Genomic DNA, 41,741 nt, shown 5'->3' with positions numbered 1-41,741 from the left:
CAAGTGTTAATGAGTTTTCCTGGCATTGGGACCAACACAGCTGTGCGTTTAATCGCTGAAATTGGTGACATTCACCGTTTTAAAACCAACAAACAACTGAACGCTTATGCCGGTATTGATATTCGGCGTTTTCAATCCGGCACCATCTTGTATAAAGATAAAATCAATAGGCGAGGGAACAAACATTTACGAAAGATCCTGTATCTTACCATTCAAAATATGATTAAACAGAGGCGTTTTGGGGATAACCATTTTGTAGATTACTACGACAAACTAAAAACGCAACCTTATAACAAACGTCATAAAGTCGCGTCCATCGCGTGTGTGAATAAGTTATTGAAATGCCTATTCCACCTTATTACACACAATTTGCATTACGATTACCAGATAGCAGCTGGTAAGTAATGTTTTGACTATTATATCATAATTCTCCCCTAGTTTAAAAAACAGCTACAACTAGGGGTATTTAGAATGCCTTAAATAAAGTGACAATACCGAAGGCTTAATGACTCCCTAAAAAACTATTGACTAATCGTAAGAAATGGGACTGCCTGAAGGTCTTTTGACTTTCAGACAGCCCCATTTGACTGTTCATTTATCTGTGTTTGGCCACATCAAGGCGGTTGATCGCGCGGCGAAGAGCATATTCTGCTCTCGCCTGGTCCAAATCGCTTTGATTGGTCTCAGCCAAACGGCGCTCAGCACGCTCTTTAGCTGCTTCAGCGCGATTGACCTCAATCTCATCTGCCAGTTCAGCAGCTTGAGCAAGGATTGTTACTTTTTCAGGCCGAACTTCGATAAATCCACCGCTAACGGCCACATATTGTGTTTTTCCATCTTGTTTCACACGTACTGCACTGATGGTTAAAGGAGCAACCAACGGAATATGTCCTGGCAGGACACCCAGCTCACCGCTTTTTGCTTTTGAACTGACCATTTCTGCCGTTCCTTCAAACACAGGACCATCAGGGGTGACTACACTTACGTCTAACGTTCTCATTTCGTCTTACCCCCTTATAGGTTTAGGCCATCGTTTTTGCTTTTTCAACAACTTCATCAATAGAACCTACAAGACGGAATGCATCCTCTGGAAGGTCATCGTGCTTTCCATCAAGGATTTCTCTGAATCCTCGGATTGTTTCCTTAACAGGCACGTATGAACCTTTTTGACCAGTAAACTGTTCCGCAACGTGGAAGTTTTGAGACAAGAAGAACTGGATGCGGCGCGCACGCTGTACAACCAATTTATCTTCTTCAGAAAGCTCGTCCATACCCAGAATGGCAATAATATCTTGAAGTTCTTTATAGCGCTGCAACGTTTGCTGCACTTGACGGGCAATGGAATAGTGCTCCTCGCCTACAATCTCTGGAGAAAGGGCGCGGGAAGTAGAAGCCAATGGATCCACCGCAGGATAAATACCCATAGCAGTCAATTTACGCTCAAGGTTTGTTGTTGCATCCAAGTGGGCAAACGCAGTTGCCGGAGCCGGGTCAGTATAGTCATCCGCCGGTACGTAGATCGCCTGGATCGATGTAACAGAACCTTTTTTCGTAGATGTGATACGTTCTTGAAGCTGACCCATCTCTGTAGCAAGTGTCGGCTGGTAACCTACCGCAGATGGCATACGGCCAAGAAGCGCGGATACCTCAGAACCTGCTTGTGTGAAACGGAAGATGTTATCCACGAAGAACAATACGTCCTGTCCTTCTTCATCACGGAAGAATTCAGCCATTGTAAGACCGGAAAGAGCGATACGTGCACGCGCTCCAGGAGGCTCGTTCATCTGTCCAAATACCATTGCAGTTTTGCTGATAACGCCAGAGTCACTCATCTCATGGTAAAGGTCGTTCCCTTCACGAGTTCGCTCACCTACACCTGCGAATACGGAAATACCGCCGTGCTCCTGCGCGATGTTATTGATCAATTCCTGGATAAGTACGGTTTTACCTACACCGGCACCACCGAAAAGACCGATCTTACCACCCTTAACGTATGGAGCAATAAGGTCAACGACTTTAATTCCAGTTTCAAGAATTTCCGTTTTTGTTGTAAGGTTTTCGAAAGATGGCGCTCCGCGGTGAATCGGATCACGGCGAACATCTGCTGGAACTGCCTCTCCAAGGTCAATGTGCTCACCTGTAACGTTAAATACACGTCCAAGTGTTGCACTTCCTACAGGAACGGAGATTGGTTTACCAGTATCATTGATTGCCATACCTCGAACAAGACCATCAGTAGAATCCATCGCGATGGTACGGACGGTGTTGTCACCAAGGTGAAGGGCAACTTCTAGTGTTAAATTAACGCCTTCAGCGTCAACTGTTAATGCATTTAAAAGTTCCGGAAGACTGTCATCGAATTTAACGTCGACAACAGGTCCAAGAATCTGGGTGATATACCCTTTATTCATCGTTTCCCCTCCTAACTTCTGGCACATCATTGTGCCGTATGCCTGATTAAGGCATGTATAAAAATCTACTCGAGTGCCGCAACCCCGCCGACAATCTCGGTAATTTCCTGAGTAATGGCCGCCTGACGCTCACGGTTATAGGTGAGTGTAAACTGGCCGATCAAATCGTCTGCATTGTCAGTCGCATTTCTCATTGCTGTCATACGAGAAGCATGCTCTGCTGCCTTTGCATCCAGAAGCGCTCCGTAAATCAAGCTTTCCGCGTACTGTGGAAGGAGAACTTCCAAAATTTCTTCTTCGGAAGGCTCGTATTCGTAAGCAGCATTTGAGCTGACTGTTCCTTCAAAACCAGTTAGTGGAAGAACTTTTCGTTCCGTAAGTTCTGACTGGATCGCACTGACGAAGTGGTTGTAATACATGTATAGTTCATCAAACGTTTCGTTCGCATACAAACCAACCGCCTTGCTTGCGATAGCTTTAATGTCAGCAAAAGACGGCTGATCCGGCAGACCCGTAATGCTGTCGATGATTGTCATGTTGCGCCTTTTGAAAAAGTTAAGACCAACCTTTCCGACAACAATAAGCGCATATTCATCAGGAGACTGATGTCGCTCGTTAATTGTGCGGTAAACGTGACGCAACACATTGGAGTTATATGCCCCCGCCAGACCACGGTCCGCCGTGATGACAAAATAGCCCGTTTTCTTTATAGGACGGCTGGCAAGCATGGGATGGCGTGCACTCCTGCTTCCGGAAGCAATGCTGGTTACGACCTCCTGCATCTTATCCATATAAGGAGTAAATCGTTTCGTGTTTTGCTCTGCACGGTTCAATGCTGCTGCAGATACCATTTCCATGGCCTTCGTAATCTGCTTCGTCTTTTTTGTTGCGTCAATTCTCGCTTTAATATCTCGTAATGCCACTCGTATTCACCACCTTTGGGTTAAGCTGGTTGCAGGATGCACCAGGCATCCTGCAGTTTATTTAAAGTTTACTGTTAGCTTGTGATCCAGCTTCAGTGCCCAATCCCTCGAGGTCGCTTCACTCTCACCCTTCAACACAAAAAGCGTGTTGCTGAGTGAGAGTTCCAGCGCTTGTCGGGCTTAAACGGGCACTTCAGCTTTTCTTTTTGATCCAGCTTCAGCCGCTAAAGACTCGACCGTTTCACTCTCTCACTTCAACACAAAAAGCGTGTTGCTGTTTAAGAGTTCCAACGATTTTCGTCTTTTAACAGCGGCTTCAGCTTTTCTTTTTTTAAGCAAATACCTTCTTAAATGCTTTGATCGCATCGTCCAGTTCGCTGCCTTCTGGAAGTTTTCCAGTGGTTTTGATCTGGTTGAGTACGTCTTTAGCGTTGTTATCCATATAAGCATGAAGCTCTTCTTCAAAACGTGTGATATCTTCGACTGGAACATCATCAAGGTAGCCTCTTGTTAATGCAAACAGGATGGCAACCTGAAGTTCTACTCGCAGCGGTTTGTGAAGGCCTTGTTTCAGGACTTCTACTGTACGTGCACCACGGTTAAGTTTTGCTTGAGTCGCTTTATCGAGGTCTGAACCAAATTGAGCAAATGCTTCAAGCTCACGGAATGAAGCCAGGTCAAGACGGAGTGTACCAGATACTTTACTCATTGCTTTAATTTGCGCCGCTCCACCTACACGGGATACAGAAATACCCGCGTTGATGGCAGGACGTACACCGGAGAAGAACAAGTCAGACTGCAAGAAGATTTGTCCGTCTGTGATGGAGATCACGTTTGTCGGAATATATGCCGACACGTCACTTGCTTGAGTCTCGATGAATGGAAGTGCCGTAATGGAACCGCCGCCCAGCTCATCGTTTAGTTTTGCTGCACGCTCAAGAAGGCGAGAGTGAAGGTAGAAAACGTCCCCTGGATAAGCTTCACGGCCCGGAGGACGGCGAAGAAGCAAGGAAAGTTCACGGTAAGCTGCTGCTTGTTTAGAAAGGTCATCATAAACAATCAACACATGCTTGCCATCCCACATAAACTCTTCAGCCATGGAAACACCGGAATACGGAGCCAAGAAAAGAAGAGGAGCCGGCTGGGAAGCACTTGCAGATACAACAATTGTGTAGTCCAGCGCCCCTTGTTCACGAAGCGTTTCTACAACACCTGCAACAGTGGACTCTTTTTGTCCAATAGCAACATAGATACAAATCATGTCCTGATCTTTTTGGTTGATGATCGTATCAATGGCTACAGCTGTTTTACCGGTTTGACGGTCACCGATGATGAGCTCACGCTGACCGCGGCCGATTGGAACAAGAGCGTCGATCGCTTTGATTCCTGTTTGGAGCGGCTGGTGTACTGATTTACGAGCCATAACGCCTGGCGCCTTCTGCTCGATTGGACGAGTTTTTGTTGTTTCAACAGGTCCTTTGCCATCAATCGGCATACCAAGTGGGTTAACTACGCGTCCAAGTAGTTCTGGTCCGACCGGAACCTCCATGATGCGTCCTGTACGTTTAACCTCGTCGCCTTCGCGGATCTCCTGATATGGCCCGAGGATGATGATACCTACGTTGTTTTCTTCAAGGTTTTGGGCCATACCCATTACCCCATTAGAAAATTCAACAAGCTCGCCGGCCATTACATTATCCAATCCATGGGCACGGGCAATACCGTCACCGACCTGAATAACTGTACCGACGTCGTTTACTTCGATTTCAGACTGATAGTTTTCAATCTGTTTTTTTATTAAAGCACTGATTTCTTCAGCTTTAATGTTGCTCATGAATTTCACCCCTATCTTTTTAGCCTTGTGTAGTGGCTAATTGGCGCTCGATACGCTCTAGTTTGCCGCGGATACTTCCGTCAAAAATACGGTTGCCAATGCGGATTCTCATCCCACCAACGAGGGATTGATCAATAATATTTTCAATGCGCAGCTGCTGTTTGCCCACTCGCTTTGCGAAGGTTTCTTCAAGACGGGCTCTTTCATCCTGTGACAACAGGCGGACAGAGTAAACCGTTGCTTCAGCAATGCCGCGCGATTCATTTGCTAGTTCAATAAACTGGCCAGCCATTTCCGCGATAATGTTCTCTCGGTTGCGGTCGATCAGCAATAAAATAGTGTTCAGAACCGGTTTGGAAATGTATGTGCCAAGGCTTTCTTTTACAATCTGTTTTTTCTCTTCAACAGAAATTTTCGGATGGTTCAATAGCTTTTGAATGTCACGGTTGCTTTCCATGACATCCTTGACTACACGAATCTCAGCCTCAGACTGCTCAAGGTTTTCTTGTCCAACCACTTCATAAAGAGCTGATGCATAGCGTTTTGCAATTACAGTAAGATCCTTGCTCATCTAGCTTCGCCTGCCTCTTGAAGGTAATCCTGGATTAACTTCTCCTGGCTGCGCTCATCCAGTTCTTTCGCGATCACTTTGGAAGCGATCATGACAGACAGAGATGCAACTTCTTTTCGAAGAGTGGCGACAGCTTTTTCTCTTTCACTGGCAATATCAGCCAGTGCAGATACTTTCACGCGTTCAGCTTCTTCACGGGAAGCCTGGATAATAGCCTCACCCTGCGCTTCACCTTGTTTTTTCGCATTTTCGATGATAGCTCGTGCTTCTTCACGCGCTTGTTTCAATTCTTCTATTTGTGTAGCAAGATGCTCTTTCGCCTCTTTGCGGCTGGCTTCTGCTGCTTCAATTTCATTCGTAATAAAGTTTTGTCGCTCTTTCATGATTCCCATTAACGGGCCCCATGCATACTTGCGTAATAAGAGCATTAGAATAAAGAATGCTAGTAACTGGAAGAGAATATCTCCGCCGTTAACACCACCGGTTGCCGCACCTAACATTAAGGATTGCACGGTATTTCCTCCCTTCAATAGGTCATACATAAGGAATGGCGAAGAAAAGTTCCAGTTTTGAAACATGCTTCGCCATTATTGAGATCTTTTTAAATCTTGCTGTTATTAGCTGCCAAGAACGATAAACGCAATAACAACGCCGATGATTGGAAGTGCTTCAACTAACGCAACCCCGATAAACATTGTTGTTTGAAGTGTACCGCGAAGTTCTGGCTGACGAGCGATCCCCTCAACTGTACGTCCTACGATAAGACCGTTACCAATACCTGCACCTAGTGCTGCTAGACCGATTGCAATTGCTGCTGCAATAAGATTCATTTTTGTATTTCTCCCTTCTTTTCCCCTGCAATTTTATTTTTTGTTCCTGACGGTTAGGCCATGAACGAAACTTATATTAATTAATGGTCGTCCGCCACTTTATGGGCAAGATAAACCATTGTTAACATGGTAAAAATAAATGCCTGAATGGCACCTACAAATACGGAGAATCCCTGCCATACAATCAACGGGAAGATCCCCAGGATACCGGCAAAAATACCTTTATGTGCCAGCCCTACAAGAAGGCCTAAAAGGATTTCTCCAGCGTAAATGTTACCGTAAAGCCGGAGGCCGAGCGTTAGTGTATTGGCAAATTCTTCGATCAGCTTTAATGGGAAGAAAAGCTTGAAAGGTTTAAAGAATTCTGCACCGTACGCTTTTGCACCTTTTAATCTCACCCCATAATAGTGGCTTAGTACCACTACCATTACGGCAAGTGTTAAGGTGATGGTTGGATCTGCAGTTGGCGATTTCCACCAAAGTTCATGGTCGAAAGCTACTGCAAATGGCAGGCCGAGCATATTGGAAACAAAAATATACATAAGTAATGTAAGACCTAGTGTAAGAAAGCGGCCGCCCGTGTGCCAATCCATTGTGCTGTTGATGATTCCTTTTACAAAATCCACTACCCATTCAAGAAAGTTTTGCAAACCGCCCGGTTTCATGGACAAGGCGCGGGTAGCCAGTACAGCAATCAGGAAAACAATTACGGATGAAACTGTAATCATTAGTACGTTTGACAGGTTAAATTGAAGACCCATAAACGTATGTATCGGAGCTTCGTGTTCCACCTATTTCACCTCTTTTCCTTTGAAGTACGCATGGTTTTAGTTAGTGAATCTATTAACATGATAATATAGACCGTCATCAATCCAATTACCACACTTAACAAATTGAAAAATTGCGGGTATCTCATGGCAATAAGCACTGCGAGGCCACCCACAAGAAGCCTTGATAATGAACCCATTGTCCTGACTTTTTGCTGGTTAATGACTGCTTGTCCGAGCCGTTCGATCCTCGAATACATGCTCCAAAGATTATAAAGACTGAACAGGGTGCCGAATGATAAACCGAGGAAAATGGATTGATAGGAGGTTACTCCATATCCGAGGACAAAAAAAGAGAGCATAAAGAGCGTGATCTTTATGTATCTTCTGAAGGTCATGGTGTACTCGGTCATTTGCGTTCTTCTCCTGATCGATTGGATAATAAACGGATCATGCCGTAAACGCCGGCTCCAAGCCCTATAAACAAGCCGATAATGAGGAACAGAGGACTCGTTCCCATAAGACCATCCAGCCACTTACCGCCGAAAAGCCCAAGCAATATACTTCCAACAAGTACAGAAAGTATACCTGACATTAATGCCATTGCTTTATAAGGTCGTCTTCCGGTGCTCATCGCATGGACTCCTTTCGGAACATCATAAGGAAGTTCAAAATTTCCAGTAAACACACTTGTGTCCTAGCATGAAAACCTTACCATATTCCCTTTGTAAGGATACCAATAGCGACACCCTGGTGTCAACGCAATTACAGGCAAAATATCATATAATTTGTGTAAAATCTGTCACAATTCCTATATGTTTATTTAATTGCAGTATAATATTGATTTTCCCTAGGAAAATAGCGATATAATAAACATTATGAACTATTCAGTTTTGTATAAAATCCCGGTTTTTGAGCAGACTTTTCAGTACAAACTTCATCCAGGGAGGATGTCTTATGAAGCTCACTAAAACCGGTTTTTTGTTCCTCTTTTTTTTAGTCATACTTGTCGCCTGCATGAACAATGTCAACGATGGAAAAAATGGAACGAAATCCCATCAAATGAATGCCCATCCATCCAACTCCGGCACACCTCAAAATATGAACACATCCATGCGCCAGGATTATGCGAAATGGGGGGAAATTGCACTGGAGCGCACCAAGGAAAAATACCCCAACAGCACCATCAGTGATTATCAGTACGACACACGCCGGGTAAATGCTGACGGCACAGTGATCGACTTCTTCGACTTTATTATAACGGAACATAAGGTCGAAAAAGACATCAAAGTAAAGGTGCTGCATAACGCGAGTGACGGAAAATTGATTTCAGTAGCCTTTGAAGAAATCAGTTAATGATAAAAATGCTTTTGCCTCAGCCCACACCACGCTGTTGGCAGGGGCATTTTTTATGGTTTCTCTGGATGTCCACCTTCCTTCCCTACATAATATAAGCTAGGTATTTCCAAAAAACGTGAAGTTTAATCCGAACTTTTTGTTTGGAGGATGTATTTTGTTTCAGCCACGCAATAGCTAAAAAACAAAAGCGCCAGAAACCCGGCGCTTTCTTATGTTGCTTATTTTGTTCCAAAAAGACGGTCCCCTGCATCGCCAAGACCTGGTACGATATAGCCGTGGTCGTTGAGCTTTTCATCAAGGGCTGCCAAATAGATATCCACTTCAGGATGGTCTCTGTGAATCAGATCAATTCCTTCAGGAGCGGCAACAAGGCACATCAACTTAATGTTCTTTGCGCCTCTGTTTTTAAGGGACATGATGGCTGCTGCAGCAGATCCCCCTGTTGCAAGCATTGGATCAATAACAATAAAGTCGCGTTCCTCTACATCGGACGGAAGCTTTACATAGTATTCAACAGGCAAAAGTGTTTCCGGATCACGGTACAGACCAACGTGTCCGACTTTTGCTGCCGGGATTAATTTAAGAATTCCGTCTACCATGCCAAGACCGGCACGAAGAATCGGTACAAGACCAAGCTTTTTCCCGGCGATCACTTTCATTGTTGCTTCAGATACAGGAGTTTGAATGGTCACTTCCTCAAGTGGAAGATCGCGTGTAATTTCAAACGCCATTAATCCCGCAACTTCATCTACAAGCTCACGAAACTCTTTCGTACCTGTTTCAACGTCACGAATATGTGTTAACTTATGCTGTATCAATGGATGATCGAGAACAAAAACATTACCCATCCTGCTACCTCTCCTTTTAAAACGGGCTTGTCCATCCCGTAAATTCTTGCACATAACCTCTACCGCATTTTACAGAAAAAGAAGCACTACTTCAAGGTAAAAAAAGCTTCCAATTAAAATCCCGGGATTCCCCATAAAAATAGGACACCCCATTAGGATGCCCCATTCCCTACTATTCTTCTCTTCTGCTTAATACAAGCATGCATAAAGTGATGACGACAAAGGCGACAAACGCCAGCATCGGAATAGTAATAAAGCCGAGCCAGTTAATGTAATCCTGCGAACAGGGAACACCCGCACTGCATACTTCGAATTGCTTCAGGGCCGGAACCTTTTGCAGGGCAATATGATAGCCCGAAACAATAACTCCGAGGCCGGAAAGTGGAAGAACGTATGAAGCGATCCTGCTGTTATTGTGATAAAACGCCACACCCAGGAAAACAGCAAGAGGGTACATGAGTATTCTTTGATACCAGCAAAGGGTACAGGGAACATAGTGAAGGACTTCACTAAAGAAAAGGGACCCCAACACAGCAATAATGGCTGTTACCCAACCAAGCAGCAAAGGTTTATTCATCTTTAATTCTTCCCTTTCGAAGCTTCTTCGACCTGCTTCTTAAGGTCGCCGTATGTGCTTCCTTCAAACCGTTTGCCGTTCACAAACAAGGTTGGAGTAGATTGTACACCAAGCTTGCTCACCAAGGCTTCGTCCTTCTTTACATCCTCGTCGTGATTTGATTGGTTAAATGCCTTTTTTACTTTTTGGGCATCTTTGTTTGAGGTAGCCTCAGCCAGTGTTTTTACGAGGAAGTCCACAGTAAAGATATCTTGCTTTTCAGCCTCCTGATCGGCCGGCTGCTTTTTATAAAGAAGCTCATGGAATTTCCAGAAACTATCGTTGCCCAGTTCACTATAAACCGTTTCAGCAAATTGCGCTGAACGTCTGGAATCCACATTGATGAAAGGATAGTTGATGAAATAAAATTTAATTTTACCTGTTTGGATCAGGTCTTTTTCAATTTCAGGGAAAAGAGTCTCGTTAAAGTTTTTGCAAACGGGACATTTGTAATCGCCAAATTCAAGCACCTTCACATCTGCAGATTCTTCTCCTAAATACGGCTGATTTTTGTAATCGATGGATGCTCCTCCATTGGAGTCGTCTTTGTTGCCGAAATTCCCAACAAACAATAAAAAGACAATACCAATCGCAATAATGCCGATCACCCAGAAAATCCAGCTGGACGGCCGCTGATTCTTATTTCTTACATAATTTTTGGTTTTGGGCTTTGACTTGCTGTTCCCCTTAGGTTTTTGCTTCGCCATATTTTCACCTCTACTACCTTAAGTTTATTTACTAACTAATCAATCAGAAGTAAGTTCTACTTAAGAGTATACGAAGTCTCTCTATTTTACAAATGAACATTCTCTTAACTTTTGAATGATTTTTCGTGACTTTCGGTGCTCTAAAGAAAGCGATATCTGGTTCAAGAGTTTAGTACCAATAAAATAAAAAACAGCACCGCTTCTTCAGCGGTGCCGGTACCCGGTCATATTGGTTTTTTTCCATCCATCAGTTCACAAGCGGCCCTGCAGATGTCCCCTGCAGTCAGATGGTACACTTCTTTTAAATATTCTGTTTTGCCAACCTGCCCAAACTGTTCCTTGACTCCGATTCTTCTCAGAGGCACAGGAGCCTGTTCACTCAAAACTTCAGCCACTGCACTGCCGAGTCCGCCGATGGCATTATGGTTTTCCGCTGTGACAATAGCCCCGGTTTTTCGGGCATACTCCACGATCCGTTCATGATCCACCGGTTTAATGGAATACATATCGATCACCGCAGCATGGATACCTTTCTCTGCAAGGAGGTCAGCAGCCTTTAGCGCTTCTGCGACCATAATACCGCTTGCCATCAAAGCGATATCCGGACCTTCTCTCAGCACCTTGCTTTTTCCCTCTTCAAATGTTTCATCCGGCTCATAGAGTTTCACCGCAGCTTTCCTCATCGTGCGGATATAGTGGATGCCGTACTCGCCCGCTATTTTTTTCAAAAGATAAGTGAGCATCGTGGAATCACTCGCTTCGTAGACTACCGCTTTCGGTACGAGACGCATCAGCCCCAAGTCCTCAAATGCCATATGCGTTCCACCGTTGTGCTCAGCCGTTACCCCCGAATCCGACCCAAGTATTTTCAGGTTCAGCCTTGCATAAGCCCCAGAGACGAATAACTGATCATAGGCACGTCGAGTGGCGAATTGGGCAAACGTATGGAGAAACGGGATCTTTCCTGTAATAGAGAGCCCCGCTGCAACTCCCATCATATTGGCTTCCATTATGCCGCAGTTGATCAGCTGTCCGGGAATTTGATTCTGGAGTTTATTAGTAGAGATGGCACTCATCAAATCCGCTTCTAGGGCGATGATATTACGGTTTTGTTTTGCCAGTTTCAACAACGTCTGGGCATAAGCCTGCCTCATCTCTATATCTTCAGTTTCATAGGATATTGTTACAGAATTAATCATACAGTCACCTCTCCTCCAAGCCTGCTTTCAAGATCGGCTATTGCCTCAAGAATGGCTTTTTTATCTTGTGCATTCGGGCGGATGTGGTGATTATCTTCCTTTGCTTCAAGATACGGAACTCCCTGACCTTTTACGGTATCAAGGATAATGGCGACCGGCTGGCTGTGCTGCGCTTTCCCGTCCTGAATGGCTGAATAGATTTCCCTTACCGAGCTGCCGTCAGCCCTCACCGTATAAAAACCGAACGCTCTGAACTTTTCGGCAAAGTCTATTGGGTCAATAATATCCTTCGTCAGTCCGTCGAGCTGTTTTTTGTTATCGTCCACCAGTACTGTCAGATGGTTCAATTTATGATGGGCCGCAAACTGAAAAGCTTCCCAGCACTGTCCTTCATTCAGCTCTCCATCCCCTACGATGCAATACGTCCGGTTGGATCGTCCCGAAAGCTGATGCGATAGCGCCGCACCGACCGCTGCAGAGATACCCTGGCCAAGAGATCCTGTTGTCATGTCCACACCCGGCGTCAAATTTCGGTCCGGATGGGAAGGCAGCGACGTGCCGTTTTGATTGAGTGTATAAAGTAGCTCTTCTGGAAAAAAGCCTTTCAAAGCAAGGGTCGCATAATAGGCCGGACCTCCGTGGCCTTTGGAGAGGATAAAATAATCCCTCTCTTCTAATCGAGGATTAAACGGGTCTATATTCAACATTTCACCATACAGCACAGCCAGCGCTTCTACAATGGACAGGCTGCCGCCGTAATGTCCGAAGCCCAGGTGGTTCAATTCCTGGAGCGTTTTAAGCCTGATTTGATCTCGAAAGTGTTCCAGGTCTTCTATTAAAGCCCTCATGATTACCTCCTTCGTAGTTTATTGCTTTAAGCAGAAATCTTTTCATCTTCATTTCTTGATTTCTTACGCAAGCCGAATAATACCGCAATCACCAGAACAGCTGTAACGAACAGGGTGACACCCACTGAACCAAACGAACCGGCAATATTGCCTAAAATAATGCCCGTGCCGGCGAAATCACTGTCCGAGAAGGTGGTATTTGCAAAGCCAAGATCTCCAAGCACCGGAAGGAGGAATACAGGAAGGAACGTAATCAGAAGCCCGTTAGCAAATGAACCAATAGTCGCTCCCCTTATGCCGCCTGTGGCATTACCGAAAACACCGGCTGTTGCACCGGTGAAAAAGTGTGGCACAACTCCAGGCAGAATGATAACCGCTCCTGCCCATCCCAGAATGGCCATACCAACAATCCCTCCAAGGAAACTGCAGAAAAAGCCAATTAAAACAGCGTTCGGTGCATACGGAAAAACGATCGGGCAGTCGAGGGCAGGTTTGGAATTCGGCACAAGCCGGGTCGAAATTCCTTTAAAGGCAGGAACAATTTCAGCCAGGACCAAACGCACGCCTGAAAGAATTACAAATACACCGGCAGCAAAGGTAACCGCCTGAATCACCGAAAAGACAAGATAGTGAGTTCCATTGCTCAATTCCTTTTCGACATAGGACGGACCTGCAAAAAGAGCGATGACCAAATAGAGAATCGTCATTGTAAGGGCAATGGTGACCGAACTGTCACGAAGAAAACCGAGGCCTTTTGGAAAATTGATCTTTTCAGTCGATCGGGAGCCTTTTCCAACCACTTTGCCGACCAACCCCGACAGAATATATCCGAGGGAAGAAAAGTGTCCGAACCCGACTTTATCATTCCCGACAATCTTGCGCATGAATGGCTGGCACATGGCTGGAAAAATAGCCATCGTCAGTCCAAGGGCTATGGCACCGACAATGATTAGACCCGCTCCCTTCAGCCCTGAAACGACAAGGATGATCGCAAACATACAGGCCATGTACAGCGTGTGATGCCCGGTCAGGAAGATGTATTTCAGAGGCGTAAAACGAGCTACGAGAATGTTGGCAATCATGCCGAAGAACATGATAAGCGCTGTCGCTGAACCATACTTTGTCAGCGCCATAGCTACAATAGCTTCGTTATTTGGAACAACCCCGTTAACATGGAATGCTTCCTGAAACATCTTTCCAAAGGGATCAAGTGCTCCGACAAGGATATTGGCGCCAGCTGCAATAACAAGAAAACCAAGAAAGGACTTTGTCGTCCCTTTAATGACTTCACTTGCCGGTTTTTTCTGCAAAAGAAGGCCAATCAGTGAGATTAATGCCACCAGCACAGCCGGCTGGCTTAGAATATCCATCATCAGCTTAAGAAATCTTTCACCCATTTCCTAGCTCCCCCTTTTTGCTCTTTAGAGCATTCCTTTTTGTGTCAACACTTCTCTTAACTTCTCCCGGATGCCATCCATGTCAATAATGCTGTCAATGACAACGACCTCTCCAAGGTGGGATGCCCCCTCAGCGATGTCCCTTGCCGCAATGAAAAGATCGGCCATATCAGGAGTCGCTGAACTTAAATCGGAGTGGCTGACCTCCACACCCGAAACTCCAAGTTCGTTAACAATCTCCTGAACGTTCATTTCTAGAATGAAACTGCTTCCTAAACCCGAACCGCAAATCGCTAAAATTTTCATGTTCTTTTCCTCCTAAACAACTTTGAATATTCATGGATCAGTCCAAGCATTTCCTCTGTGCTGTTCATTGCTTTCAGCTTTTTTACATTTTCTTTCTTGCTTAGCAGCTTTGTCAGCTGGGATAGAGCCTGCAAGTGTGTCTTATTGTCAATGGCAGCTATGCAGAACAATAAAGAAACAGGGTGTTTTTTATCATCTAAAAAGTAAACGGGCTCCTCGAGCTTCAAAAAGCTCATTCCCACCTCATTCACTCCCATCTCAGGCCTCGCATGAGGAATCGCAATTTCCTGGCCGAGTATGACATAAGGGCCCATCGTATTCACATTTTCAATCATCGCCTTAATATAGGATGGCTTGATCGCCCCTTTTTTCAGCAGCGGCTGGGCGGCTTCCTCGATTGCCTTCTCCCAGCCAGGCACCTGCTCAGCAAATTGAATGGTTTCATTCGTAATTAAATCACTTAACACGGGTCTGTTCCTCCTGTTAGCGTTCGTTCTTTTTTGAAACATAAATTGTGTCAAAGCCTGTGCAAGGCCATCCTTATCGAAAATATGAGCATGTTTCTCAATGGTCTGCAAGATATCCTTTGCTCCCAAATGCTCATACTGAACTCCGAATAGGTGTTGATACACCTCATTGAGCAGCGTTCCCTTTTCGACCGGTGTCATTATTGGTTTTACGGGAAAACAAGGAACCTTCGTTTGAAGCGGCACTGTTGAAAACACAAGGTCGATGTCCAGCTCTACTCCTTCATTGAACTCTTTTAAGGAAAGTGTCCTATACACGGTGATTTCTGAAAACAGTGATTCAAGCTGGTGTTTAACCATCAAGGATGAGCTGATGCCGCTCGGACAAACAACAACCGCTCTTTTCCTACTTGCAGCGATCTGTATGGGCTTTTCCAGCAAGGCAGCAAAATGGATCGTGATGAAGCCGGCTTCTTCTTCCGGAACAGAAATGTTCAAAAGAACTTCAACAGGACTAAGCAGCTCTTTCACAATCGTAAATAGCTCCGTATGCTCCTCCTTGATTTGGACAAGCAGCGGATTGTATATGGGGATTCGGTACTTCATCCGGTAATACGCCGGCTTGAGATGCTGATACAGCGTTTCTACGACCTTGTTCTTTTCTTCAAAGAAAATACAGGCCTTATATTCAAAATCAGTGACCAATCTTTCGCAGATCCGAAACAGCAGATCGTAATCATCCTGAATTACAGAAGCATCCCCTAGAGAAAGACCCAGCATTTGAATCACAAGATAAGCAACCTCCGAATCTGTTTTCATCAAATGAAGCTGTGCTAAAATTTGTTCTGCCGGCTCATTCAGCCGGTCCTGTCGAAGCAATTCAATTTCATCCCGATGAAGGCGGACCATTTTCTTTTCAAGCATCCGGATGTAATAGAATTGGAGGAAATAAGCAAACTGATGCATACGTTCCTCCACAAACTGAAGGCTAAGTTCTTTTTCAAGAGACTGCAGAATCGAAAAAATAGTTTTTACGATGAGCGGACTGTCAGATGCCTTAAGAACATAACCGATGATTTTCTCTCCCGACGGTTTTTGAAACAACCTGGTCAGATGGCTCATCAGCAGCACCCGCTTATCCAGCTCGGTGCCCTTTAGGTGGTATCCTCTTTCCCGGGTATAATGAATTTTCACTAAAAACGGTGCGAAGAGGGCATTGGCTTTTTTGACATCAGCGGTGACAGTGTTCTTGCTGACTTTCAATAGATCAGTAAAATGGGCAGATGAGATATGCTCTCTTCTGATGAACAAGAACAAATAAAGGGCCACAAGACGCTCATCTTCCGTAAAAATAAAGGAATCAGCAGCAAAGGAGGCATCCGCTAATTGAAACACCTGCGCGGGAACTTCAATCTGCGTTTTCCGTTTATAAGAGATGGAAGGAAGACTTTGATCCTTCAACCAATCATTTATTTTTTCTAAATCATACGTAATCTGACGCTTGGACATCTGAGTTTGATCCATCAGCTGGGCTATGGTTGGTCTTTTCAGTGAGAAAATCTGATTCAGCAGCAATGCCGGCCTTTCTTCCAGTTGCACGTTGATCCCCCTCCTGATCTCATCATATTGTAAAGCGCTTTCATTTTGTATAACCATTGATAACAATTGATGTGAGACCCAAGTAACAAAATTGGGATGAAAGCGGAAATTTACTTTTTACTCTAAAGAAAGAACACAAAAAAAGACACCCTTAACAGGTGCCTTTTTCATAATCTCTCTTATTCGTAAAGCTTGTACTTTCCAGCAAGCGCTGCAACACGTTCGCCCGCTTCCTTCAAGGTAGCTTCGTTTTCAGGGTTTTTAACAACAAGGGCAATGAGGGATGCAATTTCATCCATGTCTTCGAGGCCAAAACCACGAGACGTAACTGCTGCCGTACCGATACGGATACCGCTAGTTACAAACGGGCTCTCTTGATCAAACGGAATCGTGTTTTTGTTTACGGTAATTCCGATGTCATCGAGCGCCTTTTCGGCAATTTTTCCTGTAATGCCAAGCTTGCTTACATCAATAAGAATCAAATGGTTATCCGTTCCGCCGGACACCAGTGTGATTCCTTCCTTAGTAAGGGAATCGGCAAGTCGTTTTGCATTATCAACGATTTGCTGGGAATACGTTTTGAAGTCGTCTGACAATGCCTCTCCAAAGGCTACCGCCTTTGCCGCAATCACGTGCATAAGAGGTCCGCCCTGAATTCCAGGGAAAATGGACTTGTCGATCTTCTTGGCAAACTCTTCTTTACAAAGAATCATTCCGCCGCGTGGACCGCGAAGTGTTTTATGGGTAGTAGTTGTTACAAAATCAGCGTAAGGAACCGGGTTTTCATGAAGCCCAGTTGCCACAAGTCCGGCAATGTGCGCCATATCAACCATCAAATAAGCTCCGACTTCGTCCGCAATTTCACGGAACTTCTTGAAGTCAATCGCTCTTGGATAGGCACTTGCTCCGGCAACAATCAGTTTCGGTTTATTTTCAAGCGCTTTTTGGCGTACATCTTCATAGTCAATAAGATGTGTTTCTTCATTCACGCCATATTCGACAAAATTATAAAGCTCGCCTGAAAAGTTAACCGGACTTCCGTGCGTCAAATGCCCGCCGTGGGACAGGTTCATTCCAAGGACTGTATCGCCAGGCTTTAGAATGGTAAAATACACAGCCATGTTCGCCTGTGCACCGGAGTGAGGCTGAACGTTGACATGCTCCGCTCCAAAGATTTTCTTGGCACGGTCTCTTGCGAGGTTCTCTGCCACGTCAACATATTCGCATCCTCCGTAATAACGGCGGCCCGGATATCCCTCTGCATACTTATTGGTGAGGACCGATCCTTGCGCCTCCATTACCGCTTCACTTACAAAGTTTTCTGATGCAATGAGTTCAATTTTATTCCGCTGACGTCCTAGTTCGTCTTGTATAGCAGCAAAAACTTCTTGATCTTGAACAGCTAGCTTTTTCAAGTTTGTGCATCCCCTTCGTGTTAAAAGTCCTTAATTCATGTTCATTGTAACATAGCTTTTCAGTGTTTTGTTAGGTCACTTTTAATTGATAGCGGATACATTTTAGATATTTTCCGAACGCTAAAACATAAAGTGTTATAAATGTACGGAAATTCACTGATATTGGAAACTGTTAAACCCAAAAACAGGAAAGGGTTAGCCCATTCCTGTCTGCTGTCTTAATGTTCGAGCCGCTTTCGCTGATACTCTGCAATATTATGATAATCCTCTTCAAGGCTTCTGGATACAGATAGAAATATCGACATGAGCTCCTGGTACGTCTCAACGTTTTCAGAATTTGGCGTATGCTGATGCGTGCTTCCCACCATGTCCGATACGATGGAGAAGTCCTCAATTTCATCCAATGCATATAGGCCAAGAATGACTGCACCAAGACAAGAGCTTTCAAAGCTTTCCGGTATGGTCACATCCTGGTTAAAGATATCGGCCATCATCTGACGCCAAAGGGCTGAACGGGCGAAGCCGCCTGTTGCCTGTACCCCTTTCGGAATTCCGATGAGTTCCTGAAGCGCCAGAAGAACACTGTACAGGTTAAAAATGACCCCTTCAAGCACGGCACGGATCATATGCTCCTTTTTATGATAGAGCGCAAGTCCAAAGAAGGAGCCTCTTGCATTGGCGTTCCAAAGAGGAGCACGTTCACCTGCCATATAAGGATGGAACAAAAGGCCGTCTGCACCAGGAGAAACCTTCTCTGCAATCTCGGTCAATACTTCATAAGGATCAAGCCCAAGGCGTTTTGCCGTTTCTGATTCGGCTGCGCCAAACTGGTCTCTGACCCACCGGAACGTCATTCCCCCGTTGTTGACAGGGCCTCCGATGACCCAGTGGTTTTCCGTAAGCGCATAACAAAATGTCCGGCCTTTTTGGTCGGTGATCGGTTTGTCGCTCACCGTACGAATCGCGCCGCTCGTACCGATGGTCACTGCCACCACCCCGGGATCAATCGCGTTCACACCCAGGTTTGAGAGTACGCCGTCACTGGCACCGATCACAAACGGAGTATCTTTGTGAACGCCAAGCCTTTCTGCCCTTTCCGGTAAAAGACCTTTAACAACGTGTGTGGTCGGTACCAGTGTTGACAACTTGTCGCTTGTGATTCCGGCGATGTTCAAAGCTTCTTCATCCCACTCCAGTTTTTCCAGGTTCATCATCCCGGTAGCTGAAGCGATGGAATGGTCAATCAGAAATTCGCCAAACAACTTGTGAAATACATATTCCTTGATTCCGATAAATTTATGAGCGAGATCGTACGCTTCCTTCAGCTCATTTTTCATCCAAAGGAGCTTGGTCAGTGGTGACATCGGATGAATAGGAGTTCCTGTCCTCAGGTACACTTCATGCCCATTCAGTTCGTTTTTAATTTTTTCAGCATAATCTGCCCCCCGGTTATCTGCCCAGGTGATGCTTTTGGTGAGCGCTTTCCCTTTTTCGTCCACTGCAATCACGCTGTGCATCGCCGAACTGAACGACACTAATTGAAGGTCATTTGGTGAAATCAGGCTTTCTGCCATTGTCCTGTTGATGCACGCGAACACGGCCTGCAAAATTTCCTCCGGTTCCTGCTCTGCAGTAGACGGTGTCGGACTCAATAACGGATAGCCAACAGTATGTTGGGAAATGACTGTACCTTTCCGGTCAAAAAGAACAGCCTTTGTGCTTGTTGTACCGATGTCCACACCCATCAAGTATTTGTTTTGATCCATGCTTTCCATCCTTTCCGGCCTTGCCCTTTCCTTCTCAGCTTTTAGTATGCTTCTAAAGTTAAATTAAACATACATGAAGAGCTGATGTAAAAGAAGAGGGTGACATGCAGTGTACGTCACCCTCCTGGTTTGCCATTTATTTTTTTACAACTGCATGTCCGCCAAATTCATTGCGGAGCGCCGCAACCACTTTACCAGTAAATGTGTCATCTTCAAGTGAACGGTTGCGCATCATGAGGGATAGAGCGATAACCGGTGCAGGAACTTGAAGATCCAGTGCTGCTTCTACGGTCCATTTCCCTTCACCGGAAGCGTGCATTACGCCTCTGATTCCTTCCAGCTTAGGATCCTTGGAGAACGCGCTTTGTGTTAATTCCATGAGCCAAGAGCGGATAACAGAACCATGGTTCCACATTTTTGCCACCGCTTCATAATCATAATCAAATTCACTTTTCTCAAGAATTTCAAAGCCTTCTGCAATGGCTTGCATCATGCCGTATTCAATCCCGTTATGAACCATTTTCAAGAAATGCCCGCTACCGACTTTACCTGTATACAGGTAACCATTTTCGATAGAAAGGTCTTTAAAGGCAGGTTCAATGATTTCAAATACTTCAGGATCGGCACCGATCATTGTACAAGCACCATTTCGGGCACCTTCTGTACCGCCGCTTGTGCCGACATCCACAAAGTGAAGGCCTTTTTCTTTCAATTCTTCCGCACGGCGGAGTGTATCTTTATAATTGGAGTTTCCTCCATCAATCACAATGTCGCCTGGCTCCAGGACGCTTTTGAGTTCAGTGAGTACATCTTCAGTAATGTTTCCCGCAGGTACCATCATCCAAACTACGCGCGGAGTGTTTAATCCGCTGACAAGTTCTTTAATGCTATAAGCGCCAGTCGCTCCGTCGTTCGCAATATTTTTAACTTGTTCATTGTTTACATCTGTTGCCACCACTTCATGTCCATGGTCCAAAAGATTAAGAACAAGATTGTAACCCATCTTACCTAAGCCAATCATTCCGATTTGCATGTGTTACTTCCCCTTTCAAACAAGCTCAATCTAAAGCTTATGAAAATTATTTTCTTCACTACTCATTATATACTAAAATTTTTTCCGTTTACAAGAAATTAATTTTCATATTATGATAAAGCCAAAGTCTCAAAGAAGAAAGGTAGAACGATACATGGCCGCTTCAAACTGTTTAGCCAAGATTCGCTCTTCTTACGGCATATTGAGCGAAAAAGAAAAAAAAATAGCGGATATCATTCTTGAAGATCCACAAAATATCATCCATTCAAGCATCAATGAGGTCGCCGACCGTCTCGAAGTAGCCGATGCAACCGTCTTCCGGTTCTGCAAACGCCTTGGTTTCAAAGGGTTCCAGGCGCTGAAAATCGCGCTTGCCTCTGACGTTGTCGGACCATTGCAGGACATCCATGAAACGATCCTGGAAACGGACAGTCCCGCACAGGTAGCAGAAAAGGTCTTTCAATCCAACATCCGCACTCTGGAAGACACGCGGCGGATGCTTGATGAAAAAAACTTTCAGAATGCCGTGGACTGCCTTCTTTCAGCTTCCAAGATTGAATTTTACGGAAACGGCGGTTCAGGAATTATTGCCATGGATGCCCACCATAAATTCATACGCACCGGAAAGCAAAGCGTCGCCTATACCGACACCCACTTTCAGCTCATGTCTGCTTCCCAGCTCACAGAGCGTGATGCCGCCGTGTTCATTTCCCACTCAGGGACCAACAAGGATTTATTGCAGGTGCTCTCGGTCGCAAAAGAAAACGGCTGCCGCACCATTTCATTGACCGACTACGCCAAGTCACCGCTCAGTGAAAAATCAGACATCTCCCTTCATACCATCGCCACGGAAACAGAATTTCGCTCGGAGGCCCTGTCGTCCAGGATCGCTCAGCTCAGCGTCATCGATGCCCTTTATGTCAACGTGATGATGGCCGGAAAAGAAGCTGCAAAAGAATCCCTTCAGCGGATGCGCTCTGCGATTTCCGAGAAGAAGTTTTAAAACAGAGAAAAAGCAGAGAAGCTTTAGCGTTTACTTGCGGTTCGAAAAGAAGTATTTGCAAATCACGTCGTTTTCATAATAGCCAAAATGCTGCTGCAGACAAAAAAACCGCCCGTGCTCAAAGGAACCGGACGGTTTTTTGATCTATTAAAAGCAGCGAATGTCTTCTTTTGACGGATAGACGGCCCGCTCCCCGCCGATTAGTTTCGGCCGGGTTTTGGCGAGCGTCACATGCGCTTCACCAATGCTTTTTACTTCTGTTCTTACCGGTACGGCGACATGCTTCAGATGCATTCCAATAAAGGTATCTCCAATATCGATCCCGGCATCTGCCTTGATGAATTCCACCATCACAGGATCTTCAAAATGGTGGAACGCATGGGTTGCCAGAGCTCCGCCCGCCGATCTTGCCGGCACCACACGGACCTCTTCCAGCCTGAGCCTGTCGGCCGTTTCCCGCTCGACAACAAGGGCACGGTTCAAATGCTCGCAGCACTGGACAGCTACAGCCACCCGGGTTTCTTCCTGAAACATTTTAACTCCATTAAAAAGAGCCTGTGCGACTTCCATTGTTCCTGAAGTGCCAATTCTTCCACCTGTCACTTCACTTGTACTTGCTCCGACTACCAGCAGCTGTCCCGGCTTTAGCGCCGCCTGCTTTTGTAAATCGGATAAGGCATGATAGACCTGCTTCTCTACGTTTTGCAGCTGGTCACTCATTGGTTGAATCTTCCCTTCTTTAAGGTGCAGATTTTAAGTTCCATCACCTTTTCTTTGCAGCATTTATACTCGCTCGCTGGTTCTCTCCTCATAATCTGAAATTTTGCCCACACGCCTGCCGTGCCTGCCGCCTTCATATTCTGTGGTCAGCCACACTTTGGCAATTTCCAGAGCCAGTCCAGGTCCGATGACCCTCTCACCCATGGCCAGTACATTACTGTCATTATGCAGTCGTGTTGCTTTGGCGCTGAACAGGTCATGTACAAGAGCACAGCGGATGCCTTTAACTTTATTGGCCGTTATACTCATACCTATTCCCGTACCACAGATTAATATACCTCGATCTGCCTCATTCCTCGCTACCATTTCCGCCACAGGAATGGCGTAATCCGGATAGTCAACGGAGGTGCTGCATTCGCATCCCACGTCAAACACTTCCATACCCATTTCCCGCATCATCTCGATGATTTCCTGGCGAAGCTCTACTCCTGCATGGTCTGAACCTATGGCTACTCTCATCTTCTCCTCCTGTAAATTCCGTAGTCTATTCGATTTTAAATCGATTTTCCCCTCGTTTCAACCAGTCGCGGCAGACAACCCAGAGCAACGATCTATATTTTTTCCAGCAGTTTATGGATGAGTGATTCAAGCTCTCCTCTGGTTTGCCTGTAAATCTCAATATCTCCCCCAAACGGATCGATAACATCAAGCGAAGGAAGCTCTTGTTCCATAGAAGCGATCTTTTCTTTAAACGGAGCAATCGCCCGTTCAAATTCTTCCTGAACCGCCTGCTTGTCTTCATCCGTCTGGTTCCATTTGCTTTTATAGAACACCCGTAAAGTTTCGATTTCGGCATACGCCTGATGAAGTTCAGAGAGCCTCTGTTCATAGTCTTCGTTTTGATAGATAAATTCCTTTAGCGTGTAAACCTTGTCCACCACTTCCGGGAACCGATTGCATAGCGCATGCTTATGGCTTTCGGTCATCGTCAGAATAAGGTCCGCCCAATCCATCAGTGTCCGGGTCACAGGCTTTGATTCATGGTTGAATGGAATACCTTTTTCAGACATGGCGGTTACAGCATTTGAACTTGCCCCTGCCCCCTCTGCTGCGAACACTCCGGCTGACCGCACCTCAAGTTTTCCATTGCCGAGATGCCTCAGAAGAGCGGCAGCCATCGGACTTCTGCATGTATTTCCTGTACAAACAAATAGTATATTCTTCATGGGTTACCACCTCTTATTTTTGAAAGTCTACTTTTAGTATAAAAAAAGATTGGCCTGTACGCCAATCGTTCCATCATATTTATAACGGAAACAAAAGCTTGATTCCAAAAGCCAGTAAAATCAGGCCTCCCAAAGCCTCACTGTAAGAGCCGAGCCACTTTTGCACTTTTCGCCCCATCATCAGCCCGCACCAGGTCAGCAGCATGCTCATCAAACCGAACATAAAAATGGTCAGTACGATTTTGGCTCCATAAATGCCAAGACTTAAACCGACGGAAAAGCTGTCAAGGCTAGCACTCAGTGCAAACAACAGCAGTCCAAAGCCGACCGGTGTAACAAATGGCTCGTTCTCAGGTTTAAAGGAGGAACGGATCATCTGAAAGCCAAGCAGCAGCAGCAGGCATCCGCCGATAATGGCTGCAATTCCTCCGAAGTGAGAGGAAATTTGCTTTCCAAGCATCAATCCCCCAAGCGGCATGCCCATGTGAAACAACCCGATTACCACACCGATTTTAATGATTTGTTTCATCCTTAACCGGAGCATTCCCATGCCCAGTCCGATGGAAAAGGCATCCATCCCCAGAGCAAAAGACATGACCCATAAGGTCAGCCATTCTCCTATGGTCACAACATCCATTTACCTTCCCCCTTAGTCCGCTAGTACAACCTTATGCGCATCCCACATCAATTAGAATGAGCGAGGAGGTGTTTCTAAAAAACAATGGACAATCAAATTTCAACATAAGCAGGGATATGGTTTTTTTTACCGTAAATAAGATAGTAGAAAAACGGAAGAATCGGAGGCGATTTCATGACTGAATACGGGAAGTCGATTCATCCGGCCGCAGCTTACGAAAACAGACAAGCCCGCCGCATGAAAATCAAAAAACAAAGTAGCCTGACCTTTACATTTAAAAAATCCCGGGAAGCTTTTGTTGTGACACAATGGAACGGCGACCTCTCTCCTCCACTGGAATATATGAAAGAATGGCTGCTTCAAAAAAATTCAGGCGCTCTCATCATGCCTGAGTTATCCGACTATATTATCCATTGCTTTGAACGGGCATGGCTTGGCGAGCCGCTGACCGTTGAAGCAGAACTTCATGATGTTCCGTTCCTTATAGCACTGCATCCTGTTATTAATGAAGGCAGGGTCTTTGAGGTGAACGGTTTTTGCCTTGACATTAAAGACCGGATCACCGCAGAGAACCAACTGAAGGAAAGTGAGCAGCGGTTTCACTCTCTCATTAACCATACGATCGATGCCCTGTTTTCCATAGATACACAGGGAAAACTTACTATGGTTAATCCCGCAGCCGAAAAACTGACCGGCTACACGGAGGAAGAACTGCTGGCTATGACTTTTCATCCGCTTCTGCCCAACGACAAAAAGGAAAAATACAATAATGAGTTCCATAAGTTGCTCCGGGGCCCCTCGCAAACGTTCGAGGTGAAGCTTAAGAAAAAAAGTGGCGAAATTGTTTATGTCAACTTGACGATTACACCGATCACCGTGAATGACGAAGTGCTTGGAGTCTATTGCATCGGAAAGGACATTACCGAACGGATCGCACAGGAAGCAGAACTTAAAGAAACGAAAGAACTTCTCGAGTCCCTGTTTACCCATTCAGCCGATATGATTTCCATTTATGATTTTGATAAGAAAACCATTAAATTGAACCCCGCCTTTGAGGAAACCTTCGGCTGGAAGGAAGAAGAGCTCAAAGACTGTCAAAGCCCAATAATCCCCATTGTACTGGACAAATATATGCAGGAATCACTGCAGATGATCCAGTCCGTCAAAAAAGGTGTTTCGATTAAGGGTCATGAAATGATTTGTCAGCGCAAAGACGGATCTCTGCTTAATACCAGTGTGACGCTGTTTCCGATATGGGATCAAAATGGCCGGGTACATGCCTTCTCGGGCATTTCGCGTGATATTACAGAGAAAAAGCGGCAGGAAAAAGCGCTTCGTGAAAGTGAAGAAAAGTACCGGATTATCGCCGAAAATACAATGGATTTAATAGTGGTGTCAGATGACCACGGAAAAGTAATCTATAGTTCGCCATCCAACAAAATGATTCTGGGAATAGAGCCTGAAACGTATTACGGGAAATATGCAGGCGAATTTGTGCATCCGGAGGATCGAGAACGTGTCCATCTGCTGATGCGGGAGATGGTTCATTCCAGAAAGCCCATTAAATTTGAAGCCCGCTGGAAGCATAATAACGGTGGTCACGTTTTGCTCGAAACAAATGCCACACCGGTCATTAATGAAAAAGACCAGGTAGAGAGCATAGTGGTCGTATCCCGGGACTTGACGGAGCGCAAAAAAACAGAGGAGATGCTGAGAAAATCGGATAAGCTGTCAGTCCTTGGCCAGCTGGCTGCAGGGGTGGCCCACGAAATCCGCAACCCGCTCACCTCGATTAAAGGATTTTTGCAGCTTTTGGAGTCCAAAGCTCAGGACAATAATGAATATTATGAGATTATGCTTTCAGAAATTGACAGGATCAACTCCATTGTCAGTGAATTTATGGTGCTTGCCAAACCGCAGGTTATGAACCTTGTTCCTACCAATCTGACGCATCTGCTGCGCCATGTCATTTCTTTGCTGGAAACTCAGGCCATTTTAATGAACGTGCAGATTCATTTTCATGCCGAGGAAAACCTGCCCCTGGTCTCATCTGCCGATAGTCAGTTAAAGCAGGTATTCATCAATCTGCTGAAAAACTCCATCGAAGCCATGCCTGAAGGCGGTAAAATTTATATTTCTGTGAGACAGCAAGCAGAGCAATTAAGCGTGGCGTTTACTGATGAAGGATGCGGGATCCCAAAAGAAATGCTGCCTGCTCTTGGTGAACCCTTTTACACAACAAAGGAAAAAGGGACAGGCCTCGGGCTGATGGTGTGCTATAAAATTATCGAGAACCATGGCGGAAGTATTCAGGTAGCGAGCGAAGTAGGTCAAGGCAGCACCTTTACCGTTATCCTTCCCATCCTCACCGAACCGGCCTGACAGCTGAATCGGCTTTCCATGGCAAACCACAAAAAAAGCAGGGCAGCCGCCCTGTTTTTTTCATTCTGTTATTATTTTTCCTCCGGCCGATTTCTCAAGACGGTTCATAATGGCAGTACCCATGCCTTTTTTCGGAAAGACCTCACTGAAAATAATCTCGGCCTCGCTCTCGTTAAATGCTCGCAATGCATCATAAAGATGATGAGCCACACTTTCAAGCGCGTCATGGGACCCACAAGGTATGACCGTATCCGCCTGGTAAAGGTGTGTGTGCTCATTACATGACAATACACCTGTTTTTCTGCCTTTTGCTTTTTCCTTATCCACAAGCTTCTGAATAAATGCCGGTGATCCATCCACCAGGTAAAGCGGGGCATTCGGTGCATAGTGTGTGTATTTCATGCCCGGCGACTTTGGCGCCGACGTATCCGGAGAAACAAGACCTGGATCCATGGCAGTTTCACCAGCCACTTCTTCAAGCTGTTCCTTGGTCACTCCGCCAGGCCGCAGAATGGTCAGTTTTTCGGATGTACAGTCAACCACCGTGGATTCCACTCCCACACCGGTTGGACCGCCATCCAAAATACCCGCAATTCGCCCCTTTAAATCTTCATAAACATGCTGGGCGGTTGTTGGCGATGGCCTTCCCGAAATATTTGCGCTTGGTGCTGCGAGCGGCAGCCCGCTTTCACTGATCAGCTCCAACGCGACAGGATGATCCGGCATCCTTACCCCCACTGTGGACAGCCCTGCTGTCACACGTCGGGCTACCTTTTCTCCTTTGGGCAAAACAAGGGTTAGCGGTCCTGGCCAAAAGGCTTCCATCAGCATTTGCGCCCGCTTTGGAATTTCCGCCACCAAACCTTCCAGTTGGTCTAGACTTGAGATATGAACAATAAGAGGATTGTCGCTCGGCCTTCCTTTCGCCGCAAAAATCTTTTCAATCGCTTCATCGCTCTCCGCATTTCCCCCCAGTCCATATACGGTTTCCGTGGGGAAAGCAATGACCTCATTATTTTTTATCCACAGGGAAGCTTGTATAATTTGTGGATGGCTTGTAAGCGCATCGCTTTCTTTATCCACAGACCATATGTTTGTAGTAAACTCCTTCATTCCAACTATCCTTTCAAACCGCCGCTTTCCATTTTTGCAGTCTTTCACGACTATTATCCACAATTTATACACAAAAGACGATTTATTGTGCATAAATTGTGGATAATTAATTTTCCTGCAGGCTGCAATACAGCAGGACCACATCCTTTTCGGCTGTTTTTTTATAATGGGCGGTATTTTCTACATGAGCAGGAACCTTTTCTGCCGGCACTGGCCGAAATGACAGAGGCTCAAAAAGATGAACAGCCTTTGTCAGCAAATAAAGTGTCTCTACTCCTTTTTCCTTACAGTATAGCAAAATCCGCTGGATCAATCGCAAAAATATCTGTTCATTGGAATATTCCTTCTTTAAAACAAACGAACGGAGCAAACCATCCTTTTCCACCCGTTCCAGTCCTACGGTCCCAATGGTTTCGCCTTTATCATTCTCCACCACAAGGTAGTTTCCAATCCCTTCCCTCATTCCATCCGTGCCCAAACCTGCCTGCTTAACCAGATCACCGAGACTTCTTGCTTCATGCGGCATCGCCGCTCTCAAACGAATGGTCATGGCGCTCACTCTCCTCTAGTATTTTGTTAAAAGTCTATGAAACAACCATGAAAGTTATGCAGGGCTTTTAAGAGAACAGACTGCCAATCTTATTGGCCACAGAGGTAAAGACTTCTCCCAGAAAAAATTTCACTTCCACTTTTTCTTCTTTTGGTTCTTGAACAGCCGGCGCGTCTTGCTCTGCTCCTGAAGCGACTTCCTTTACTCCCTTTTGATCGGTTTTAACGGCATCCCCATTTTCAAAATCCAGAAAGCACAGTGGAGGGAAAAGCACACACCACCAATTGGCTCCCTTTCCTTTGCCAAGCGTGATCAGAAGAGCTTCATATTTGCCCGCAGGGTAAATATAGTTGCCGTACATTTTGGTTGGAAAAGCAACTTCTTTATTGAATTGTACTTTATAAGGAATATCCAGGCCAGCTTCCCGCAAATACGTCTCCACTACTTTTCTTACCTCTGGCAAATGCTTGTTAATCACTTTTTCTGCCTGATCATGTGAATCGAGACCGCCCACCCATGTGGTAATCTGTTCATTCACCTTGTCCCGGATCTTTCTTTTTAATGCCTGATCCTTTTCTGCATCACTGTTGGCCAGAATGCGGAGACGGATGGCATCATGCGGAATTTTAACCGATTCATTCATGGTCGCGTTTGCCACCTTCGTCTGGGTTTCAAAAAACAGAACCATCGCAATCAGCGATAGGAATAATAACGTCATAACCGATTTTTTCGAACGTTTCATGATCAAGCTCCCCTTTCGTTTTCTATCCTCAGTGTGGACCGGGCGGGGAGAAAACATACTACCAAACTATCAAACAAATCCCGAAAAAAAGTGACAAATAACGGGATGTGGATGTCACAAATTTCTTAAACATATCAAAAAGGTCACATAATTCCTTTCTTATAGACCGGGTCTGCTATAGTAAAGACATCCCTATCACCCCCTTTTTCATGTAGATGATGAAAACGAAGAGCCTCCCGCTAAGCGGGAGGCTCTTTATGTTGTCCTTAAACAAGGACCGGGTTTACTTGATTCAATTCACTTTTTAAGAATTTGGCAAGCTCGAGCATTCCATATTTTCCTGCTGCGGCTTCAGCGTCCGAATTATAGTTGGTATTCGTATTGATGTCATACGTATAAATCGTACCGTCTGCGTCTTTTATAAATTCAATACCGGCCACCTGGATGTTGTTATCTGCCAGTACCTGTTCATATTTATCAATAATGCTTTCCGCGAAGTCCTGCTGAATCTGAAACTTTGGTTTAGCTGGAGCTTCTTCTCCGACCGGGCAGAACAAGTCCCCAATCTGGCAGGCATCTGCCGGACAGAGTTCAAATCCTTCAGACGTATCTACCCGTACCGCATATACAAACTTTCCGCCGACAAACTCGCATCGTGTGATGTAGGACGCCGGTGACTCGATGTATTGCTGAATAAGCGTAATCCCATCAACCGGCTCCTCGAAATCCGGGCCAAGTACATAATCCTTCAATCCCTGATAGGAATGAAAAAGCTGTACACCGAGTCCCTTTCCTGCACGGTTGTGCTTCGTAATGAACGGCTGGCCGCTGAATTGTTCCGCCGCCTGCAAAATTTGTTCCTTGCCTGCAGCTGCAATGGTTTTGGGTGTTTTCACTCCATGTGCTTCCAATTCGAGATACTGTGCCACTTTGCTGACCTCCAGCTGCAGAGCACGGCTGCCGTTCAGCACTTTTCTGCCATGGCGCTCGAGCCAGGCAATCACACTGGCAGCAAGTTCAGGAGCGTAACGGTGTCCCCGTGTATGGGAGGAAGCGCTCATGCGGCTGTAAAAAATGCCTTCCGGAGGTGTTTCGGACAGGTTAACCGTGCCCTGATCCAGATGCCAGGTTTCGTATGGTACTTCTAACTCGTCCAGCCGCTTAATTAAATGGTTGGTCCATTCATCGTTTTCGTGAATGATGTATACTTTTTTCAATTTCATCTCTCCTCTTCTCTTCTAGCTTAACGCCTTTTCCTGGTTGTATTTTTCCACTAACGGCATGACTTGCTTTGAAAATCGCTCCATTTCCTCCAGCTGTGGTGAGAACTGAAGCAGCAAAAGCCCTAGTCCGGCTTCTTCATATTCAACAATCCGCTTCGCGATTTGCCCAGGCGTTCCGATCAGGTTCGGGCGCAGACCCCGGTTGGAAACAGAATAATCCTGCAGCTGAATCTGCTGCTCAAGCTGAGACTTGCTTGTAAAATCCTTAAAGCCTGCATAGCCGCTCGTTTCTTTCACATCCGTGATTCGCTCGAGCTCTGCCTGTGCTTCTTCCTCGGTATCCCTGCAGATGACGTAAGCTGCCATTCCAAACGAAGACAAGGCCTCTTTTCCCGTCCGGGCTCTACGGTTTTTCATATCTGTAATCTTGGTATGGATCTCCTCAACAGTGCCCCCATGCATGACATAGGCATCACAGGAAGAAGAGATAACCTGTTTTCCACGTTCGCTCTCACCGCCGGCATAGAGGACAGGATTAGGCCGTTGCACCGGTTTAGGCGACAGTTTTGTATTGGCAAGTTCATAGTACTTCCCTTTATAATTAAAGGTTTCTTCAGTCCAAAGGCCTTTTAGGACATCGATGAACTCCTGTGTTCGTTCATAGCGCTCATCATGGGCGGTAAAGACGCCGCCATACTGCTTCGCCTCTTCTTCCCACCAGGCAGAAACCACATTCAAGGTAAATCTTCCGCCGCTGATCTGATCAATGTTGGCAGCCATTTTGGCAGTAATTGCCGGGTTATGGAATCCTGGGCGAACCGCGGTCATGATTTCAATCTTTTCTGTAACTGCAGCCAGACCGGCCGCCGTTGTCCATGCTTCTAACGCGTCCTGTTCCGGTCCTTTTATATCATTCAAATAAAGCTCCGCAATCAGTGTGGTATCGTATCCCCATTTTTCCGCCGACTGAATCACTTGTTTTGCATAATCAAAGGTCGGAGGCATATTTTCGTCTTCCACGTTTCTAAGCCAGCCGCCGAATATGGGTAGCCAAAATCCAAATCTCATCTCTTTCTCTCCTCTGCTTTATTAAAACGAAAAAAACACAAAAAAACTTCTTCTTAGATAAGAAGAAGTTTCCGCCGCTTCAATCTTATCTTTCAGGATGTGTTCCTGCTGGATTTAGCACCTTCAAACGGGTTGCCGGGTTTCATAGGGCCAGTCCCTCCACCACTCTGGATAAGATTTATTTTATTATAGTAATCCTACAACAAAAGTAGGACTTTCGTCAATATTTTGAAAACCCAATTTCTGCAATAACCATGCGTTCCTTTTGGCTGATGTCCCGCACAGTGACCACGTCGGCTCCCGGGAAGGTAATTCGCAGCATCTCCGCTACCGTCTGGCCCTGGTCATGGCCGACTTCAAAAGCAACAATCGCTTTTGGCTTCAGCACTTGTGGCAATTCCTCCATAAACCTTCTGTAAAAAACATAACCGTCCTGGCCGCCGCTGAGCGCCCTCATCGGTTCCTGATCCTTCACGATCGTTTCAAGCCCCTCTATTTCCCAGTCAGGAATGTAAGGGGGATTGGAGACAACAATGTCCGCCTTTTCGCCTTTTTCGATCCACGGCTGCAGGAGGTCCCCATGAAGGAAACGGACGTCCGCGCCCAAACGCCGGCTGTTTTCTTTTGCCACTTCAATCGATTCTGCGGCAATATCAACCGAGGACACAGAGAGGCTCCGATTTTCCAATGCTAAAGTGATCGCAATCGCCCCACTGCCTGTGCCAACATCGATGGTCTGAATCTCCTTTTGATCCCCAAACCGTGTTTCTGAACGCTTGAGTACTTCATATACAAGTTCTTCGGTTTCGGGCCTTGGAATGAGGACTTCCCGGTTTACGATGAACCTGCGTCCGTAAAACTCTTCATAGCCCGTAATATACTGGACAGGCACACCTTCACCATGTTGTTTTACCGCTGCTTCAAATGATGCTCGCTGAGCCTCTGTCATGGGATCATTCAATCCCATGAGCAGCTCGGTCCGGCTGAGATCACCGAGCACATGGCGCAGCAGCAGTTCTCCCGCTTCTGGTTCGCGTTTCTTTTCTTTTAAAAAAGATGAAGCCCAGTTCAGGGCTTCATGCCGTTTCCTATTTTCCATTTTTTGCTTCCGTCTGAGCCTTCATCAAGCTGGTCTGGTCTTCTGTAATGAGAGCATCAATAAACTCATCCAGCTTGCCGAGCAAGATCTGGTCCAATTTTTGAAGAGTCAGTCCGATTCGGTGGTCGGTTACACGGTTTTGCGGGAAATTGTAGGTGCGGATTCGCTCTGAACGGTCTCCCGTTCCCACGGCAGACTTTCGGTTTTCATCATATTCCTTTTGTTTTTCCTGCTGAATTTTATCGTATACACGGGCACGGAGAACCTTCATCGCTTTTTCTTTATTCTTGATCTGTGATTTTTCATCCTGGCAGGACACAACGGTTCCTGTTGGAATATGTGTAAGACGAACGGCGGACTGGGTCGTGTTAACAGACTGTCCCCCCGGTCCGCTTGAAGTAAAGGTATCTACGCGGACATCTTTTTCATGAATCTCCACTTCTACTTCTTCTGCTTCCGGAAGAATCGCTACCGTGGCTGTGGATGTATGGATACGCCCGCCGGATTCCGTAGCAGGGACACGCTGTACACGATGTGCGCCATTTTCGTATTTCAGCTTGGAATAGGCACCATTCCCATTCACCATGAAAATGATCTCTTTGTAGCCGCCAAGCTCGGTATAGCTTGCTTCGATTACTTCTGTTTTCCAGCCCTGCATTTCAGCATACCGGCTGTACATTTTATAGAGATCCCCAGCAAACAGCGCAGCCTCGTCTCCACCGGCCGCCCCACGAACCTCAACGATAACGTTTTTGTCATCGTTCGGGTCTTTAGGAAGCAGCAAGATTTTTAGCTGCTGGGTGTATTCTTCAATTTTTTCTTCAAGTTCGGAAATTTCTTCTTTCACCATGGCCGTCATTTCGGCATCCAGCTTGTCTTCAAGCATGACCTTGGCTTCATCCAAGCCTTCCTTTGCTTCCTTATATTCGCGGTATACTGCTACCGTTTCCTGAAGGGAAGATTGTTCCTTGGAATATTCTCTTAATTTATTCGTATCGTTAATGACCTCAGGGTCACTCAAAAGCTCATTTAGCTTATCGTATCGGGCTTCTATCGTTTCTAAACGTTCTAACACGCTTTTCACCTCATTTTAATGGCATAACATTCTAATTATAATACAGGGGGATGAAGCAGTCAAAAGGCTTCAGGCACCGGTTTATGGCAAACAAAAAACCCGGGCTGTGCCACTTATCCCGGGAATGACTGCAATCGCTTCTTCATGGAGGACTTGACACCTTCCGCAAGCTCATCGAGCTCTGACAGAAGTTTCACTCCTTCTTTATTTTCTTTGTCTTGATATAAGATTCTGTTTACAAACTCGACAGAAATGCCGCGTGCATTTTTTTCTTGAAGCACCAGACTATCCTCAGGATTGACCCTGCCTTCTTCAAGCACCCGCATGTAATAACCCGAATATCCGGTGTCCTGAATCCACTTCACCATGAACGGCTGATTCAGTTTCGCCGCAACTTTAAAACACGGCTGACGGGGCTGACAAACCTGGACAGCTGCCTCTCCGAGCTTAAAGATATCTCCGATGAACACCTGATCTTCAGTCAGACCTTTGACGGTAAGGTTTTCACCAAAAGTGGGGATTGAAAGAGAAATGCCCAGTCCCTTTTCCCAATACGAGTAATGGTCATGCGAGTAGACACAAACCGCTTTTTCCGGACCGCAATGATGAACCGTATCCGCCTGAACATCACCTTCAAAATTCAGTCTGGACAGATAGAGCGGCTTCTGTACCTTCTCTTTATTGATAGCTGAGCTTACCCCTTTCCCCTGCCATTCAATCGTGCCTGCTTTTCCGGTATTTAATGCGACCAGGGTCCCTTCCACGTATGTACACCTCGTTTTTTCTTTTATCGTACTCTATAGAGATGCGCCTGGTAAATCCTTTTAATACATGGATGTATGATTTTTCAGCGCTTCATAATCGAGACGCTGCTGATTGATGCGGATCGCCTTTGTCAGCTCTTCAATCACAACTTTTTCATCTGTTATGATATTAAAAACAAAGGGTATGGTAGCAAAGTGACCAAAGAACTGGGTACAGCCTTTATGCCGAATATCTTGCTGCGTATCCGTGACAGGATTCACTTTTACAATAAAATTCCCCATGGATTCATAGATCGGGTCCAGAGGCTTTTCGTTTAGCTTTTTAATAAGTGTGGTGATTGGAACACAAGGTTTGTTCCAATCTGTTCCGTTTGATAGAATATCCAACATTTTCTACACCTCTCTACTATCAATGTTCGACAGGAACGATAGGTTCTTGATGGTACTGGAGCGAATGCAATTGATTAAAGAGGATACCCCATGATTCATAGAGAAAATCCTTTATGTATAAGATTAAAGTAAAGCAATAGGGAATACTATAGCAGAACAGAAAGGGGATGGCCCATGAACTATTGTATCATTGGCGGAGATGCGGCCGGAATGAGTGCGGCCATGCAGATTGTCAGGAATGATCCGGAGGCGAGAATCACAGTATTTGAAAAGGGAGGCATTTATTCCTACGGACAATGCGGGCTTCCCTATGTGATCAGCGGGCTGATACCCTCTTCGGAATTACTGGTTGCCCGTGATGTAGCCACCTTCAGAGAAAAGTATGGTATGGATGCGAGAACCTTCCATGAAGTGGCTGGCGTTGACCCGACAGAAAAGAAAATTTATGGCGTACATACAAAAACAAAAGAAGAGTTTACCTTCTCCTATGACAAGCTTCTTATCGCAACAGGAGTCAGCCCTGTTTTGCCGCCATGGGAAGGCAGACACCTGCCAGGGGTTCATTTTGTAAAGACCATTCCAGATGTTGAAGGGATCATTAAAGACATGGACGCTTCTATTCAGGATGTGACCATTATCGGCGGTGGTTATATCGGCCTGGAAGTGGCCGAGAATTTAAAATTTCTCGGCAAAAAAGTCAGGATTATTCAACGGGGGAATCAGCTTGGCTCGATATTTGATCCCGACATGGCCGAACTGATTCTGGAAGAAGCAAAAAAGCATAACATTGAGGTTTGCCTGAATGAAGAAGTTCAGCGCTTAAAAGGAGATGACCGCGTTCAATTCGTTAAAACGGACAAACGCGACTATCCGACCGACATGGTAATCGTGGCGGCAGGCGTTAAACCCAACGTTTCCATGATTCAGAATACGGAGGTCCGGCTTCACGAAAGCGGAGCAATCCTGGTGAATCGGTATATGGAAACCAACGTAAAAGATATCTATGCAGCGGGAGACTGCGCAAGCCATTACCACCTCATTAAAGAAGTCGACGACCACATCCCGCTTGGCACGACCGCAAACAAACAGGGCCGGATTGCCGGACTGAACATGGCGGGAAAACGGAAAACGTTCAAAGGAATTGTTGGCTCTTCCATCATAAAATTCATGGAGCTGTCGCTCGGCAAAACCGGCATCTCTGTAAAAGAAGCAGAAAAGCTGCGTTTTCCAGTCGATACCGTCACCACACAGGCTAAAGATATTGCAGGGTATTTTCCCGGAGTTGAGCCACTGCAAGTAAAACTGGTATTTGATGCAAACAACCAGAGATTACTTGGCGGACAGTTTATCGGAAAACACGGGGTGGATAAAAGGGTCGATGTATTGGCCACTGCCATTTATCACGGAATGGATCTGCATGAGCTGGAGGACTTGGATCTTTGTTATGCCCCGCCATATAATGGGGTCTGGGATCCGATTCAACAGGCAGCAAGAAGGGCAAAAAAATAAAAACGGCAAAAGCTGGGCAAGCGCTTATGTGTTTGCCGTTTTTCTATTGGTAATACTTTATATTATCAACCATCACTAAATGTCCTTTTTATCTGCTGTCAATCTTAATAGAAAATTTATAGCGTGGCACTGCCCGTTCAACAGCAGTTACAATATCCCGGCGCATTTTCGACTTTTTTCGGGATGACATGCTCGCAGGGACATTCACATGAATATGAGCGTAGTTCCCATTGATTGTGACCATTTGTGGATTTCTGCCTGTTTTACTGATCACAGCCTCGCGAATTTTATCCTGGTCATCCGAAATATCAAAACGGGCCGTGTTCATTTTTTGATAATCATTCGGGTTTTTATTCGTTTCCGAACTGTAATTGAATCGGGGATTATTTTTAGTGGCATGATAGTTGACGATGCCATGGCCCCAAATGTTGTCTTTTATGTTTTTATTCGATTCATTGGCCGTGGGCTCAAAATGATCTTTGGAAACGGGAGAACAGGCACTCAGCAGTACGGATAGAATGATAAAAATTCCCGTTTTTTTCACAGAAAACACCTCCCTTAGGTAATAGGGTTTGTGAGTATTCTGCAAAACATACAGACAAAAAAAGGATGGTTCTCCAGAAGGTGCAATCACTACCTCAAGAGGACCATCCCCTTTTTATTCAGACTGCTCAACAAGGCTGGTGAGCAGAGTATTAGGCTTTCCCGGCACTTCATGACAATGACGGCAGCGCGGCTCGTACGATTCCGAAGCGCCCACTAGAATAATGGGATCATCATAAGAAGCAGGCTTCCCATTAATGAGCCGTTGTGTGCGGCTTGCCGGAGATCCGCATACCATGCAAATCGCCTGAAGCTTTGTCACCGTTTCAGCAAGCGCCATTAGCTTGGGCATGGGACCGAACGGTTCGCCTCTGAAATCCTGGTCAAGACCCGCAACAATCACCCGAATGCCATGGTCTGCCAATTCCTGAACAACTGAAATCACATCTTCATCAAAGAATTGAATTTCATCAATGGCTACTACTTCCGTGTCAGGAGAAACCTTTTTCAGGATATCGACAGACTTTTCAACAGGCTTGGCAATAACAGCTGTTCCGTTATGGGAAACCACCGACTCTTCACTGTAACGGTTGTCAATCACCGGCTTGAACACCTGCACTTCAAGCTTTCCATATTTCGCCCGGCGGACCCTGCGAATCAGTTCTTCGGATTTCCCCGAAAACATGCTCCCGCAAATGACTTCAACCCAGCCATTATGCTTCATTACATACATGTTCGTTCTCCTTCCCATGTTCATATATGAATACATTCTATATTATGTACGTTCGTTCGTACCTGCAATGCCTGAAAAACAGCGGAATTTCGCATAAATTCACAAAAAAAAGGAGCAAGAAGTTCTCTTGCCCCTTACAACTTGCAGCATATTACTTAAGATTGTATTTCTTTTTGAAACGGTCAACACGTCCGCCAACATCAGTAAACTTCTGACGACCAGTGTAGAATGGGTGTGTATCGGAACTAACATCCACTTTAATTACAGGATAAGTATTTCCATCTTCCCATTCAATGGTTTCGTTAGAAGACATTGTAGAGCCGGACAAGAACTTGTAACCGCTGCTTGCATCCATAAATACAACTTTTTTATAGTCAGGATGTAAATTTGGCTTCATTCGTTCTCAACTCCTTCTGCCCTGAATCCTGTGAATCCAGAGTTAAAATAAGCACATAGCAGTAGTATAACAGGGTGCTGGTTGTTTTGCAACCGCAATTTCCTTATATTCTTCAGGAATTCGACAAAGACTTCACGCGCTTGTTCGAGCCTGATTTTTCAGCTTCAAACATATTGAAAAATTCTTCATTATTGGTGGTCTTTCGTAAACGCTTCATAAAGGTGTCTACGAAGTCATAGGAATCATCCATCGTCTTGCGGATCGCCCACAAAGATTCAAGGTGATCCTTCTGAATAAGCATTTCTTCTTTTCGTGTTCCTGACCGGCGGATATCAATGGCAGGGAAAATACGGCGTTCGGCCAGTTTCCTGTCCAAATGCAGCTCCATGTTGCCTGTCCCTTTAAATTCCTCATAAATCACATCATCCATACGGGAGCCAGTCTCAATCAGCGCTGTCGCCAAAATGGTCAGACTGCCACCTTCCTCGATGTTACGAGCCGCTCCAAAAAAGCGTTTTGGACGGTGGAAGGCAGCAGGATCAATACCTCCGGACAGCGTACGCCCGCTCGGCGGAATGACCAGGTTGTAGGCTCGAGCCAGTCGGGTAATACTATCTAAAAGGATAACCACATCTTTTTTATGTTCAACCAGGCGCATAGCGCGATCAAGTACAAGCTCTGCGACTTTGATGTGGTTTTCAGGCACCTCATCAAATGTGGAGCTCACCACATCTCCCTTAACGGAACGTTCAATGTCGGTTACTTCTTCCGGACGTTCATCAATAAGCAAAACGATTAGTTCTGTATCCGGGTGATTGGTGGAGACACTGTGCGCAACCTCTTTCAGTAAGCTTGTTTTTCCTGCTTTAGGAGGAGCCACAATCAATCCACGCTGACCGAAGCCAACAGGGGCAATCATATCCATAATGCGGGTTGAAAGATTGGTGCGCCCGGTTTCAAGCACCATTTTCTTTTCCGGATACAGCGCTGTCAATGCAGGAAAATGCACACGTTCCTTAGCTGTATCAGGATCCTCACCATTTACCGCTTCAACCTGAAGCAAGCCATAATATCTTTCATTTTCCTTCGGTGGACGGACTTTGCCTGAAACTTTATCCCCGTTTCTTAAATCAAAACGGCGGATCTGGGAAGCAGAAATGTAAATATCCTGAGAGCTTGGCGAGTAGTTGATCGGACGTAAAAAGCCAAATCCCTCGTTAGGAATGACTTCCAGAATCCCTTCCATAAATGAATAGCCATCCTGCTCAGCCTGTGCTTTTAGAATGGAAAACATCAATTCCCTTTTTGTCAGTTTTCCATAATACGGTACTTTATATTGTCGTGCTAATTCATATAGTTCTTTTAATTTTTTTGTTTCTAATTCAGATAATATTAAACCCATTTTGACACCACACTTTATTCTATTTTCTCAATCGTTTATTTCCTGTTTTTGATCGTTTAATTGAAAGAACAGGGCAACGGAAATGAAGGGTTGGAAGGATACATTTTGAAGTAATAACCGAAAGTGGATAATTAAAATCTATGAATAAATACAATACTTCATATTTTAACCACAAATACTGACTTTAATCAAGTCCCATAAAGAAGAACACCGCAAAAAGCAAAAATGCCGGACGCTTTCCTCTGCACATCTTTATAGAAGTTAGTGTGCAGAGGCTCCAAAAGCGCCGACGTTTTTTGCAATGTTTATGGTTTTATAACAAGGTCTGGTTTCTTTTTGAGACTGTGTCTGCCATCAATAAAGCGGACGGTACCCGATTTTGCACGCATAACAACGGAATGTGTTGTTCCGACGGTTCCTTTAAACTGGACGCCTTTTAAAAGCTCCCCGTCCGTTACACCCGTTGCAGCAAATATCGCATCATCGCCCTTTACGAGGTCTTCCATGCGGAGTACCTTATCAATGTCAGTAATCCCCATTTTCCGGCAACGCTCCAGCTCTGCTTCATCCTGAGGGAGCAATTTGCCTTGCAGTTCTCCACCAAGGCATTTAAGCGCGACAGCAGCGATAACTCCTTCAGGTGCTCCTCCGGAACCGAATAAAATATCAACACCTGTTCCTTCAAACGCGGTATTAATGGCCGCGGCGACATCGCCGTCGGAAATCAGCTTAATCCTTGCTCCCGCTTCTCTGATTTCCTGAATGACTTTTTCATGTCGTGGACGGTTTAGAACGATGGCCACCAAATCCTCGACATCCTTATTACGGGCTTTCGCTACCGCTCTCAAGTTGTCGATGGTTGGGGCATTGATGTCAATCATCCCCACAGCTTCAGGACCCACTGCAATCTTATCCATATACATATCCGGTGCATGCAGCAGGTTTCCATGGTCTGCTACAGCCAAAACAGCCAGCGCATTCCAGGTACCGGAAGCCACAATGTTTGTTCCTTCCAGTGGGTCAACGGCCACATCCACACGCGGTCCATAACCCGTACCTAGTTTTTCACCGATATACAGCATTGGAGCTTCATCCATTTCTCCCTCTCCAATAACAACCGTTCCCTTCATAGGGACTGTATCAAAAACATCCCGCATGGCTGTTGTTGCTGCATCATCTGCCTCATCCTTGACACCCCGTCCCATCCATCGGGCGGAAGCGAGTGCAGCAGCTTCTGTTACACGTACTAGTTCCATTGATAAACTACGTTCCATTGTAAAATTATCCCCCTTGTTAAACGCTTACAGTAATTTGAAATGCTGAAGTGAACGGTTAGAGACGAATGGCATTGGAACTCTTGAACATCAACACGCTTTTTGTGTTGCGTGAAAGAGTGAAATGACCGAGTCTCTGTTCACTGAAGCTGGACAGTGAAATGCTGAGATGGCCGTTCAAAAGCGAGAAGTGTTGGAACTCTTGAACACAAATACGCTTTTTGTATTTTGTGAGAGAGTGAAACAATCGAGCTTTTGGCCATTGAAGCTGAACAAAGAAATGCTGAAGTGAACGGTTAGAGACGAATGGCATTGGAACTCTTGAACATCAACACGCTTTTTGTGTTGCGTGAAAGAGTGAAATGACCGAGTCTCTGTTCACTGAAGCTGAACAAAGAAATGCTGAAGTGAACGGTTAGAGATTGAACGGCCTGAGACAAATAACAGTGCAGGACGGAATTTCGACCGAAATCCGCCCTTATTTTTCGACTTCTTCAAGTTCCTCGATATCAAGATTCTCGCGCCAAATTTTCGCACCGAGTCCAACCAGCTTATCAACAAGTGACTCATAACCGCGGTCGATATGTTCAAGTCCGGAAACCTCTGTGATGCCTTCTGCCATGAGGCCTGCAACCACAAGGGCAGCTCCCGCTCTCAGGTCGCTGGCTTTTACCTTCGCTCCCTCAAGACGGGCTTGTCCATTAATAATGGCAGACCGGCCTTCTACTTTTACATTCGCACCCATTCTTCGCAATTCATCAATATGCTTAAATCGTGCAGAATAAATCGTATCCGTTACAAGGCTTGTTCCTTCAGCCTTAGTAAGGAGCGAAGTGAACGGCTGTTGAAGATCTGTAGGGAAACCAGGATAGACCAGCGTTTTAATGTCGACACTTTTCAACGGCCCTTTACTGCTATGAATCAGAACCTGATCGTCTTTCGTTTCAATCTGTATACCCATTTCACGAAGTTTGGCAATCAATGATTCCAAATGC

45 protein-coding genes and 1 riboswitch (1 of these 46 only partly in view) are annotated in these 41,741 nt (G+C 45.5%); of the genes, 5 read left to right on the top strand and 40 right to left on the bottom strand.

What is annotated here, in order from left to right; translation table 11 throughout:
• The coding region (locus DMO16_RS17300; protein WP_164988947.1) for a transposase at positions 1–405 on the top strand (405 nt) is incomplete at its 5' end.
• Between the two features lie 190 nt (positions 406–595).
• Here the strand turns inward: DMO16_RS17300 and DMO16_RS17295 are convergent.
• From DMO16_RS17295 to DMO16_RS17250, 10 genes are all read right to left on the bottom strand, one after another.
• Positions 596–1,000: a F0F1 ATP synthase subunit epsilon gene (locus tag DMO16_RS17295; RefSeq protein WP_061973567.1), complete on the bottom strand. Its 405-nt coding sequence runs from the start codon at positions 998–1,000 to the stop codon at positions 596–598.
• 22 nt (positions 1,001–1,022) lie between these two features.
• Positions 1,023–2,411, bottom strand: coding sequence for a F0F1 ATP synthase subunit beta (gene atpD, locus DMO16_RS17290; RefSeq protein ID WP_061973565.1), 1,389 nt, complete (start codon positions 2,409–2,411; stop codon positions 1,023–1,025).
• 65 nt (positions 2,412–2,476) lie between these two features.
• The gene (gene atpG, locus DMO16_RS17285) at positions 2,477–3,340 is read right to left on the bottom strand and encodes an ATP synthase F1 subunit gamma (protein WP_061973563.1); all 864 of its coding nucleotides are present in this window, start codon (positions 3,338–3,340) and stop codon (positions 2,477–2,479) included.
• A 325-nt stretch (positions 3,341–3,665) separates the two neighbouring features.
• Entirely contained in the window at positions 3,666–5,168 is a 1,503-nt protein-coding gene (gene atpA / locus DMO16_RS17280) for a F0F1 ATP synthase subunit alpha (protein WP_061973523.1), read from the bottom strand.
• 19 nt (positions 5,169–5,187) lie between these two features.
• The gene (locus DMO16_RS17275) at positions 5,188–5,739 is read right to left on the bottom strand and encodes a F0F1 ATP synthase subunit delta (RefSeq protein WP_129478841.1); all 552 of its coding nucleotides are present in this window, start codon (positions 5,737–5,739) and stop codon (positions 5,188–5,190) included.
• Positions 5,736–6,281 (bottom strand): F0F1 ATP synthase subunit B, encoded by a 546-nt coding sequence (atpF, locus tag DMO16_RS17270; protein ID WP_129480416.1) that lies wholly within the window; start codon positions 6,279–6,281, stop codon positions 5,736–5,738. Before atpF ends, DMO16_RS17275 begins: the two co-directional genes overlap by 4 nt.
• Before the next feature lie 75 nt (positions 6,282–6,356).
• The gene (gene atpE / locus DMO16_RS17265; protein ID WP_090239739.1) at positions 6,357–6,569 is read right to left on the bottom strand and encodes a F0F1 ATP synthase subunit C; all 213 of its coding nucleotides are present in this window, start codon (positions 6,567–6,569) and stop codon (positions 6,357–6,359) included.
• A gap of 80 nt (positions 6,570–6,649) precedes the next feature.
• A complete protein-coding gene (gene atpB / locus DMO16_RS17260) occupies positions 6,650–7,360 on the bottom strand; it encodes a F0F1 ATP synthase subunit A (RefSeq protein WP_129478839.1) in 711 nt (236 codons plus the stop codon).
• A gap of 5 nt (positions 7,361–7,365) precedes the next feature.
• A complete protein-coding gene (locus DMO16_RS17255) occupies positions 7,366–7,749 on the bottom strand; it encodes an ATP synthase subunit I (protein WP_129478837.1) in 384 nt (127 codons plus the stop codon).
• Entirely contained in the window at positions 7,746–7,970 is a 225-nt protein-coding gene (locus tag DMO16_RS17250; protein ID WP_129478835.1) for an AtpZ/AtpI family protein, read from the bottom strand. Before DMO16_RS17250 ends, DMO16_RS17255 begins: the two co-directional genes overlap by 4 nt.
• 323 nt (positions 7,971–8,293) lie before the next feature.
• Here DMO16_RS17250 and DMO16_RS17245 point away from each other — a divergent pair, with 323 nt between their 5' ends.
• Complete coding sequence (locus tag DMO16_RS17245) at positions 8,294–8,692, top strand: DUF3889 domain-containing protein (RefSeq protein WP_129478833.1); 399 nt, start codon at positions 8,294–8,296, stop codon at positions 8,690–8,692.
• Between the two features lie 221 nt (positions 8,693–8,913).
• On the opposite strand, the gene upp is transcribed toward DMO16_RS17245, so the two are convergent.
• The 11 genes from upp to gnd all read right to left on the bottom strand — a co-directional run bounded on the left by upp (position 8,914) and on the right by gnd (position 20,896).
• Positions 8,914–9,543 (bottom strand): uracil phosphoribosyltransferase, encoded by a 630-nt coding sequence (upp, locus tag DMO16_RS17240; RefSeq protein ID WP_061973511.1) that lies wholly within the window; start codon positions 9,541–9,543, stop codon positions 8,914–8,916.
• Between the two features lie 172 nt (positions 9,544–9,715).
• Complete coding sequence (locus DMO16_RS17235; protein WP_129478831.1) at positions 9,716–10,120, bottom strand: disulfide oxidoreductase; 405 nt, start codon at positions 10,118–10,120, stop codon at positions 9,716–9,718.
• Positions 10,121–10,122: 2 nt separating this feature from the next.
• Positions 10,123–10,866 carry a DsbA family protein gene (locus DMO16_RS17230; protein WP_061973506.1) on the bottom strand — a complete coding sequence of 248 codons (744 nt, stop codon included), beginning with the start codon at positions 10,864–10,866 and terminating at the stop codon, positions 10,123–10,125.
• 224 nt (positions 10,867–11,090) lie between these two features.
• The gene (locus tag DMO16_RS17225) at positions 11,091–12,065 is read right to left on the bottom strand and encodes a transketolase family protein (RefSeq protein ID WP_061973504.1); all 975 of its coding nucleotides are present in this window, start codon (positions 12,063–12,065) and stop codon (positions 11,091–11,093) included.
• On the bottom strand, positions 12,062–12,913 hold the full coding sequence (locus tag DMO16_RS17220; RefSeq protein ID WP_129478829.1) for a transketolase: 852 nt from the start codon (positions 12,911–12,913) through the stop codon (positions 12,062–12,064). Before DMO16_RS17220 ends, DMO16_RS17225 begins: the two co-directional genes overlap by 4 nt.
• 26 nt (positions 12,914–12,939) lie before the next feature.
• Positions 12,940–14,310: a PTS ascorbate transporter subunit IIC gene (locus tag DMO16_RS17215; protein WP_129478827.1), complete on the bottom strand. Its 1,371-nt coding sequence runs from the start codon at positions 14,308–14,310 to the stop codon at positions 12,940–12,942.
• A 24-nt stretch (positions 14,311–14,334) separates the two neighbouring features.
• On the bottom strand, positions 14,335–14,616 hold the full coding sequence (locus DMO16_RS17210; RefSeq protein WP_129478825.1) for a PTS sugar transporter subunit IIB: 282 nt from the start codon (positions 14,614–14,616) through the stop codon (positions 14,335–14,337).
• Entirely contained in the window at positions 14,613–16,682 is a 2,070-nt protein-coding gene (locus DMO16_RS17205) for a BglG family transcription antiterminator (protein ID WP_129478823.1), read from the bottom strand. The genes DMO16_RS17210 and DMO16_RS17205 overlap by 4 nt, the downstream gene beginning before the upstream one ends.
• A 179-nt stretch (positions 16,683–16,861) precedes the next feature.
• Positions 16,862–18,097 carry a serine hydroxymethyltransferase gene (glyA, locus tag DMO16_RS17200; protein ID WP_061973495.1) on the bottom strand — a complete coding sequence of 412 codons (1,236 nt, stop codon included), beginning with the start codon at positions 18,095–18,097 and terminating at the stop codon, positions 16,862–16,864.
• 218 nt (positions 18,098–18,315) lie between these two features.
• A complete protein-coding gene (gene gntK / locus DMO16_RS17195; protein WP_129478821.1) occupies positions 18,316–19,863 on the bottom strand; it encodes a gluconokinase in 1,548 nt (515 codons plus the stop codon).
• A 136-nt stretch (positions 19,864–19,999) separates the two neighbouring features.
• Complete coding sequence (gene gnd / locus DMO16_RS17190; protein ID WP_129478818.1) at positions 20,000–20,896, bottom strand: phosphogluconate dehydrogenase (NAD(+)-dependent, decarboxylating); 897 nt, start codon at positions 20,894–20,896, stop codon at positions 20,000–20,002.
• 154 nt (positions 20,897–21,050) lie between these two features.
• Here gnd and DMO16_RS17185 point away from each other — a divergent pair, with 154 nt between their 5' ends.
• The gene (locus DMO16_RS17185) at positions 21,051–21,899 is read left to right on the top strand and encodes a MurR/RpiR family transcriptional regulator (protein ID WP_061973489.1); all 849 of its coding nucleotides are present in this window, start codon (positions 21,051–21,053) and stop codon (positions 21,897–21,899) included.
• Positions 21,900–22,046: 147 nt separating this feature from the next.
• Here DMO16_RS17185 and DMO16_RS17180 read toward each other — a convergent pair whose 3' ends face one another.
• The 4 genes from DMO16_RS17180 to DMO16_RS17165 all read right to left on the bottom strand — a co-directional run bounded on the left by DMO16_RS17180 (position 22,047) and on the right by DMO16_RS17165 (position 24,482).
• Entirely contained in the window at positions 22,047–22,619 is a 573-nt protein-coding gene (locus DMO16_RS17180; RefSeq protein WP_061973487.1) for a TIGR01440 family protein, read from the bottom strand.
• A gap of 63 nt (positions 22,620–22,682) precedes the next feature.
• Positions 22,683–23,138, bottom strand: coding sequence for a ribose 5-phosphate isomerase B (gene rpiB, locus DMO16_RS17175; protein ID WP_061973485.1), 456 nt, complete (start codon positions 23,136–23,138; stop codon positions 22,683–22,685).
• Between the two features lie 92 nt (positions 23,139–23,230).
• Complete coding sequence (locus DMO16_RS17170; RefSeq protein ID WP_061973483.1) at positions 23,231–23,845, bottom strand: low molecular weight protein arginine phosphatase; 615 nt, start codon at positions 23,843–23,845, stop codon at positions 23,231–23,233.
• Between the two features lie 79 nt (positions 23,846–23,924).
• The gene (locus DMO16_RS17165) at positions 23,925–24,482 is read right to left on the bottom strand and encodes a manganese efflux pump MntP family protein (RefSeq protein WP_129478816.1); all 558 of its coding nucleotides are present in this window, start codon (positions 24,480–24,482) and stop codon (positions 23,925–23,927) included.
• 174 nt (positions 24,483–24,656) lie between these two features.
• Here DMO16_RS17165 and DMO16_RS17160 point away from each other — a divergent pair, with 174 nt between their 5' ends.
• The gene (locus DMO16_RS17160; protein ID WP_061973479.1) at positions 24,657–26,864 is read left to right on the top strand and encodes a PAS domain S-box protein; all 2,208 of its coding nucleotides are present in this window, start codon (positions 24,657–24,659) and stop codon (positions 26,862–26,864) included.
• 60 nt (positions 26,865–26,924) lie between these two features.
• Here DMO16_RS17160 and DMO16_RS17155 read toward each other — a convergent pair whose 3' ends face one another.
• The 9 genes from DMO16_RS17155 to DMO16_RS17115 all read right to left on the bottom strand — a co-directional run bounded on the left by DMO16_RS17155 (position 26,925) and on the right by DMO16_RS17115 (position 34,888).
• On the bottom strand, positions 26,925–27,977 hold the full coding sequence (locus tag DMO16_RS17155; RefSeq protein WP_129478814.1) for an L-threonylcarbamoyladenylate synthase: 1,053 nt from the start codon (positions 27,975–27,977) through the stop codon (positions 26,925–26,927).
• 106 nt (positions 27,978–28,083) lie between these two features.
• Positions 28,084–28,527 (bottom strand): GNAT family N-acetyltransferase, encoded by a 444-nt coding sequence (locus DMO16_RS17150; RefSeq protein ID WP_129478812.1) that lies wholly within the window; start codon positions 28,525–28,527, stop codon positions 28,084–28,086.
• Positions 28,528–28,594: 67 nt separating this feature from the next.
• Positions 28,595–29,269 (bottom strand): stage II sporulation protein R, encoded by a 675-nt coding sequence (gene spoIIR / locus DMO16_RS17145; RefSeq protein ID WP_061973472.1) that lies wholly within the window; start codon positions 29,267–29,269, stop codon positions 28,595–28,597.
• A gap of 266 nt (positions 29,270–29,535) precedes the next feature.
• Positions 29,536–30,486: an ATP-grasp domain-containing protein gene (locus tag DMO16_RS17140; protein ID WP_129478810.1), complete on the bottom strand. Its 951-nt coding sequence runs from the start codon at positions 30,484–30,486 to the stop codon at positions 29,536–29,538.
• A 21-nt stretch (positions 30,487–30,507) separates the two neighbouring features.
• On the bottom strand, positions 30,508–31,560 hold the full coding sequence (locus DMO16_RS17135) for an LLM class flavin-dependent oxidoreductase (protein ID WP_129478808.1): 1,053 nt from the start codon (positions 31,558–31,560) through the stop codon (positions 30,508–30,510).
• A gap of 82 nt (positions 31,561–31,642) precedes the next feature.
• Positions 31,643–31,738: riboswitch (SAM riboswitch) on the bottom strand.
• A gap of 42 nt (positions 31,739–31,780) precedes the next feature.
• A complete protein-coding gene (gene prmC, locus DMO16_RS17130; RefSeq protein ID WP_129478806.1) occupies positions 31,781–32,659 on the bottom strand; it encodes a peptide chain release factor N(5)-glutamine methyltransferase in 879 nt (292 codons plus the stop codon).
• The gene (prfA, locus tag DMO16_RS17125; protein WP_129478804.1) at positions 32,649–33,734 is read right to left on the bottom strand and encodes a peptide chain release factor 1; all 1,086 of its coding nucleotides are present in this window, start codon (positions 33,732–33,734) and stop codon (positions 32,649–32,651) included. The genes prmC and prfA overlap by 11 nt, the downstream gene beginning before the upstream one ends.
• A gap of 113 nt (positions 33,735–33,847) precedes the next feature.
• A complete protein-coding gene (locus DMO16_RS17120) occupies positions 33,848–34,498 on the bottom strand; it encodes an MOSC domain-containing protein (protein ID WP_129478801.1) in 651 nt (216 codons plus the stop codon).
• A 60-nt stretch (positions 34,499–34,558) separates the two neighbouring features.
• A complete protein-coding gene (locus DMO16_RS17115; RefSeq protein WP_129478799.1) occupies positions 34,559–34,888 on the bottom strand; it encodes a hypothetical protein in 330 nt (109 codons plus the stop codon).
• 174 nt (positions 34,889–35,062) lie between these two features.
• On the opposite strand from DMO16_RS17115, the gene DMO16_RS17110 reads away from it, so the two are divergent.
• The gene (locus DMO16_RS17110; RefSeq protein WP_129478797.1) at positions 35,063–36,397 is read left to right on the top strand and encodes an FAD-dependent oxidoreductase; all 1,335 of its coding nucleotides are present in this window, start codon (positions 35,063–35,065) and stop codon (positions 36,395–36,397) included.
• Between the two features lie 88 nt (positions 36,398–36,485).
• Here the strand turns inward: DMO16_RS17110 and DMO16_RS17105 are convergent, their stop codons facing one another.
• From DMO16_RS17105 to DMO16_RS17080, 6 genes are all read right to left on the bottom strand, one after another.
• Complete coding sequence (locus DMO16_RS17105) at positions 36,486–36,941, bottom strand: hypothetical protein (protein ID WP_129478795.1); 456 nt, start codon at positions 36,939–36,941, stop codon at positions 36,486–36,488.
• A 114-nt stretch (positions 36,942–37,055) separates the two neighbouring features.
• Positions 37,056–37,673, bottom strand: coding sequence for a thymidine kinase (locus DMO16_RS17100; RefSeq protein ID WP_061973454.1), 618 nt, complete (start codon positions 37,671–37,673; stop codon positions 37,056–37,058).
• Between the two features lie 151 nt (positions 37,674–37,824).
• On the bottom strand, positions 37,825–38,070 hold the full coding sequence (locus DMO16_RS17095; RefSeq protein ID WP_061973452.1) for a type B 50S ribosomal protein L31: 246 nt from the start codon (positions 38,068–38,070) through the stop codon (positions 37,825–37,827).
• Between the two features lie 112 nt (positions 38,071–38,182).
• Positions 38,183–39,472, bottom strand: a complete 1,290-nt coding sequence (gene rho, locus DMO16_RS17090) for a transcription termination factor Rho (protein ID WP_061973450.1) — start codon at positions 39,470–39,472, stop codon at positions 38,183–38,185.
• 305 nt (positions 39,473–39,777) lie between these two features.
• Complete coding sequence (gene glpX, locus DMO16_RS17085; protein ID WP_061973448.1) at positions 39,778–40,746, bottom strand: class II fructose-bisphosphatase; 969 nt, start codon at positions 40,744–40,746, stop codon at positions 39,778–39,780.
• A gap of 478 nt (positions 40,747–41,224) precedes the next feature.
• A protein-coding gene (locus DMO16_RS17080; protein ID WP_061973446.1) for a UDP-N-acetylglucosamine 1-carboxyvinyltransferase crosses the window boundary here: on the bottom strand, positions 41,225–41,741 show its end. 776 nt of this gene lie beyond the right edge of the window; 517 of the gene's 1,293 nt are visible here — the last part of the coding sequence; the start codon falls outside the window, past its right edge; its stop codon occupies positions 41,225–41,227.

Source organism: Fictibacillus sp. S7 (assembly GCF_004127935.1).
GTDB lineage: Bacteria > Bacillota > Bacilli > Bacillales > Fictibacillaceae > Fictibacillus_C > Fictibacillus_C enclensis.
This window is presented reverse-complemented; position numbering and strand designations above follow the sequence as displayed.

Coding starts and splice junctions, on each gene's coding strand:
- DMO16_RS17170 (WP_061973483.1), bottom strand. CDS start 23,845: ATGAAGAATATACTATTTGTTTGTACAGGAAATACATGCAGAAGTCCG.
- DMO16_RS17165 (WP_129478816.1), bottom strand. CDS start 24,482: ATGGATGTTGTGACCATAGGAGAATGGCTGACCTTATGGGTCATGTCT.
- DMO16_RS17295 (WP_061973567.1), bottom strand. CDS start 1,000: ATGAGAACGTTAGACGTAAGTGTAGTCACCCCTGATGGTCCTGTGTTT.
- DMO16_RS17275 (WP_129478841.1), bottom strand. CDS start 5,739: ATGAGCAAGGATCTTACTGTAATTGCAAAACGCTATGCATCAGCTCTT.
- DMO16_RS17150 (WP_129478812.1), bottom strand. CDS start 28,527: ATGACCATTCGTTTGAGAGCGGCGATGCCGCATGAAGCAAGAAGTCTC.
- gntK (WP_129478821.1), bottom strand. CDS start 19,863: ATGGATCAAAACAAATACTTGATGGGTGTGGACATCGGTACAACAAGC.
- upp (WP_061973511.1), bottom strand. CDS start 9,543: ATGGGTAATGTTTTTGTTCTCGATCATCCATTGATACAGCATAAGTTA.
- DMO16_RS17245 (WP_129478833.1), top strand. CDS start 8,294: ATGAAGCTCACTAAAACCGGTTTTTTGTTCCTCTTTTTTTTAGTCATA.
- DMO16_RS17215 (WP_129478827.1), bottom strand. CDS start 14,310: ATGGGTGAAAGATTTCTTAAGCTGATGATGGATATTCTAAGCCAGCCG.
- DMO16_RS17155 (WP_129478814.1), bottom strand. CDS start 27,977: ATGAAGGAGTTTACTACAAACATATGGTCTGTGGATAAAGAAAGCGAT.
- DMO16_RS17180 (WP_061973487.1), bottom strand. CDS start 22,619: ATGAGTGACCAGCTGCAAAACGTAGAGAAGCAGGTCTATCATGCCTTA.
- DMO16_RS17135 (WP_129478808.1), bottom strand. CDS start 31,560: ATGAGATTTGGATTTTGGCTACCCATATTCGGCGGCTGGCTTAGAAAC.
- DMO16_RS17095 (WP_061973452.1), bottom strand. CDS start 38,070: ATGAAGCCAAATTTACATCCTGACTATAAAAAAGTTGTATTTATGGAT.
- atpE (WP_090239739.1), bottom strand. CDS start 6,569: ATGAATCTTATTGCAGCAGCAATTGCAATCGGTCTAGCAGCACTAGGT.
- spoIIR (WP_061973472.1), bottom strand. CDS start 29,269: ATGAAACGTTCGAAAAAATCGGTTATGACGTTATTATTCCTATCGCTG.
- rpiB (WP_061973485.1), bottom strand. CDS start 23,138: ATGAGAGTAGCCATAGGTTCAGACCATGCAGGAGTAGAGCTTCGCCAG.
- DMO16_RS17160 (WP_061973479.1), top strand. CDS start 24,657: ATGACTGAATACGGGAAGTCGATTCATCCGGCCGCAGCTTACGAAAAC.
- DMO16_RS17225 (WP_061973504.1), bottom strand. CDS start 12,065: ATGATTAATTCTGTAACAATATCCTATGAAACTGAAGATATAGAGATG.
- glpX (WP_061973448.1), bottom strand. CDS start 40,746: ATGGAACGTAGTTTATCAATGGAACTAGTACGTGTAACAGAAGCTGCT.
- atpD (WP_061973565.1), bottom strand. CDS start 2,411: ATGAATAAAGGGTATATCACCCAGATTCTTGGACCTGTTGTCGACGTT.
- DMO16_RS17255 (WP_129478837.1), bottom strand. CDS start 7,749: ATGACCGAGTACACCATGACCTTCAGAAGATACATAAAGATCACGCTC.
- rho (WP_061973450.1), bottom strand. CDS start 39,472: ATGGGTTTAATATTATCTGAATTAGAAACAAAAAAATTAAAAGAACTA.
- DMO16_RS17185 (WP_061973489.1), top strand. CDS start 21,051: ATGGCCGCTTCAAACTGTTTAGCCAAGATTCGCTCTTCTTACGGCATA.
- DMO16_RS17230 (WP_061973506.1), bottom strand. CDS start 10,866: ATGGCGAAGCAAAAACCTAAGGGGAACAGCAAGTCAAAGCCCAAAACC.
- DMO16_RS17250 (WP_129478835.1), bottom strand. CDS start 7,970: ATGAGCACCGGAAGACGACCTTATAAAGCAATGGCATTAATGTCAGGT.
- atpF (WP_129480416.1), bottom strand. CDS start 6,281: ATGTATGACCTATTGAAGGGAGGAAATACCGTGCAATCCTTAATGTTA.
- DMO16_RS17110 (WP_129478797.1), top strand. CDS start 35,063: ATGAACTATTGTATCATTGGCGGAGATGCGGCCGGAATGAGTGCGGCC.
- DMO16_RS17210 (WP_129478825.1), bottom strand. CDS start 14,616: ATGAAAATTTTAGCGATTTGCGGTTCGGGTTTAGGAAGCAGTTTCATT.
- DMO16_RS17100 (WP_061973454.1), bottom strand. CDS start 37,673: ATGTATGTAATGAAGCATAATGGCTGGGTTGAAGTCATTTGCGGGAGC.
- DMO16_RS17115 (WP_129478799.1), bottom strand. CDS start 34,888: ATGTTGGATATTCTATCAAACGGAACAGATTGGAACAAACCTTGTGTT.
- DMO16_RS17235 (WP_129478831.1), bottom strand. CDS start 10,120: ATGAATAAACCTTTGCTGCTTGGTTGGGTAACAGCCATTATTGCTGTG.
- atpA (WP_061973523.1), bottom strand. CDS start 5,168: ATGAGCAACATTAAAGCTGAAGAAATCAGTGCTTTAATAAAAAAACAG.
- DMO16_RS17220 (WP_129478829.1), bottom strand. CDS start 12,913: ATGAGGGCTTTAATAGAAGACCTGGAACACTTTCGAGATCAAATCAGG.
- gnd (WP_129478818.1), bottom strand. CDS start 20,896: ATGCAAATCGGAATGATTGGCTTAGGTAAGATGGGTTACAATCTTGTT.
- prmC (WP_129478806.1), bottom strand. CDS start 32,659: ATGGAAAATAGGAAACGGCATGAAGCCCTGAACTGGGCTTCATCTTTT.